Origin of the sequence: Mycolicibacterium austroafricanum, from assembly GCF_000612725.1 — a bacterium.
GTDB lineage: Bacteria > Actinomycetota > Actinomycetes > Mycobacteriales > Mycobacteriaceae > Mycobacterium > Mycobacterium austroafricanum.
The window spans coordinates 1-57,671 of sequence record NZ_HG964456.1 but is presented as its reverse complement, the minus strand read 5'-3'; the positions used below and the strand labels follow the sequence as shown (position 1 = coordinate 57,671).

General features: G+C 65.0%; 50 protein-coding genes and 4 pseudogenes (1 of these 54 running past the window's edge). 24 read left to right on the top strand and 30 right to left on the bottom strand.

Translation table 11 applies throughout. The annotated features are described in order from the left end of the window. From BN976_RS22840 to BN976_RS22830, 3 genes are all read left to right on the top strand, one after another. Window positions 1–38 carry the 3' portion of a metal-sensitive transcriptional regulator gene (locus tag BN976_RS22840; protein WP_011780852.1) on the top strand. The gene continues 256 nt to the left of window position 1, outside the view, so only the last 38 of its 294 coding nucleotides appear in the window; its start codon lies off the left edge, out of view; it ends in the stop codon at window positions 36–38. A gap of 162 nt (window positions 39–200) precedes the next feature. Further along, window positions 201–443, top strand: a complete 243-nt coding sequence (locus tag BN976_RS22835; protein ID WP_011780853.1) for a heavy-metal-associated domain-containing protein — start codon at window positions 201–203, stop codon at window positions 441–443. Between the two features lie 39 nt (window positions 444–482). Beyond that, complete coding sequence (locus BN976_RS22830; RefSeq protein WP_011780854.1) at window positions 483–2,831, top strand: heavy metal translocating P-type ATPase; 2,349 nt, start codon at window positions 483–485, stop codon at window positions 2,829–2,831. Window positions 2,832–2,912: 81 nt separating this feature from the next. Here the strand turns inward: BN976_RS22830 and BN976_RS22825 are convergent, their stop codons facing one another. The 3 genes from BN976_RS22825 to BN976_RS22815 all read right to left on the bottom strand — a co-directional run bounded on the left by BN976_RS22825 (window position 2,913) and on the right by BN976_RS22815 (window position 5,062). Further along, window positions 2,913–3,167, bottom strand: coding sequence for an SHOCT domain-containing protein (locus BN976_RS22825; protein WP_011780855.1), 255 nt, complete (start codon window positions 3,165–3,167; stop codon window positions 2,913–2,915). A 105-nt stretch (window positions 3,168–3,272) separates the two neighbouring features. Next, window positions 3,273–4,838: a multicopper oxidase family protein gene (locus BN976_RS22820; RefSeq protein WP_011780856.1), complete on the bottom strand. Its 1,566-nt coding sequence runs from the start codon at window positions 4,836–4,838 to the stop codon at window positions 3,273–3,275. Beyond that, a complete protein-coding gene (locus BN976_RS22815) occupies window positions 4,835–5,062 on the bottom strand; it encodes a hypothetical protein (protein ID WP_011780857.1) in 228 nt (75 codons plus the stop codon). The genes BN976_RS22820 and BN976_RS22815 overlap by 4 nt, the downstream gene beginning before the upstream one ends. Window positions 5,063–5,188: 126 nt before the next feature. Here BN976_RS22815 and BN976_RS22810 point away from each other — a divergent pair, with 126 nt between their 5' ends. Both BN976_RS22810 and BN976_RS22805 read left to right on the top strand, forming a co-directional pair. Then, window positions 5,189–5,929 carry a response regulator gene (locus BN976_RS22810; protein WP_011780858.1) on the top strand — a complete coding sequence of 247 codons (741 nt, stop codon included), beginning with the start codon at window positions 5,189–5,191 and terminating at the stop codon, window positions 5,927–5,929. Beyond that, a complete protein-coding gene (locus BN976_RS22805; protein ID WP_011780859.1) occupies window positions 5,926–7,065 on the top strand; it encodes a sensor histidine kinase in 1,140 nt (379 codons plus the stop codon). Before BN976_RS22810 ends, BN976_RS22805 begins: the two co-directional genes overlap by 4 nt. Before the next feature lie 68 nt (window positions 7,066–7,133). On the opposite strand, the gene BN976_RS22800 is transcribed toward BN976_RS22805, so the two are convergent. Further along, complete coding sequence (locus BN976_RS22800) at window positions 7,134–7,865, bottom strand: DUF305 domain-containing protein (protein ID WP_011780860.1); 732 nt, start codon at window positions 7,863–7,865, stop codon at window positions 7,134–7,136. 220 nt (window positions 7,866–8,085) lie between these two features. Between BN976_RS22800 and BN976_RS22795 the strand changes: the two genes are divergently transcribed. Beyond that, window positions 8,086–8,499 (top strand): DUF302 domain-containing protein, encoded by a 414-nt coding sequence (locus tag BN976_RS22795; RefSeq protein ID WP_011780861.1) that lies wholly within the window; start codon window positions 8,086–8,088, stop codon window positions 8,497–8,499. A 36-nt stretch (window positions 8,500–8,535) separates the two neighbouring features. On the opposite strand, the gene BN976_RS22790 is transcribed toward BN976_RS22795, so the two are convergent. The 9 genes from BN976_RS22790 to BN976_RS34485 all read right to left on the bottom strand — a co-directional run bounded on the left by BN976_RS22790 (window position 8,536) and on the right by BN976_RS34485 (window position 18,582). Then, complete coding sequence (locus tag BN976_RS22790) at window positions 8,536–10,926, bottom strand: heavy metal translocating P-type ATPase (protein WP_011780862.1); 2,391 nt, start codon at window positions 10,924–10,926, stop codon at window positions 8,536–8,538. Between the two features lie 784 nt (window positions 10,927–11,710). Then, a complete protein-coding gene (locus tag BN976_RS22785; protein ID WP_011780863.1) occupies window positions 11,711–12,211 on the bottom strand; it encodes a hypothetical protein in 501 nt (166 codons plus the stop codon). 77 nt (window positions 12,212–12,288) lie between these two features. Then, window positions 12,289–12,630 carry a DUF3703 domain-containing protein gene (locus tag BN976_RS22780; protein WP_011780864.1) on the bottom strand — a complete coding sequence of 114 codons (342 nt, stop codon included), beginning with the start codon at window positions 12,628–12,630 and terminating at the stop codon, window positions 12,289–12,291. Window positions 12,631–12,663: 33 nt separating this feature from the next. Next, window positions 12,664–14,796 (bottom strand): heavy metal translocating P-type ATPase, encoded by a 2,133-nt coding sequence (locus tag BN976_RS22775; RefSeq protein ID WP_011780865.1) that lies wholly within the window; start codon window positions 14,794–14,796, stop codon window positions 12,664–12,666. Further along, on the bottom strand, window positions 14,789–15,172 hold the full coding sequence (locus BN976_RS22770; RefSeq protein ID WP_011780866.1) for an ArsR/SmtB family transcription factor: 384 nt from the start codon (window positions 15,170–15,172) through the stop codon (window positions 14,789–14,791). The genes BN976_RS22775 and BN976_RS22770 overlap by 8 nt, the downstream gene beginning before the upstream one ends. 155 nt (window positions 15,173–15,327) lie before the next feature. Beyond that, the gene (locus BN976_RS22765; RefSeq protein WP_011780867.1) at window positions 15,328–16,296 is read right to left on the bottom strand and encodes a sterol desaturase family protein; all 969 of its coding nucleotides are present in this window, start codon (window positions 16,294–16,296) and stop codon (window positions 15,328–15,330) included. Between the two features lie 47 nt (window positions 16,297–16,343). Beyond that, the gene (locus tag BN976_RS22760) at window positions 16,344–17,123 is read right to left on the bottom strand and encodes an AraC family transcriptional regulator (protein ID WP_036374380.1); all 780 of its coding nucleotides are present in this window, start codon (window positions 17,121–17,123) and stop codon (window positions 16,344–16,346) included. A 163-nt stretch (window positions 17,124–17,286) separates the two neighbouring features. Next, window positions 17,287–17,910 carry a methyltransferase family protein gene (locus BN976_RS22755; protein WP_011780869.1) on the bottom strand — a complete coding sequence of 208 codons (624 nt, stop codon included), beginning with the start codon at window positions 17,908–17,910 and terminating at the stop codon, window positions 17,287–17,289. Window positions 17,911–18,177: 267 nt separating this feature from the next. Beyond that, window positions 18,178–18,582 carry a nucleotidyl cyclase domain-containing protein gene (locus BN976_RS34485; protein WP_235622115.1) on the bottom strand — a complete coding sequence of 135 codons (405 nt, stop codon included), beginning with the start codon at window positions 18,580–18,582 and terminating at the stop codon, window positions 18,178–18,180. 601 nt (window positions 18,583–19,183) lie between these two features. Here BN976_RS34485 and ripB point away from each other — a divergent pair. Beyond that, window positions 19,184–19,955, top strand: a pseudogene (gene ripB / locus BN976_RS32845) (NlpC/P60 family peptidoglycan endopeptidase RipB). Between the two features lie 407 nt (window positions 19,956–20,362). Here ripB and BN976_RS22745 read toward each other — a convergent pair. Continuing rightward, the gene (locus BN976_RS22745) at window positions 20,363–21,124 is read right to left on the bottom strand and encodes a serine hydrolase (protein WP_011780872.1); all 762 of its coding nucleotides are present in this window, start codon (window positions 21,122–21,124) and stop codon (window positions 20,363–20,365) included. A gap of 433 nt (window positions 21,125–21,557) precedes the next feature. On the opposite strand from BN976_RS22745, the gene BN976_RS22740 reads away from it, so the two are divergent. Further along, on the top strand, window positions 21,558–22,217 hold the full coding sequence (locus BN976_RS22740; protein WP_011767880.1) for a DsbA family protein: 660 nt from the start codon (window positions 21,558–21,560) through the stop codon (window positions 22,215–22,217). Window positions 22,218–22,287: 70 nt separating this feature from the next. Here the strand turns inward: BN976_RS22740 and BN976_RS22735 are convergent, their stop codons facing one another. From BN976_RS22735 to BN976_RS22725, 3 genes are all read right to left on the bottom strand, one after another. Then, window positions 22,288–22,881 carry a DUF305 domain-containing protein gene (locus tag BN976_RS22735; protein WP_011780873.1) on the bottom strand — a complete coding sequence of 198 codons (594 nt, stop codon included), beginning with the start codon at window positions 22,879–22,881 and terminating at the stop codon, window positions 22,288–22,290. Beyond that, a complete protein-coding gene (locus BN976_RS22730; RefSeq protein WP_011780874.1) occupies window positions 22,878–24,806 on the bottom strand; it encodes a bifunctional copper resistance protein CopD/cytochrome c oxidase assembly protein in 1,929 nt (642 codons plus the stop codon). The genes BN976_RS22735 and BN976_RS22730 overlap by 4 nt, the downstream gene beginning before the upstream one ends. Before the next feature lie 115 nt (window positions 24,807–24,921). Further along, window positions 24,922–25,692 carry a cytochrome c biogenesis CcdA family protein gene (locus BN976_RS22725; protein WP_011780875.1) on the bottom strand — a complete coding sequence of 257 codons (771 nt, stop codon included), beginning with the start codon at window positions 25,690–25,692 and terminating at the stop codon, window positions 24,922–24,924. A gap of 174 nt (window positions 25,693–25,866) precedes the next feature. On the opposite strand from BN976_RS22725, the gene BN976_RS22720 reads away from it, so the two are divergent. The 5 genes and pseudogenes from BN976_RS22720 (at window position 25,867) to BN976_RS22705 (ending at window position 29,821) form a co-directional block, all read left to right on the top strand. Continuing rightward, on the top strand, window positions 25,867–26,823 hold the full coding sequence (locus BN976_RS22720) for a L,D-transpeptidase (protein WP_011780876.1): 957 nt from the start codon (window positions 25,867–25,869) through the stop codon (window positions 26,821–26,823). Window positions 26,824–27,456: 633 nt separating this feature from the next. Beyond that, window positions 27,457–27,981: pseudogene (gene ligC / locus BN976_RS34480) on the top strand (ATP-dependent DNA ligase); the annotation flags it as partial. A 358-nt stretch (window positions 27,982–28,339) separates the two neighbouring features. After that, window positions 28,340–28,621: an SHOCT domain-containing protein gene (locus tag BN976_RS22710; protein WP_011780877.1), complete on the top strand. Its 282-nt coding sequence runs from the start codon at window positions 28,340–28,342 to the stop codon at window positions 28,619–28,621. A 64-nt stretch (window positions 28,622–28,685) separates the two neighbouring features. Further along, on the top strand, window positions 28,686–29,054 hold the full coding sequence (locus BN976_RS34725; RefSeq protein WP_011780878.1) for a hypothetical protein: 369 nt from the start codon (window positions 28,686–28,688) through the stop codon (window positions 29,052–29,054). A 170-nt stretch (window positions 29,055–29,224) separates the two neighbouring features. Next, window positions 29,225–29,821 carry a hypothetical protein gene (locus BN976_RS22705; RefSeq protein ID WP_011767872.1) on the top strand — a complete coding sequence of 199 codons (597 nt, stop codon included), beginning with the start codon at window positions 29,225–29,227 and terminating at the stop codon, window positions 29,819–29,821. A gap of 689 nt (window positions 29,822–30,510) precedes the next feature. Here BN976_RS22705 and BN976_RS22700 read toward each other — a convergent pair. The 6 genes from BN976_RS22700 to ctaD form a co-directional block, all read right to left on the bottom strand. Next, window positions 30,511–31,332 carry an adenylate/guanylate cyclase domain-containing protein gene (locus BN976_RS22700; protein WP_011780879.1) on the bottom strand — a complete coding sequence of 274 codons (822 nt, stop codon included), beginning with the start codon at window positions 31,330–31,332 and terminating at the stop codon, window positions 30,511–30,513. After that, on the bottom strand, window positions 31,329–33,887 hold the full coding sequence (locus BN976_RS22695; RefSeq protein WP_011780880.1) for a heavy metal translocating P-type ATPase: 2,559 nt from the start codon (window positions 33,885–33,887) through the stop codon (window positions 31,329–31,331). Before BN976_RS22695 ends, BN976_RS22700 begins: the two co-directional genes overlap by 4 nt. 985 nt (window positions 33,888–34,872) lie before the next feature. Then, entirely contained in the window at window positions 34,873–37,059 is a 2,187-nt protein-coding gene (locus BN976_RS22690; protein ID WP_036374372.1) for an acetyltransferase SucT, read from the bottom strand. A gap of 103 nt (window positions 37,060–37,162) precedes the next feature. Further along, on the bottom strand, window positions 37,163–38,143 hold the full coding sequence (gene ccsB, locus BN976_RS22685) for a c-type cytochrome biogenesis protein CcsB (protein ID WP_011767868.1): 981 nt from the start codon (window positions 38,141–38,143) through the stop codon (window positions 37,163–37,165). A gap of 169 nt (window positions 38,144–38,312) precedes the next feature. Next, complete coding sequence (locus tag BN976_RS22680) at window positions 38,313–38,807, bottom strand: hypothetical protein (protein WP_011780882.1); 495 nt, start codon at window positions 38,805–38,807, stop codon at window positions 38,313–38,315. 150 nt (window positions 38,808–38,957) lie between these two features. Continuing rightward, complete coding sequence (gene ctaD, locus BN976_RS22675; protein ID WP_011780883.1) at window positions 38,958–40,703, bottom strand: aa3-type cytochrome oxidase subunit I; 1,746 nt, start codon at window positions 40,701–40,703, stop codon at window positions 38,958–38,960. Between the two features lie 511 nt (window positions 40,704–41,214). Between ctaD and BN976_RS22670 the strand changes: the two genes are divergently transcribed. The 3 genes from BN976_RS22670 (at window position 41,215) to BN976_RS22660 (ending at window position 43,738) form a co-directional block, all read left to right on the top strand. Then, a complete protein-coding gene (locus BN976_RS22670; RefSeq protein ID WP_011780884.1) occupies window positions 41,215–42,237 on the top strand; it encodes a M23 family metallopeptidase in 1,023 nt (340 codons plus the stop codon). A 176-nt stretch (window positions 42,238–42,413) separates the two neighbouring features. After that, the gene (locus BN976_RS22665; protein ID WP_036374872.1) at window positions 42,414–42,797 is read left to right on the top strand and encodes a BlaI/MecI/CopY family transcriptional regulator; all 384 of its coding nucleotides are present in this window, start codon (window positions 42,414–42,416) and stop codon (window positions 42,795–42,797) included. Further along, window positions 42,794–43,738 carry a M56 family metallopeptidase gene (locus tag BN976_RS22660; protein ID WP_011780886.1) on the top strand — a complete coding sequence of 315 codons (945 nt, stop codon included), beginning with the start codon at window positions 42,794–42,796 and terminating at the stop codon, window positions 43,736–43,738. The genes BN976_RS22665 and BN976_RS22660 overlap by 4 nt, the downstream gene beginning before the upstream one ends. Window positions 43,739–43,856: 118 nt before the next feature. Here the strand turns inward: BN976_RS22660 and BN976_RS33640 are convergent, their stop codons facing one another. Then, window positions 43,857–44,060: a hypothetical protein gene (locus BN976_RS33640; RefSeq protein ID WP_145977981.1), complete on the bottom strand. Its 204-nt coding sequence runs from the start codon at window positions 44,058–44,060 to the stop codon at window positions 43,857–43,859. 164 nt (window positions 44,061–44,224) lie between these two features. On the opposite strand from BN976_RS33640, the gene BN976_RS22655 reads away from it, so the two are divergent. Beyond that, the gene (locus BN976_RS22655) at window positions 44,225–44,863 is read left to right on the top strand and encodes a DUF305 domain-containing protein (protein ID WP_011780887.1); all 639 of its coding nucleotides are present in this window, start codon (window positions 44,225–44,227) and stop codon (window positions 44,861–44,863) included. A 66-nt stretch (window positions 44,864–44,929) separates the two neighbouring features. On the opposite strand, the gene BN976_RS22650 is transcribed toward BN976_RS22655, so the two are convergent. The 4 genes from BN976_RS22650 to ctaE form a co-directional block, all read right to left on the bottom strand. Continuing rightward, complete coding sequence (locus tag BN976_RS22650) at window positions 44,930–45,925, bottom strand: cytochrome c oxidase assembly protein (protein WP_036374369.1); 996 nt, start codon at window positions 45,923–45,925, stop codon at window positions 44,930–44,932. Window positions 45,926–46,010: 85 nt separating this feature from the next. Further along, on the bottom strand, window positions 46,011–46,667 hold the full coding sequence (locus BN976_RS22645) for a TlpA disulfide reductase family protein (RefSeq protein WP_011780889.1): 657 nt from the start codon (window positions 46,665–46,667) through the stop codon (window positions 46,011–46,013). 325 nt (window positions 46,668–46,992) lie between these two features. After that, window positions 46,993–47,265, bottom strand: coding sequence for a hypothetical protein (locus BN976_RS22640; RefSeq protein WP_234714147.1), 273 nt, complete (start codon window positions 47,263–47,265; stop codon window positions 46,993–46,995). An 83-nt stretch (window positions 47,266–47,348) separates the two neighbouring features. Further along, window positions 47,349–47,942 (bottom strand): aa3-type cytochrome oxidase subunit III, encoded by a 594-nt coding sequence (ctaE, locus tag BN976_RS22635; RefSeq protein WP_011767858.1) that lies wholly within the window; start codon window positions 47,940–47,942, stop codon window positions 47,349–47,351. A 294-nt stretch (window positions 47,943–48,236) separates the two neighbouring features. Here ctaE and ripC point away from each other — a divergent pair, with 294 nt between their 5' ends. The 7 genes and pseudogenes from ripC to BN976_RS22605 all read left to right on the top strand — a co-directional run bounded on the left by ripC (window position 48,237) and on the right by BN976_RS22605 (window position 55,703). Further along, on the top strand, window positions 48,237–49,328 hold the full coding sequence (gene ripC / locus BN976_RS22630; RefSeq protein WP_220096305.1) for a peptidoglycan hydrolase RipC: 1,092 nt from the start codon (window positions 48,237–48,239) through the stop codon (window positions 49,326–49,328). A 143-nt stretch (window positions 49,329–49,471) separates the two neighbouring features. Beyond that, window positions 49,472–50,092, top strand: a complete 621-nt coding sequence (locus tag BN976_RS32830; protein ID WP_308212982.1) for a copper resistance CopC family protein — start codon at window positions 49,472–49,474, stop codon at window positions 50,090–50,092. 15 nt (window positions 50,093–50,107) lie between these two features. Beyond that, window positions 50,108–50,534, top strand: a pseudogene (locus BN976_RS34475) (hypothetical protein); the annotation flags it as partial. 109 nt (window positions 50,535–50,643) lie between these two features. Next, entirely contained in the window at window positions 50,644–51,417 is a 774-nt protein-coding gene (locus BN976_RS22620; protein ID WP_011780893.1) for a CPBP family intramembrane glutamic endopeptidase, read from the top strand. 567 nt (window positions 51,418–51,984) lie between these two features. Further along, entirely contained in the window at window positions 51,985–52,713 is a 729-nt protein-coding gene (locus BN976_RS22615; RefSeq protein ID WP_011780894.1) for a lytic transglycosylase domain-containing protein, read from the top strand. Between the two features lie 194 nt (window positions 52,714–52,907). Continuing rightward, window positions 52,908–53,705 (top strand): CbtA family protein, encoded by a 798-nt coding sequence (locus tag BN976_RS22610; protein WP_036374356.1) that lies wholly within the window; start codon window positions 52,908–52,910, stop codon window positions 53,703–53,705. 453 nt (window positions 53,706–54,158) lie between these two features. Next, window positions 54,159–55,703: a fused MFS/spermidine synthase gene (locus tag BN976_RS22605; RefSeq protein WP_011780895.1), complete on the top strand. Its 1,545-nt coding sequence runs from the start codon at window positions 54,159–54,161 to the stop codon at window positions 55,701–55,703. A 31-nt stretch (window positions 55,704–55,734) separates the two neighbouring features. On the opposite strand, the gene BN976_RS22600 is transcribed toward BN976_RS22605, so the two are convergent. Together BN976_RS22600 and BN976_RS32820 are read right to left on the bottom strand one after the other, a co-directional pair. Next, entirely contained in the window at window positions 55,735–57,000 is a 1,266-nt protein-coding gene (locus BN976_RS22600) for a L,D-transpeptidase (RefSeq protein WP_011780896.1), read from the bottom strand. A gap of 357 nt (window positions 57,001–57,357) precedes the next feature. After that, a pseudogene (locus BN976_RS32820) lies at window positions 57,358–57,567 on the bottom strand (integrase core domain-containing protein); the annotation flags it as partial. Window positions 57,568–57,671 lie beyond the last annotated feature (104 nt).

Genomic DNA, 57,671 nt, shown 5'->3' with positions numbered 1-57,671 from the left:
AAGCCTCGGCAGCAATCGCGCGTCTCGTCCGTTCCTGAGCACACATCCGAAACCGCCCATCCCGCAAGCGAAAGTGGCCAGAAATGACCCGACAGCTCACCGCCACCCTGCCCCTGATTCCCCCCACCTCCTCGGGCTGCAGTTGCTGCGCACCGAGGTCCTCGGACACACACCCACCAGCATCGGTCAAGGAGAACGCCATGAGCACGACCACAACCACCAAGTCCTACGCCGTGACCGGCATGACCTGCAGCCACTGCATCGCCGCGGTGAGCGCAGAACTCGGCGCACTCACCGGTGTCACCGACGTTCATGTCGATCTGGTTGCCGGAGGCATCTCCACCGTGACGGTTTCCAGCGACACACCACTGACCGTGGCGCAGGTCGCCACCGCACTCGACGAGGCCGGCGACTACCGCCTATCCACCGATCAACCTCGCTAGCACTCACCTTGCGCGAACCCCGAACCCAAAGGACAGAGCATGAGCCTGCCGAATCACATCGTCGGTGTCGATCAACCCCACAGCATCGAGTTGTCGATCGGCGGGATGACCTGTGCATCATGTGCAGCCCGGATCGAAAAGAAACTGAACAAGATCGATGGGGTCGAGGCCAGCGTCAACTACGCGACCGAAAAGGCCAAGGTGGACTACCCCAACTCCGTCGATCCGGCAGTGTTGATCGCCGCGGTGGAAGCGACCGGCTACACCGCAACCGCCCCCGCGGCGCCGAACGACGCGGCCCCGACCGATTCCGGCCCGGACGCGGGCGAAGCCGACTCCTTGCGGAGCCGATTGCTGATCTCCCTGGTGCTGACCGTGCCCGTGATCGCGATGTCGATGATCCCCGCACTGCAATTCACCAACTGGCAATGGCTCGCGCTGACCTTGGCCTCTCCCGTCGTGGTGTGGGGCGCCCTGCCGTTTCACCGCGCAGCCTGGGCCAACGCCCGCCACCGCGCCGCCACGATGGACACCCTGATCTCACTGGGCGTCAGCGCCGCGTACCTGTGGTCACTGTGGGCGCTGTTCATCGGACACGCCGGCATGCCGGGGATGAGGATGGCCTTCAGTCTGCTACCCGACGCGGGTTCCGAGACCGAGCACATCTACCTCGAAGTCGCCGCCGCGGTGACGGTGTTCATTCTGGCCGGCCGCTACTTCGAGGCGCGCGCCAAGACACGATCCGGTGCCGCGCTGCGGGCCCTGCTCGACATGGGCGCCAAAGACGTCGCCGTCGTGCGCAACGGTACCGAAATCCGCATTCCAACAGCAGAACTCAGCGTCGGAGACGTATTCGTGGTGCGACCGGGTGAGAAGATCGCCACCGACGGGGTCGTGACCGACGGCTCGTCGGCAGTCGACGCATCGATGCTCACCGGGGAATCCGTGCCCGTCGAGGTCCGTCCCGGCGACCACGTCACCGGTGCCACCGTCAACGCCGGTGGCCGACTGCTCGTCCGCGCCACCCGAATCGGCGCCGACACCCAACTCGCGCAGATGGCGCGCCTGGTCGAAGACGCCCAGAACGGCAAGGCATCGGTACAGCGCCTGGCCGACCGGGTCTCGGCGGTCTTCGTACCCATCGTCCTGGCGCTGTCGGTCGCAACGCTGGCGGCCTGGCTGCTCACCGGCCATTCAGCGACAGTCGCATTCACCGCGGCAGTCGCCGTCCTGATCATCGCCTGCCCCTGCGCGCTCGGCCTGGCCACCCCCACCGCCCTCATGGTCGGCACCGGCCGCGGCGCCCAACTGGGCATCCTGATCAAGGGACCGCAGGTGCTCGAGTCCACCCGCCGAGTCGACACCATCGTGCTCGACAAGACCGGAACCGTCACCACCGGCCGCATGAGTCTCGTGGGGGTGCATCCCGGCGCAGGCCAGAACTCCGATGAGCTCCTCGAGTTCGCGGGAGCCTTGGAGAGCGCGTCTCAACACCCCATCGCGGAAGCGATCGCCGCCTCAGCAGCCGCCGGCGGCACGCTGCCAGCGGTCGAAGACTTCTCCAACCACAACGGCTACGGCGTCACCGGCGTCGTCGCCGGCCATGCGGTCCTGGTTGGACGGCTCAGCTGGCTTACCGACGACTGGTCGCTGACAGCCCCCGACGACCTCACCTCCGCCGCCGAACACGCTCAGTCCCAGGGCCACACCCCGGTATGGGTGGCCTGGGACGGGGCGGTGCGCGGCGTCATCGTCGTCGCCGACACGGTGAAGGGCACCTCCGCGGACGCCATCGGCCAGTTCCGCAAGCTCGGCCTGCGTCCGTTTCTGCTGACCGGCGACAATCGGCGCGCCGCCCTCGCCGTCGCCGCAGAGGTCGGCATCGACCCCGACGACGTGATCGCCGAAGTCCTCCCTGCCGACAAAGTCGACACCATCAAATGCCTGCAAGCGCAGGGGCGAACCGTCGCCATGGTCGGCGACGGCGTCAACGATGCCGCCGCACTGGTACAGGCCGATCTGGGCCTGGCGATGGGCACCGGATCCGACGTCGCCATCGAGGCATCCGACCTGACACTGGTGCGCGGGGATTTGCGCGCAGCCGCCGACGCCATTCGATTGGCCCGGTCAACCCTGAGGACCATCAAGGGAAACCTGTTCTGGGCCTTCGCCTATAACGTCGCCGCACTTCCCTTAGCGGCACTGGGCCTACTCAATCCGCTGATCGCCGGCGCCGCAATGGCCTTCAGCTCGGTCTTCGTGGTCAGCAACAGCCTGCGGCTTCGCCGGTTCACCAGCAGCGCATCCCCTGGGCAGACGGAAGACGTCCACGTTGCGACAGTGCCGCCAGGGGGCGACGAGTACCGCAGGGCCCACACCGCACCATAACCCCAGGCTGGGCACCTCACGCTTTAGCGAATACGCCCGCGGCGCGGGACTCCCCCGCCGCGGGCTTGGCGCTGGCGTCAGTTATCGGCGCACAGCCTCGCGCAGTATCGCCAATCGTTCGCGGTACTGCGTTTCGTCGATCTCGCCACTGGCGAATCGCGCCGCTAGCAGTTGTTCGGCTGTGGGCGCGTCACCGCGTGGCGCTTGCGGGCTGCCCGTGGTGTATCTGATCAGAGCGACGATACCGACGATGATCAAGCCCCAGAACAGCACCATCCCGACGCCCATCCCCGCGTATCCCCACCAACCCATGTCGTGGTCGTACCAAAACATCATGACCGTTCCTCCTCTTGATGTATCCGTGGCCGATAGGCCACAGTCTTACGGTTTGCGTCTCGTCCCGACAGGGCCAAGAGCACTGCGCTTCAAGGTCTTTGGGCCTCATTGCCGCTGACCGTGCGAAGGCGCGGCACCGGGTTGGGGCGAGTAGTTCAGGCTCGTCATCATGCCGGCTTCCTGGTGATAGGTGTTGTGGCAGTGCATCATCCAGACGCCCGGGTTGTCGGCGGCGAGCGCCACCGTCAGCTCTTGCATCGGCAGAACGATGACAGTGTCCTTGCGTGGGCCCGGAGTCCCGTCCGGCTTGATCACTTGAAAGGTGTGGCCGTGCAGGTGCATGGGATGCCACATCATGGTGGTATTGGTGAAGGTCAACGTCGCCTTCTGGCCTTGCATCACAGTCAGTGGGACGGTGTCTTCGAACGGTCTGCCGTTGATCGTCCAGTCGTAGGACGCCATGGAACCGGAAAGCCGGGCCGACAGAGCGACATCGGCCCTGCTGACATCCAAGACCGCCTCGGGCGCGGCGGTGAACACGCCGACGGTGCCGACCCGGCGCTGCAGTTCGGGTGGCATGAACGTCGGATCGGGTGCGGCACCGGCGCCGGTCGACAGTAGGGCTCGCGCGAGCGCGTTCTTCCCTTCGGCCGAAGCGACAAAGGGGAACACGCCGTCACCGGTGGTGATGAGCGCGTCATAGCGCTCACCCATGCCGATCAGCAGCGCGTCCACCTCGGTCGGCACCACAGGGAAGCCGTCGGTGTGGGTGACGGTCATCCGGTGCCCGGCCAACGCGACCCGAAATGCGGTATCGGAGGCGGCGTTGATGATCCGCATCCTTATCCGCTGCCCAGGGCGAGCGGTGAGAGTGGTCGGTGCCGCCGGAATGCGACCGTTCGCCAGGTAGAAGGGGTAGCTGACGTCACCCGCGTCGCCCCCGAGAAGCTGGCTCGCGCCCACGCCGCCGACACCGGGAACCCCTGGCATTCCAGGTGTTCCGCTCATGCCGGGCATGCCACCCGAGTGGCCGCCGGCCCCCGTTACGGGACGCAGCCCGTCGTAGAGCTGCTGCGGGCTGGAGCCAATGCCGTCGGTCCAGTCATCGAGCACCACGATCCACTCGGCGTCGTAGCGTCCCGGCTCGGCGGCATCGTCGATGATGACCGGCGCGTAGAGCCCGTAGTCGGCGTCGAGGCCGGTGTGCGGGTGTGCCCAGTAGGTACCGGGATGAGGCGCGGAGAACCGGTAGGTAAAAGTCGATGACGGGTCGATGTTCGGGGTCGCCGGCGTTGCGCCATCCATGTCGTTGCGCAGCGCGATGCCATGCCAGTGCAGCGAAGACGGGTGGTCCAGACCGTTGGTGACGCTGATCGCCAGTTCGTCGCCGACGTTGGCGCGGATCAACGGTCCGGGAACGCTGTTGTTGTACGCCAGTGTGCGGGCGACGGGTCCGCCTAGGTCGATGTCCGCCGGCCCAGGTGTCAACGCCGCGGTGACGGTGCGCCCGGTGTGGGGCCGCGCGGCTTCGGCGACCGCGATCGGATCCGTAGCCGGGTTGACACTTGTGGGCTTTCCGCACGCGGCCATGGCCGCGGTACTGGCGGCGAGGGTGGCCGCGAGAAACGTGCGTCGTGTCAATATCTTCGTGCCGACGCTTTGACGGTTCACGGGCGTTGCGGGGGTTTCGTCGTTGCGACGCAATCGGCGGCGGTGAGGCCGGGCAACGGAGCGTCGCGCTGGATTTCAATGTCCTGGCGGCGCTGCGGTCTGTTCGCCCCGAGCAGAGCCGCCAGCGCAGCGATCACGGCTCCCCAGAACGCGAGCAGCATCACGATGGCCAGCAGGCAGCCACCCCATCCCCACAGGGCGCCGGCTTCGTTCCACCACGTCATCGGGGTCACCTCCTTCGCGTTCCACACTCGTGCGGTCGAGTAGCGAATCGACGATGGTTTTATGAAGATTTGCTCAAGACCTGGGTCGCGGGTTCCTGAATCCCTTCGGGGCGGCACGATGAGGACATGGAAAAGCCTGCGGCCACCCCTTCTGCGGGTTATCGAGCGTTGGTGGTCGACGACGAGGTACCGCTGGCCGAAGTCGTGGCGAGCTACCTCAGACGCGAGCAGTTTGACGTCAGCCTCGCCCACAGCGGAGCGGACGCCTTGGCGCAGGCCCGTGAGATCGACCCGGACGTGGTCATCTTGGACCTCGCGTTGCCGGGCATCGACGGCGTGGAGGTATGCCGCCAACTTCGCACGTTCTCCGATGCCTACGTGGTGATGCTGACCGCACGCGATACCGAAATGGACACCATCGTGGGCCTGTCGGTCGGTGCCGACGACTATGTCACCAAACCTTTCAGTCCCCGCGAATTGGTCGCGCGGATCCGCGCCATGTTGCGCCGGCCTCGCACCGTCGCAACGCCGATCAGTGCTGCGACCGCGGCCGACGAACCCCCGCCGCGGGCCTTCGGGCCGTTGGCCATCGACGTTGCGGGCCGACAGGTATTTATCGACGACGAACCAGTTCTGCTCACCCGCACCGAGTTCGACATCTTGGCCGCGTTATCGTCGCGGCCGGCCGTGGTCTTCAGCCGCCGCCAACTCCTCGAGGCCGTGTGGGGCGACTCCTGGGGTGGCAATGAACATCTCGTCGACGTGCACATCGGACATCTGCGCCGCAAATTGGCGGATGACCCCGCCGATCCCCGCTACGTGATCACCGTCCGCGGAGTCGGATACCGAATGGGAAGCGGCCAGTGAGAACGGACACGAGCATTCAACCCAGGTCGCGGCGCAGTCCTGGAGTCGGGGCGCGACTCCTGCTGGCGCAAGCCTTGGTGCTCCTCGCCGGCGGCGCAACCACCGGGGTCGTCGCCGTCATCGTCGGTCCACCGCTGTTCCGAGAACACCTGAACCGCGCCGGACTTCCTCACTCATCCAATGAACAGTTCCACGCCGAGGAGGCCTACCGGTACGCCACCGCGATCTCCATCGCGGTGGCGATCGGCGTAGCCGCATTGACCGCCCTGGTTGTGACCTGGTACTTCAGCCGTCGCCTGCAGCACTCCATCGCCGAGGTCGCATCGGCCGCCACTGCGGTCGCCGACGGCCGCTATGACATCCGTGTGTCGCCGCTGCGCTTGGGGGAGGATTTCGCGAACCTGTCCCGCGCGTTCAATCGGATGTCCGAACGGCTCGAATCGGTCGAGACCACCCGGCGCCAACTCTTCGGTGACCTCGCCCACGAGATTAGGACACCCGTCTCGGTACTCAAGGCCTACATCGAGGCCGTCGAGGACGGAGTGAAAACCCTTGACCCCGAGACGGTTGCCGTGCTCAACGATCAAGCCAGCCGGCTGGTGCGCTTCTCCGATGACTTCGCCGCGCTCGCTCAAGCCGAGGAAGGTCCCGGCGCGGTCACACCGCAGTGGATCGACCCCCGGGCCGCGATCGTCACCACCGTGTCTGCCGCAGCCGACCGATACGCCCAGAAGGATGTCGCGCTGATCTTCGATGCCGCGAACCCGCTGCCCGAGGTGTGGGTCGACCCTCTGCGCCTCGCGCAGGTGATCGGGAACCTTCTCGACAACGCTCTGCGCCACACCCCCGCGCGAGGCCGCGTCGAGGTCGACGCGGCGGCGAAGCCCGGCGAAGTGATCATCACGGTAGGCGACAATGGTGATGGCATCGCTGCCGAGCACCTCCCGCACGTGTTCGAACGTTTCTACCGCGCCGATGTGGCCCGCGATCGAAGCCACGGCGGCGCGGGGATCGGGTTGGCCATCGCCAAAGCACTCACCGAAGCCCACGGCGGCCGCATCACTGCGGCCAGCCGCGGACCAGGAATGGGCAGCACCTTCACCATCGAGCTACCCGCACGCACGGACCGCCCATGACCACTAATCGAACTCGACAACGCTGTCATGAAACATGACTCGCGCGACACGCAGCCATGCCCTGACTTCTACAACGAGGCCAGGATCTTGTTCATGGTGTCGATCTCCTGCTGCTGGCTGGTGACGATCGAGCGTGCCAACGCGACCGTATCGGGGAACTGGCCGTCCTTGATCTCATTCTGCGCCATAGTAATTGCACCCTCATGATGCTTGACCATCTGCGTCAGGTACAACTTGGAGGCTTCCACTCCCTGGGCGTTTTGCAAGGCGGCCATGTCCTCCTCGGACATCATGCCCTCCATCCCCGGCATATCACCCATACCGGGCATGCCCGGCATATCGCTCATGCCCGGCATCCCAGGCATCATCGATTGAGTCGGCGCACCAGATTCGCTGGGCGCGGCACTGGCACTGGGCATCCCACCGTGACCGGGCATGTCGTCCATTCCGGGCATCATCGGCATCGTGGACATGCCCCACTGCGTGAGCCAACCCTGCATCTGTTCGATCTCGGGACCCTGAGCAGCCTTGATCTGCTTGGCCAAGTCCAACACTCGCGGGTCGATTCCCTGCTTACCCAACAGCATGTCGCTCATCTCGATCGCCTGTTGGTGATGCGGGATCATGTGCTGGGCGAACATGGCATCAGCCTGATTGTGGGCTTCGGTGGCCGATGTCGACGAAGGCGCCGACACCGACGACGACGAAGCTCCCTGCGTAGTGCTGGTATTACTACACGCACCAACGGTGACCAGCGCCGCCAAGGTGGCCGCACCGACGGCCAGCGTCTTCCTCTTCATCACAACAAGTCCCTTCCCGGGTTTCACGGTCGATGCGGCTGCAGCGCGCCCAGTTGACGCGCGGGTATCCCGACCTGTCTTCGAGCATTCGCGCCGCCGGTATGGCCCGACTAGTCGTTCTATGAAGATTCGATAAAGAACGGCAACCGCCCTTGGCGTCGGGAGGTCCGCGGCGCAGCCTTGGCTGTGTTCGCCCCACAGGACCATCGAGAGGACCGGCATGACCATCGCACTGTCGACAGCGCTGCAGACGTCGTTCGCCGACGCTGTCGCTCGCACCCGAGCCGCCCTGACAGAGCAGGGTTTTGGCGTCCTGACCGAGATCGATATGAAGGCGACGCTCAAGGCGAAGCTGGGCGAGGACATGGAGGAGTACCTCATTCTGGGCGCCTGCAACCCACCATTGGCTCACCGGGCAGTGAATGTGGACCGTCAAATCGGCCTGCTGCTGCCCTGCAACGTCGTTGTCCGAGCCGACCGTGCAGACGACACCTCCGTCATCGTCGAGGCGATGAACCCGCAGATACTGGTCGAGGTGACCGGAGAGCCGGCTTTGCGTGACGTCGCCGACGAAGTGACGCGAAAGATGCAGGCCGCCATCGACTCACTTCAGACTGCGGCCGCACCCGCCTAGTCCCTCAAACACAGAACAGCGACGGCACGCGGAGCGTTACGACTTGGCGCCCGCCTCCGCTGACGCCGGTACGGGAAGCTTCAATCTCTTCAGCATCAATGCATTGACGGCCACGATGAAGCTGGAACCTGACATCGAGAGGGCAGCGATCTCGGGCCGCAGCACCAAGCCGAGCGAAGGTACGAAAACCCCAGCCGCGATGGGCAATGCGATCACGTTGTAGCCGACCGCCCATCCAAGGTTCTGCCGCATCTTTCGTAGCGTGCCCCGTCCAATCTGCAGCGCGATCGCGACGTCGAGCGGGTCTGATCGCATTAACACCAGATCTGCGGTTTCGATGGCGACGTCGGTGCCTGCACCGATCGCCACGCCGAGATCAGCTTGGGCGAGCGCCGGTGCGTCGTTGACGCCGTCGCCGACCATGGCGACCTTCTTGCCCTGTCGTTGCAATTCAGCGATCTTGGCTGCCTTATCACCTGGCAGCACCTCGGCGATGACCGTGTCGATTCCCAGTTGCGCGGCGATGCGATCGGCAGTGGCCTGATTGTCGCCACTGAGCATGACCACCTCGACACCGAGGTCGTGCAGCGCGGACACCGCTTCGGCAGACGTCTCGCGCACAGCGTCCGCCAAGGCGATGACACCGACTCCCCGGCCGTCGACGCCCACCAAGACCGCCGTGCGTCCGCTGGCGGCGAGTTCGTCGCGGCGTTGCATCAACACGCCGAACTCGACGTCCTCCTCGACCATCAGCTTGCGATTGCCGACGGCAACGCGGCGCCCATCTACCGTCGCGACAGCTCCGTGACCGGGCACGTTACGGAAACCAGTCAGTGACGCCGAAGCGATCCCGTGCGCGGCCGCGTAACGCACGATCGCCCCCGCCAGCGGATGCTCGGACTCAGTTTCGACCGCAGCCACCATGGCGAGTACTTGATCCTCTGGAATGCCGTCGACGACGACGTCGGTCACTTCAGGCTCGCCCTTGGTCAACGTGCCGGTCTTGTCCATGACGACGGTATCGATGCGCGCCGACGTCTCCAGCGCGGTCGCATTCTTGAACAACACTCCCCGCTTGGCGCCCAACCCGGTGCCGACCATGATCGCGGTCGGAGTCGCGAGTCCCAGCGCATCGGGGCAGGTGATGACCACGACGGTGATGGCGAACAGCAACGCGGTCTGGACACCGGCGCCGACCGCCCACCACACTAGGAAGGTGGCAGTGCCGCCGATCAGCGCCACCAGAACCAGCCAGAACGCTGCCCGGTCGGCGAACCGCTGCCCGGGGGCTTTGGAGTTCTGCGCTTCCTGAACCATCGCGACGATCTGAGCCAAGACCGTGTCGGAGCCGACCTTCGTAGCCAGGACCCGCAACGTGCCGGTGGTGTTGATCGAGGCGCCAATCACCTTCGAGTCCGGCGCCTTTGACACCGGCAGGCTTTCCCCGGTGACCATCGACTCGTCGACGTCTGACGTTCCTTCGGCCACCGTGCCGTCGACGGGAATCTTGGCACCTGGGCGGATGAGCAGGAGGTCACCCACTGCCACCTCGGCGGTGGGAGTTTCCACCGGCTCACCGTCGCGCAGCACAACTGCCACCGGGGGCGCCAGCTCGAGCAGGGTGCGAATTGCATCGTTCGCGCCACCGCGAGCTCGCATCTCGAACCAGTGGCCCAACAGGACGAACGCCGTCAGCACCGAGGCGGCCTCATAGAACACCTCACCGCCGCCGGTCAGCGTCACCCCGAGGCTGTAGAGCCAGCCTGCGCCGACCGCCACGGCAACGAGCACCATCATGTCCAAGGTGCGGGCCCGTAGCGCTCGCCAGGCACCGTCGAAGAAGATCCACGCCGAGTAGAAGACGACCGGCAGGCTCAGCAACAGGGTGAACACGTCATCGCGGAGCCCGAACGGCGCAGGCACGGTGAACCCGAACATGTCGCGGCCCATCGGCGACCACAGCATGATCGGGATCGACAACGCGAGCGCTACTAGGAATCGGTTGCGCATATCGCGGACCATGTGATCCATCGACATGCCGGCGTGTCCGCCGCCGTGACCCATCGCTTCTTGCGGAGTTCGTGCCGGCGCGGCCTCATGCGCATGCACCTCCCCGGCTGTCGGCGACGGAGCCGACGTTGGCTGCTCGTCCAGGGTGGCCGATGGGTGGTGATGGGGCTCGGACATCGGATCGCAGACGTGGTCTGGCACCGACCGCCCCGCGCAGTGGAAGCCGCAGTCACGTATCCACCCGGCCAGGTCAGCGACCGAGGTCGTCGTCGGGTCGTAAACAACTGTCGCCGTTTGATTTACCGCATTGGCTTCGACCGACGTCACGCCCGGACGTCTAAGCAGAGTGGCCTCCACCACCGCCGTCGAACTTGCCCAGTTCAATCCGTGTACGTCGAGAATCGTCGACTTCGTCATAGCGTCTCTCGTTCAGTGTTACCGGAGCGGCTCCGATGTCCTGCGACCTGCGCTGTCCTCGCCATCCCCATCCCGCATCCGTCAGGCTAGTCATCTCAATCACTCACCCTTCCGGTGATCGATAAGCCTGCAGTGCTGGTTCGACAAAGATTCGATGAAGATTGCGCGCAACACGCAACGAAAATTTCCTGTGGCCGAGACGAAAGCAAGCATGACGGCCCACATGGCCGCGCGGGCTAGGAGACTCAGGTGCGCTCGGCGACGTTCAGATGTGCTGCCCGCCGTGCTTCACCACTACAGCGAAAACTCGCCCCCAGCCGGAGGATGTCCCAAAGTAGCCAGCATCGCCGCCGGTGCCTGCGGTGTCGCCTCTCTCTGTCATGAGCCCCACGGCATCGAGACTACGCACCCTGCCAGCCGCCGCAGCGTCGGGAAGTTCGTAAACAACGTGTTGCGACACCGCCCGTTACGGCCACGTACCGCCGCCCAGCCTGCCCCCAGCCGACACACCAGCTACGCCCCTCCAGGTGAGGGTCAGACTCACCACGGCGTGGGCTGGTCGCCAAGTAGCGCTGCCTGCACCGCGGCGGCGTCCCAGCCGTGCCGCACCGCGTCGCGTTATGGCACCGATCGTTCGCGCCGCACGCCGCGACTGTCGAAGCGCCGCAACGCATAGCGGCCACCGGGGCGCATCCGCTCCATGTTGTCGCTCTGGCGGCCGACCTTATCTGGGATGACGCCAGCCTCGGCATGTCGTTTTCGGGGTTGTCAAGACGCCCGTCCCTCAGCCGCGAACAAGTCGCCACATGCCCCACCATGCGACGGGAGCAAGAGCGAAGACGGTCCACATTCCAGGGACGTAGGCAGTGATTCCGCTGGGGTTCAGCCAGGGAAAGACGGCGAAGTGAGCGAGTTCAGTCAGACCCATGGAGGCGAAGAATGTCCAGGCCAGGTAACGACCTAGGGGGTGGTTGCGGCGCATCAGGATGGGTGTCAGCAGCCAAGCGCCAACCGACACCGCGACGAGCAGCAGGACTGGCAGGGATGTCGGGGAGGGTTTGGAGGTTCCGGTAACCGTCGCCAGAAAGGCGAAGAACTCCATCTGCTTTTCTTCGACGCGGTGAAGTAGGAACAGGCTCAACGCAATCCAGAATGGCATTCGGACATCTGCCCAGAGCCCGCCGGCGGGGAAGAACAGCCACAGCAGGAGGCCGCCGGCAAATCCGGCGGTGAAGATCGTCATTGTCAGTAGGTCGAAGGCCCACCATCCCAGGCCCAGCGTCACAGCGGTGATCCCCGTTGCGGCCGCGACAGCGCAGCGGGGTCGTTTCGGCAGGCGTTTGGTAAGCGGCGCCGTCGGTTTCATCTGTTGGTGAGGGCGGCGAGGTCGTCGGGAATGGGCATGGGTGTCATGAGGCCGGCCGTGACGCGGCCGGTGTTGCCGACGGGATAGCGGCCGGTCAGTGAGCCAGGGGCGGCGACCATCAGGCGTAGGACCTGGCCGATGGCTTCGCGGCGGTCGTGCTGGCGTAGCGCCAACCTCAGCATCGCGGCGTGGCTGCAGGTGTGTAGCCACGGATCCGGTTGCGAGACAATGTGTGCGCGCTCCAGATGTCGCCACCTGGCCGCGGGGCTGGTCGCATATTTCGCAGCGGTCATCTCACCTCGATAGACCCGCCGGGCACGCTCGCCAATTCGTGGCATCGAGTCGACTCCTGTCGTGCGGAAAGTGTTGGGCTATCGGTGGTTGTCCCTTATGGATGCGGTCGGGTCGTCGGCCAGTGGAGGTCCGGCGGGAGCGCAGCAGTCACATCCGTGGTCGTTTGGTGCAACATCTGCCGCGACCAATGGGGAGTTGAGTTTGGTGGCTGAGGGCGGCGTCGACCGTTGGGGACCACAGCAGGGGTCGTCGAGGGTGGGTGCCGGGCCGATGTCGATGGCATGAGTCGTTGATCGTGGCGACGACGTTGTCACGCCGGGGAGGGCGGCGATGCGCGCGGCGCGGATGGCGTTGAGGATGACCAGTACTTCGGCGGTTTCGTGGATCAGGACCACGGTGGCTAAGCCCAGGACACCGAATGCGGCTAGCGGTATCAGGACGGCGATGATGGCCAGCGAGAATGCGATGTTCTGCACCATGATTCGCCGGGCACGCCGCGAGTGGGCCAGTACCTGGGGTAGGTGGCGAAGGTCTTCACCCATCAGGGCGACGTCCGCGGTTTCGATGGCGACGTCGGTACCCATGGCGCCCATGGCGATGCCGATGTCAGCGGTGGCCAGCGCGGGGGCGTCGTTGATGCCGTCGCCGACCATGGCGATCGGGCGGCCTTGTGCAATGGTTTGCAGTAGAGCTGCTTTGCCCTCGGGAAGCAGCTCGGAGTGCACGTTCGTGATGCCGGCCTCGGCGGCCACTGCTTCGGCGGTGCGGGCATTGTCGCCGGTGAGCATCGCCACCGTGAGGCCCAGGCGTGTAAGCAGCCGCACGGTGTCGGCTGCTTCGGGGCGAAGTTCATCGCGCACCGCGATGGCGGCGACCGGCTGTTCGTCTCGGGCCAGCACCACCACGGTCGCGCCGGCGGCCTGCAACCGCTCGATGTCGCCGGCGAGTGGTCCAGGCGTAACCCAGGAGGGCTTACCGAGGCGCAGCCGGTAGCCGTCGAGGTCACCATGCAGACCATGGCCGGGCACTGCGGTCACGTCACTGGCGGTCGGCGGATCACCGGCCGCGGTCAGGATCGCTTGCGCGAGTGGGTGTTCACTGCGTGTCTCCAACGCAGCTGCCCACCTCAAGGCATCATCGTCGCTGAAGTCGTCGGTGGTGATGACGTCGATGACGCGGGGCTGGTTGCGCGTGAGGGTGCCGGTCTTGTCCAGGGCGACGACCTTGATGCGGCCGAGTTCTTCGACTGCGGCGCCACCCTTGATCAGGGCGCCATGGCGGCTGGCGGCCCCGATGGCCGCGACCACGGTCAGCGGGACGGCGATCGCGAGCGCGCACGGTGAGGCAGCCACCAGCACCACCAGCGCCCGCTCCAGCCACAGCATCGGGTCACCGAACACCGCGCCAACCGCGGCGATGGCCGCGGCCAACGCCATGATCGCCGGCACCAGCGGACGGGCGATCCTGTCGGCCAGTCGTTGACCGGCGCCTTTACGTTCTTGGGCTTCTTCGACGATGTGCACGATGCGCGCTAGTGAGCTGTCGGCGGCCAGGGCGGTGACTTCCACCTCGATCGCTCCACCGCCGTTGATGGCACCGGCGAACACGTCGCTGCCGGGGCCGGCTTCGACGGGCAGCGATTCGCCGGTGATCGCCGACAGATCCAGGCTCGTCTGACCCGACCGAATGGTGCCATCAGTGGCGGCCCGTTCACCAGGCCGGATCACCATGACGTCACCGACGACGAGTTCGCCGGGGGCCACGGTTGTTTCGGTGCCGTGCCGTAAAACCGAGGCTTTCGGCGGCACAAGAGACAACAGGGAGCGAAGCCCGCGGCGGGTGCGGCTGACGGCGTAGTGCTCCAGCCCTTCGGCGATTGAGAACAGGATGCCGAGCAGTGCTGCCTCGGCGAATTGGCCCAGAGCGACTGCGCCGATCGCGGCGATCGTCATCAACGTGCCAACCCCGATGCGACCGTGTCGCAGGTTGCGGACCGCATCCGGCACGAACGTGATGGCGCCGGCGGCTACAGCCGCCAGCTCGACGGCTTCTACGACATCCTCATAGCCGCCGAACCGCCCCACGATCCAGCCCACGCTCAACAGGACCGCAGCGAGCACCGCGAACTGCAACTCTCTTACTTGCCAAAGCTTCTCGGGACCTGCGTCGAGTTCGGCGTCGTCGCGCGGCCCGCAGCATGCATCAGACACGATCGGTCTCCTTCTCCGTAAGCGCGACCGCACTGGCGAGCACCGAGTCGGTCAGCTGGCGGCCACGCTCGGTCAGCTGGTACATCACCAACTTGCCCTGACGCCGCGAGGACACCAGCGACGCGTTCTTGAGTTGGCGCAGATGGTGTGAGACCAAGCCCTGCGGCAGTCCGACCACCCAGGCCATGTCGCAAACGCACAGCTCGTCACCGGCGGCGAGTGCGGCCGCAATGGACAACCGGGTCGCATCGCTCAGGCCGCGCGCCGCCGCGGCGGCGGATTGAATGGTGGAGCTGTCTGGAACCGTGGCCCGGATGGACTCCGCGTGCGGCAGGTCCAAACAGAGGAGATCGCAAGTGTCCACCGGCTCCGTCATATCCACATACTAAAGTACGTTGATATGTCCGTGGAAGGGCTTGCGCAATCCTGATCAACACGGGGCCGAGTCGGAGAATCTGCAGTGCCACCGCACGTCGCCGGGGCGCTGCCAGCGAGGCAGCCTTCTTCTTATCGCCGCACGCGATGAGCCGGTCAGCAGCGATTCTTCGAGACCGGGTCGGGGGTCGACGTCTGAGTGGCGCCGTTCGGCGTCGTGGTGGCCTCCGACGCACACCCTCCGCGTCGAGTGAATGGGTAGATCATTTGACGCAGATAGCCGTTGGGGTAATCAGGCTTGGCGGCCATACCCAGCTGGGTGGAATCGAATCGTCTTGCGGGGTCATAGGAGAAGGTCCGCATCAGGTGATCCCACACCAGGGTGAACAGCCCGAAGTTGACGTCGCCGATGCCGGCCCACTTGAGGTGGTGGAATCGGTGGCCTTCGTTGAGGGCCAGGACGTACTTGGCGGGGCCGATGCGGTACTCGGCGTTGGAGTGTTGCAGCAGCAGTTGAATCGCGACGGCCAGGGCCAGGGCTGATGCGACGTCGACGGGCAGCCCGACCAGGATCAGGGGTGCGACGCCGGCGGTCATCTCCACGGTTTGGTGCAGCGGGTGTTTCATCAGGCCGTTGAGGCCGTAGAAGCGGGTGACACTGTGGTGCACCGCGTGGAAGCGCCACAGCACGCCGACCTTGTGGCTGGCCAGATGTACCACGGTAATGCCAAAGTCGGCGACCAGGATCGCGGTAAGAACCTGCGCGACGAATGGCCAACTGTGTGGCCACAACTGGTGCGCGGGGACGATGGCGGCCAGCAGCGGGATGGCGGCCACGCTTGCCAGGATGAGGGTTTCGTTGACCGCCACGTGGATGCGGTCCCGGGTGCCATCGGCTCGATCGTGGTTCCACTCCGGGTCATACGGAATGATCCGCTCCACCAGGAACCCCGTGGCGATCGCAACCGCCAGAATCGCGACCAGCCAATATTTTGGGGCGCCCGCGGCGGCCACGGCGATGCCCGCGCCGTTGAGGCCGATCAGCATGGACGGCACGTAGCCGTAGCGGGCCACTGCCTGGAGCGCGGTGGTGGACGGCGAAGCCGCAGGGGAAGTTGTACGCATGCCTTGATCGTCGCGGTAGCCGCCGGGCCAGGGCTTGAATGATTCGGCTAGCTGCTGGGGTCGAGGTCCCAGGACACGTGCCGACTCAGCACCGAGGGCGGCAGGCCGAACATCTCGCGGGTGGTGCGAGTGAGGTGGGCACTGTCGGCGAAGCCTGCACCGTGCGCGGCGCCAGTCAGGTCGTCCCCGCCTTGGACCAGGGTGATCGCAATCCTCAGCCGTGACCACAACACGTAGCGCCGCAGCGGGATTCCGACCTGCGCGGTGAACAGGTGAGTGAAGCGGCTCGCCGAGAGGCCCACCCGTGCCGCGAGTTCGGTACCCCTCACGGGGCCGGCTGCTAAAAGAGCTGGCAGCAACCGCAGTGCATGATCGACCGAGGAGTGTCGCGCCGGCACATCGTGTTCGAACGTGGCGGGTGATAGGTGTGCGACCAGTTCGGCGACCACGGTGGCAAGCGGTCGGTGCGCAGTGAAGGCGAGCGCCGAGCTGATGGCCCATCCGGAGTCGATCGCACGTAGGTGCGCAGCTCGTCCCGGCGCTGATTCGGGCTCCAGGAACACCACTGTGCCGTCCTGGGCGCCGGCCCGGATTCGATGGGCCGCGTCGGTAGGCACTACCACTTTCGTGCCCGTGTGTGACGCCCCCTGCTCATCGGTGACCGTCAATGGCGTTGCCGCCGTGATGATTTGCACGGCGTGGTGGGCGTGGGCATCGGTGGCGCCGATGGATCCGGCGAACGCCAGCACTCCGGGCCGGAGGAGCGCCGCACCGCCCCATCGCGGTTGGGCGTCGTCTGCGGACCTATCCGGGTGCGGGTGGCTCATCGTTCGAGGTGTTCTTGCGTCGGTGTCGTCGTGATCGCCGGACGCGACTCCTGACGAACGGGCTTCGAGGGCGTGTCGCTCCACATGGAGCGGGTCACCGTTGTGTGCGGTCGCTCACGTCGACAACTGCGCAGCGATGTGGCTTTCACGGGCATGGGCGCCATCAAGCCGACGGTCCCCCGGCCGGTGATCGTCCGATGCGCGGAACGAAGCGTCCTACGCGGCTGGCGTAATTGCGGTAGCGCTCGCTGTGCGTGCGATGCAGATACGGTTCCTCCACGAAGCGGACCTGCAGCTCGATCGACGTCAGCAACAGGACGAAGCCAATGAGCGCCAATGGATTTGGTGCCATCAGCGCTACGCCGGCGCCGAATACCAGCATGGCGGTGAAGATGGGGTTGCGCACCCACCCAAACATCCCACCCTCGACGAGTCGGGTGGTTTCGCCGGCGTCGACGCCGATGCGCCACGAGTCACCCATCGACTCTTGCGCCCACAATGTCGCTGCGATACCCACCACCGCTGCCACCGTCCCGAGCGCCGCAAATAAGGGGGCGTCGAGCGTGACGACAGGCGACAGCAGACCGGCTACCTGGAGGATCGGCGCGAGCGCACCCGCCACAATCGCCACCACGAAGCCGGCACCGGCAAGCCACTCTAACGACCCCGGCCGTCCATGGAAGCCACGCATACCCGTGGACCCGGTGCGGCGCCACTGCCGATAGCTACGCCACCCGAACCCCAAGACGATAAATATTCCGTAAAACACCAGTGCTGCCGTTGCCATCGTGGACCCTCCATTCGTTTCGTAACCGTTGTGTGACAAAGAGTGACTACTGCGCGACCGAAGACTCGCTTGCAGATCCGGCCCGTGTGTCGAATCGGTCGGCGCAATCCGTCGAGCAGCGACGGTAGGCTCGGCCGTTACGGCTTCGGGTGACAGTGGCGGACGCGGCGGTGACATGTAGCTGGCACACCGGGTTGACGTGCTGCTGGTGTTCCCCGCCGATGTCCACTGCGAACAGTTCCATCGGGTTGGTCATGTTTCTGATGCTCACCAGCCCGAGTGCTGCGAGGGGAAGGCCGAGATCGGGGCGGCGGCCGCGGCGACGTCGCGACCGATGACGATCAGCCCAGGTGCGGCGAGTGCGGCCAACCTCGCCGCGGCGTTCACAGTCGTCCCGTAGACGTCGCCGCGCCGTCTCACCACCGTTCCGGCGCTGACCCCCGCACAAAGCATCGGAAAGCCCATGGCAAGCCCCGCTGCAACGCCCAATCGGCGCAGGAAGGCCAGCGCCGCAGGCGCGTCCGCACTGGCGACCATGACGGCATCACCCATCGTCTTGGTCAGCTCGTCGCCGGGCCCCAGCGCTACATTGGCCATGACTGCGAAGTCCTCGGCGAACTGGGCGGCGACGTGATCGCCGTGGATCTCGGTGAGTGCCGTGTCGCCAGACATGTCGACGAAAAAGATGGCCCCACTGGTGTCGGCATGCTCGAAAGTCGTTTCAGCACTTGCATTGGCCATCATCATCCTGAGCTGTGTCACCGTCCGCGAACCCGGTAGGCCGGGCCGTGCGGTTCGGCGCAGTGACCGTCGTCAGTGTCGCCGCTTTCGCCATAAGTTCACAATACATAGTTATATGCGCATGTGTCTATGCGTAGGAATGCGGCGCGGTGGAGGCGAACCATGAAGGCCGGGGACGCCAACCGCTAAGCAACCGCAGTTCTCGACACCGAGCCGACAACGCTCCCGGCCCAACGCCGCTGACACCTGTTGCTGCGCAGTCCATTCGGCGCTCTTCTCTTCGACGCCGGCAACCTTCCCGCACGCATTCTTCCCCGGCCGTAGAACGGTCTTCGTCCAGCGGTCGCGCCGAAGCGAACCGCGCGGCAAATTCCACCTCTGTAATTATGTGACTGCTGTTACTGACGGGGCTAATGTGAGTTGTCTTTCCTACGTAGTAGGTACGTATTTGTGTGGCCGCGCTCACGTTCGCGATCCAGCCCGCTATTGGCGCGTGGGAGTAGCTCGCCGCGCGGCGCACCGAGGAGAAGACATGGAATCACCCGCCCGGGGCAAGGGTGAAGCACCTGCCGGCGCTGACCGTTCCGACCCGGCCATCCGCATTGCGAGACTCGCTCGACGGCTCCCCGCAGATATCGCGACCGTTATCTTGCTTTTGCTCGCATGTGCCACCGGTCGCGTCGGCCCAACCTGCTGCCGGTCCCTGGGACCCCCTCCTTCCAAAGCTGCCGAGCGCAGGCGCTCCCGGTGATCCGGTCGCCATCGCGAACGCATCGCTTCAGGCCACGACTTTGGCGACGCAGACGGCGATGAATATGGGTCGCAACTTCCTCAGCAGCCTGGGAATCGTCAGTCCTGCCGCAGATCCGTCGACGAGCGTGCGCGGAAATCGCGTTAATGGTCCCCAAGCGATCGAGTACGTCATCCGCCGAGTGGGAACACAAATCGGTGTCCCCTACTCCTGGGGTGGCGGAAGCCTCACAGGCCCAACCCGCGGCGTCGACCAGGGAGCGGACACCGTCGGCTTTGACTGTTCAGGCCTTACGCGGTTCGCCTTCGCCGGCGTCGGAATGCTGCTGCCGCGATGGTCCGGCGACCAGTACGACGCCGGCCGAAAGGTTCCTCCCTCTCAGGCTAAACGCGGCGACCTGTTGTTCTGGGGGCCCGGCGGAAGTCAACACGAAGCGATCTACTTGGGCGGAGGACAGATGATCGAGGCGCAACGAACTGGCGTTCCCATCAAAGTCTCACCAGTGCGCCACGCTGGGATGACACCGTACGTCGTACGGATTATCGAGAGCTGACCGAGATCGCCCAATCAGCAAGCGCGCCAAGCCGTCACCTTCGCGCGTGACCGCATCAGCCGACGAGACGGCAGCCAACGCGGACGGTGCGGAGGTAGCGCAGACGGGTCGAGTCACCATCGAGCTCGCGACGAAGATTGCGACATGCACGCCGAATGCAGGCCGAGGTCCGGAATGCCAAGTCCCCCATGACGCTTCTGATGTCGCCGGCATGTCGCTGGTTCGCCCAGACTGTCGGGTAGTGCCCGCTCAATTGCGAACTCCGTCCGCGTGAGCTGTACGAATTTCCTCGCTGGTACACCTGTCGGGCCGCAGCGTCGACCACTAGGTCGCCGATTTGCCGCCGCCGCGTACCGTCGGCCGGACCGTCCCTCGTCTCGGACATCACCTAGGTCCGCTGGTGGTGACTAAGCTGGGGCAAGCAGGATTCGCGCCAGGCGGGTGGTCGTTTCCACGCCATCGTCGTAGCCGCCTTCCCCGTTGAGCGAGTTCATGATCGCCAACGTGTAGCGCTGTCGAGGGCCGGCGAAACCGACGCTATTGACGACCCAGCCGCCCTGCTCTTGAGACCACCCGTTCTTGTTGCCGGGAGTCATGGCCGCGCCCGCTCCCCAGACTCCCCATTGTTGGTTGGCATCGAGGTGTTGCATCTCCGACACGATGGCCGCGGTTTCGGCCGCAGGCAAGCTCGTGAGGGTGTAGTTCATCAGCCGGTCGAGGTCCTCGCTCGTGGCCTTCTGAAAGCCCCAGTACGGGTGCGTGCTGCTGAACCCAGGCTGCGGTTGCAGGCTAGTGAGTCCGTACGTGGCGAAATTGCGGTTGAACGCCATGTTGTCCGGTCCGCTATAGCGTTCCCAAAGCGTATCCGCAGCGCCGCTGTCCGATGAGTGCATCATGTCGGCCATGAGTTGGCGGTCGGCCGGGGTCAAGGTGATCTGGCCGGCGCGTGCCCTAGTCAACAGATCGACCACCATCGCCAGCTTGATGGTGGATGCGGTCCACATCATCGTGTTGGCCACCTCGTTGCGGTGAGTCTCTCCGGTTGTCCGGTCGCGAAGCACATAGCCCACTACGCCGGGACGGGTGGCGAGATAGGCGTCTGCCTGCGCGACGCGCTGTCCGATCTCAGCGGCGGCCATGGGCGTCGGCGCGAATAGCAAGACGGTCATAGCGACAAGTCCGGAGACGACGGCTTTCACGTGCGTAGCTTGTCAGCCCCACGGACATCAGGGCCGACGGCACGCCGGGTAAGCACCGGCTCCTACTATCCGCCTACGTACATGCCCGCGGATGGCAAGTGTGCCGTCACGGGCTGGGTGTCGTGACCTGACAGGTTGTTGACGGCGTGCCTGCTTGAAACAGGGAGGGTGGGGACATCATCAGAAGAGAACTAGAACCGAGTAATGAGACCGGCAGGCCAGAGCCTCGCCGCCCACAGAGCCTCGCACCGCCAACCGAGGGCATAACAGATCTACGGTCTTCCTCCGTATATAGTCGGACACGCGATGCTCAACCGCGGGCACGGTCCGAGTCGGAGCTGCGGTAGACGGCTGCTCCGGCGCATCATAGACGTTCGGTGAAACTCAAGAAGGACGCATTCGAATGGCACCTCTCACACGCATTCTGCTGACCGTCTTCGCGGTCATCACCATGATCATCGGGGTTGGCGTCTATCTCTCGGCACAGGACAAGGACACACCCGGCTCCGCGCAAGCCCAGGGTGGAGACGTCGGTCAGCTGGTCCGGGAAAACAGTCGCCGCCTCACCAACGTGCCAAATAGCGATGTCACCTTCGTCGAGTTCCTCGACTTCGAATGCGAAGCGTGCCGCGCGGCCTTCCCGATGGTCGAACAGCTGCGCGCCGAGTACGGGGACCGCGTCAACTTCGTCATCCGCTACTTCCCCATTCAGTCGCACTTCAATGCAGAGCGGGCGGCGCGTGCGGTCGAGGCGGCCGCTCAGCAGGACAAGTTCGAGCCCATGTACAAGAAGATGTATGAGACGCAAAGTGAGTGGGGCGAACAGCAAACTCCGGCGGACTCCCGATTCCGCGGGTTCGCCGCCGAACTTGGGCTGGACATGGCGGCGTTCGACGCTGCCTACAACGACCCCGCCACACTCGATCGTGTCAATGTCGATGTGGCTGACGGTAAGGCCCTCGGTGTCCAGGGCACACCGACCTTCTTCCTCGACGGAACCGAAGTGGAGTTCAGGAGCTACGACGACTTGAAGACCGCAGTCGAACAGGCCTTGAACGGATAGCCGCGGTGATTGATGGCGGCCCCAGGGCGCAGCGGTTCGACACCTCGGCACGTGGATGGCGCCATCGGCGCTAACATGCCGGCGCCGCCTCGTCGACGGCGATGCCGGGGGTCGACATCGACCGCATCACGTCGATCTCGCGTTGCTGCGAGGAAATGATTCCCTGTGCGAAGTCGGTTGCGTAGCGGCTATGTCCCGCATCGACCTCGGTACGCGCCATCTTGATCGCCCCTGCGTGGTGCGCGATCATCAGTTCCAGATACAGGCGGTTGGCTGCGGCATCACCGGCGTTCTGCAACGCCGTGAGATCCGCGGACGAGACCATGCCGCACTGGTTCGGATGATGCTGCTGCGCGGCGGCCGGGCCCACACCCCACAGCGCCAGCCAGCCCCGCATCATCTCGATCTCGGATGCCTGCCGGCTGCTGATGGACACGGCTTGAGCGGCGACCTGTGGGGCGGCGTCTGACTTCGTCACCAGGAGATCGGACATCCCGATGGCCTGGGCATGGTGAGGAATCATCTGCTGGAGAAAGGCGACATCGGCGTCGTTGTGAGTGACGGCGATGTCACGCCGCGATACGGGGGCGGTGTCACTGCACGCGCTCAGCCCCAGGACCAGGGCGATGCAGGCCGTTATGCCGACGGTGCGGTACCTCGTCATGAGCCGAGGCTAGCCGTGGTCGTCATCTGCTCGATCGCAGTCGAGCGGCGGCGCTGCACGATCTGCACCGCGATCACCGCCAGCACCGCCACAAGCCCGCCGGCAGCGATGACTTGGCCTCCCAACCGCTGGTCGCTCAGCAAGTCTGCATGCCAGCTCAGTTTCAAGGAGCGGTAGAAGGCGCCACCGAGAACCTCACGCATGTTCATCACCACGACCCCAGCAATGACGAACTGCGACAGCGCGAACAACAGCATCGCGATCCGGCCCCGCCTGGGCATCGGCCGTGGCACCACCGGCTCGACGCCGCCAACAGCGGTGAAGAACAGTGCACCACTGAGCAGGAAGTACCCGATCATCAGCATGTGTGGGGCGTGTTCGCTCACGGCGGCATCGAAGACGACCTCGAAGCAAAGCCCATAGACGCCCACCACCAGAAGCGTGAGCGCCGTCCACGGATGAGCGATGAAACGCAACAATGATGAATTCAGCGCGCTGACAAGCCATTCGCGTGGCCCAGGCACCCCGTGAGGATCGGCCGCCCGCAATGCCTTCAGCGCGAGGGTCACCGGTGCGCCCTGCACGAGCAACACCGGCACCACTATCGTGAGCATCAATTGAGCAACGGCGTGCATGCTGAACATCGCCGCCATGTACATGCCGAGTCCTGACGAAGTGGCGAACAGCAAAGCGAGGCAACCGATCACCCACGACACAGTGCGCCGCGTCGACCACGGGGAACCGCGGCGAGACAGCCGATACACCGCAGCAAGGTAGATGCCGGCCATGACGACCGCCGCCGTGCCGAAGATCAGGTCGAACCGCCATTCGAAGAACACCCGGGCGATCGTCGGCGGCTCGGCGAGATCGAAGCCAAGCGCAACCTCGGCCGGAAGGGGTTCGCGCGTCGCGGGCGGCGGTGGCGTGCGACCCAACCCGACCGCCACTCCAATTGCGACGCCAAACAGGGCGGCTTCTGTGAGTGCGAGCCGCAGCAGCGGTCGGCGCGCCGTCGGATCACGCTGCAGCGCAACGATCGACGACCGTCGCTGTCGCCAGCCGATCACACCGAGCCCGGCCAGCGCCGTCACCTTCCCCACGACGAGGAGCCCGTAGCTGCTATCCAGCATGTTCGACACGTCGATCCGGACCGCCGCGTTGACGAATCCGCTCACGGCCATCGCCGCGAAGCACCACAGCGCCAGACCCGAGAACCGCCGGGCGGCTACGTCGGTGTGGCCGCCGCGGCGCAGTGCGTGCCCGAGCAGCGCGAACAGTCCGCCGGCCCACAATGCCCCGGCAAACACGTGAATGAGCAGGCTGTTGGTCGCGATATCGTGTGAGCCGCCCGATGAGGAGTGCCCCGTCACGGCCAGCGGCATCAACGTCACCAGGCCGCCCGCCAACAGGGCGGGAGTCCACGACCACCGCAACACCGTCAGGCTCGCCACGGCGACGAACGCCGCCAGAAGCGAGGTGGTGCGCCACGCCGCGCTGGTTTCAACGAGGTCGGCCGCCGACCATATGTCCAGCGGTGTCAGCTCGGTCAAAGGCACCCCCGACACGTCGGAGACCGTCAGCGCCACCAACAGCGCAGCGCACACAGCCCATACCGCACAAGCGGCACCGCCCACCCTAAGCGCCCGGTAACCATCGACGTCGAGCACTCCACTGGCCTGCGGCGGCACGAGGAACGCCGCGAACAAGAAGTGTCCGATCGCCACCACCGCAGCGATCTCTCCGGCGGCGCGCACGAACGACAGCCCGTAGGTAGTGAAGGGCCCCGGATCGCTCAGCCCGGTCACCGCAAGCACCTCAGGCAACGCTAAAGCGCCGATCGCCGCGGCGGTAACGCCCGAAATCGTTGCAACACCGAGCAACACAGCCCGCACCACCCAGCGTCGCGGAGCGGCAGACGTCGCCATCACCGCCCCCACTCCGATCTCGCGATGTTTTCACCGTCACGGCTCCGGCGGTTCACGATCAACACCCTGTGTCCCCGGAATGCGCGACGGCGCGGTGCACTCGAAAGCGACTGCGTCATATCGGAAGTGTGGTGTTGCTGACGAACGCATCGCGCACCCACGACACCACCTCGTTCCACAGCCCAGTCACCAGGGCGATGCCGACCGCGACGAGGAGCACACCGCCGAAGACCTGAATTCTCCGGGCGTTTCGTCGCAGCCAGCCCAGTGCCCGCATTGCCCGGCCGGATGCCAGCGCGAACAGCACGAACGGAGCGCCCAGACCCACACAGTAGGCGACGACGAGCACGATGCCGCGCACGACGTTGGGCCCCTCGCTGGCAGATGCCACAGCGATCACACCCGTCAGCGTCGGGCCCAAACACGGGGTCCAGCCCAGCCCGAACACCGCCCCAAGTAGCGGCGCACCCCACAGCGTGGACAACGACGTGGGCGTAAACCGCGCGTCGCGTTGCAACGCGGGGAAGAAACCCATGAACACCAGACCCATCACGATCGTGACGACTCCGCCGATGCGCTGCAATAACACCCCATTGGTGATAAGCGTCGTCGTCAGACCCAGAATCGCGACGGTTCCCATGAGGAACACCGCCGTGAACCCGGCAACGAACAACCCTGCGGCCCCTGCCAACCGCAGACGTGCCCTGCCCAGCGGCTGGGCACGCGCCTGGTCATCCACGCCGACCACCGCTGCAAGGTAGGACAGATACCCGGGTACGAGAGGTACGACGCAGGGCGATGCGAACGACACCAACCCAGCCAACGCCGACACGAACACCGCGAGGAGCACGTGACCAGACGTAGCGATAGCGGTGACACCATCCACGACGTCCGACACCCTCCGCATCCACCGTGTCCGAACCTACTCATCTACCACGCAGGTCCGCACCCATGCTGCCGCACCCGACGCCACATCATCTACTATGAAACTACGTAGCAACAAATCGTCGCCGGCCGCGCGAGTGCCGCACGGTGACCACATCGAAGGGAGAAGGCCCGCATGCGGTGCCCGCCACCCAGGCCATTCATGGCCATGATGACGGCCGCACTAGCAGCTGTTACCGTGCTGACCGCGCCGTCGGCCTCCGCCGAGCCACAAATACCCGTGCCCACGCCCGGCAACCCCCTCACAGTCCCCGACTCGACAGCGCCGAACCCCTTCCTCCCTCCGCTATCCGGCCCATTTCCCGGCCCGTCGTCAACGGCTGCCGAGCAGACACCCGCCGGCCAGAACCCGGCGCCGTACCTCGGCCCACCGGTCTTCGCTCCCCCCACGTTCAACCCGACGAACGGCTCGACGGTCGGCGTCGCCAAACCCATCATTATCAACTTCCAACGGCCCATTGCCGACCGCGCGCTAGCCGAGCAAGCCGTCCACATCTCCTCCACCCCCGCGGTCCCCGGGAAGTTCTACTGGATGAGCGCGACCCAACTCAGATGGCGGCCCATCGACTTCTGGCCCGCCAACACCACGGTCACCATCGATGCCAGCGGCACAAAATCGAGCTTCCGCACCGGCGACTCGTTGGTGGCGACCATCGACAACGCCACCCTCCAAATGGAGGTCATGCGCAACGGCACACTCGAGAAGACCATGCCGGTGTCTTTGGGAAAGCCGGGATACGACACACCCAACGGCACCTACTACGTGCTCGAGAAGTTCGCCGACATGGTGATGGACTCCTCCACCTATGGTGTGCCGGTCGACGCAGCCGAAGGTTACAAGCTCAAGGTCCAAGACGCGGTGCGCATCAACAACGCCGGCATCTTCGTTCACGGCGCGCCCTGGTCAGTCGCTGATCAAGGCAAGCGCAATGTCAGCCACGGATGCCCCAATTTGAGTCCAGCCAACGCGCAGTGGTTCTACGACAACTTCGGCAGCGGGGACCCGGTCGTCGTCAAGAACTCCATCGGCATCTACGACGAAAACGACGGAGCCCAGGACTGGCAGATCTGACGTGTAGGCGAATGCAACCAGAACTCGTTTAAGGGGTGTTCCGCGGGGAATCGCGGCTAGACCATCGAGCCGGTCGTCGCACAGAGAATTCGGTGTTTCGGCGAACGTCGGCAGCACCAACACGACGCGCGCGAATCGCCACGACATACGGTCCCGCAGCGTTGAGCGCTGCATCCAGTTGCCCAAGCGTGGTGACATCCGAGGACCAACCACACCGTCGAGACCCTCACAACGGACAAAGAACACCACCATCAGCACGAAAACAGTGTGCACTGCTGAGGGTCCCCTCCTACCATACCGCTGGCGGTTCTTCGGGAAGTTCAACGCCTCTACCAGGAGGTACAGCGACAGGAACATCCCGGCAGTCAGGCAAACGGCCGGCCAAGGGCGCCGACAGTCAGTTGCCCGAACTTCGTCGAGCCTCTCAAATGGGAGCAGGTCCGTGGACGGAGATCGTGCTGTGGTGGTGTTGGGCGAGCGGAGTCGGCGCCGATTCGGGTTGCCATTGGCGGGCGATCGTCCCAGACGCCGAGCATCTTGGGGCGACGTCCATCGTCGCGTCGCACTTGTCAAGGCCTTGACCGACTCCGGCCGCCTGGGTTCACGTCACTCTTGCGAGGAAATCACTCGACGGTCACCCATCAATCCGACAAGCTGGTCGAGTTCAAGATCAAGTATCAGCGGACCGCCGACTGTGTCGTCGCCGGTCGCTGTATGCACAGTTCCAGTAAGGACGCGATCCGCGCCATGCTGCTCCGGCTCTACGGCCATGACTGCACCCTCCCCCTCGGTCGGCGTGATCGGGGCGTTCCCGATGGCCAAGAGGCGTCAGTTGTCTGCCGAAATGTAGCCGCTGGTAGATCGTTCGATGACCACTCGTGGGACTGGGCCGCCCACGAAGCCGGTGAACGCACCCCACGCAAGAACGAGACCTCCCACTGGAACGCCGCAACGATCTGTCGTTCGTGTCGCTGCGACCCGACCGGGTGGTCGAGGTCCGACGACGATATGGAAGGGCAACGCTTCCGCCCCACCACCCAATCCAACCGCTGGTAGCTCATCCGCGACCCACGCTCGTGCAAATATGCTCCATTCGAACAGCCAATTGCCTTCAGGCTCGGCGACATCGTCCGCGGCCTGGACTCTAGGGAGGCCTGAGACACCTCCGCGTCGGCGCCCGCGACACCTCCAGCCGTCCGAATGGCGAGTCGATCTGCCTCGTCGATCCCGAGCGCCGGGGAATGCATGGCGCCGGCGGCAGCGCTGTTTCGCGGCCTGTCCGAACGCCCAGTTGGCGATCCTGCAGCGCCTCACCGAAGGGGAGGGCCCGAGACACGACCTGCAGGGAAAATGATCGTCGGGCGATGCCGTTCCACGGAGACAGGCAATTCACGGTTTCCGCACTTTTTGCGGGGTTGTTGAGGCACATCGGCCCTACCGTCGGGGCACCCTGCCAGTACATCGTGGTGCCAGGTAAGACATTTCCCGGCCAGTCAAGTGAAAGGGCTTTGCAACCATGATGTACGGCACAGACGGCTGCATGTGGGGCGGTTGGGGGTGGAGCGGCTGGATCCTCATGGGCGCGGTGATGGTGCTGTCGTCGGCCGCCCTGATCACCGCGGTCGTGCTAGCCGTCCGGTATCTCACCGATAGCAATGCACAGCGCAACCGCGCTGATTCAGCGTCCTCATCCAAGTCCGAAGATGCTCTGGCACAACGGTTTGCGCGCGGCGACATCGACGAGGATGAGTTTCGGCGGCGATTGACGCTGCTGCGCGAACACCAGGAATCACGATGACTCAAGTGGCGCGGGCTCACCGCCGGCTGATCGTGCGGTATCGGTCGACCGAGCACCCCAAGAATTGGATACAGCGAAGGAGATTGGAAGCATGACTGATACACCTGAATCCACAAGCGAACGAATGGCCGTGGCCGGAGAGCGCAGAGGGGTGAACCACGCCTTGGCGTGGAGTGGCATCGCCGCCGCCGCAGTGTTCATCGTTGCAGTGGTGTTCTTTTCCGGGTTCTTCATCGGCAGGGCCACCGACGGTTTCGGCGGTAATCGGGGGCAATGTCAAGGAACGCCCGGCATGATGGGGCCCGGCATGATGGGCCCGGGCATGATGGGACCGCAAGGCTCGTGGTCACCGGGGAACATGGGGCCTTCAGGCCCTTGGGGTCCAGGCCAGTGGCAGCCGCCGACAACCACGCCGACTACACCCCGTCCGTAGCGCACAAGAGCCGATTCACGCTGCGGTAGGCGCAATCTCAGACTGTCTCGTTGAGTCGGCGATCGTCGGGCACGAAGCCGCCAATGCCTTAAGACGGAAGCAACCTGCACCAAGCGTTCGCCGACAACGCGAATTCCCACGACATGTAGAGCACGAGGAGATCATCGGATATGACCGGAATGAGCAGGCGAGCGGCGCTGAGAATGCTGGCCACCGGTGGGGCCCTCTTCGGCCTGGGGTATGTCTTGCGCAACATTATCGACATACCTGTCAGCCGTGCCCAACCCGGGATGGGTGGCGCGACCGGTATGGATATGCGCGCTTACATGAACATGTTCATGCGGCATCAGGAGCTTCGACGCACCGTCGAAGAGATTCCCGGCGGGGTGCGCACCACCACCGAATCCGACGCCGCCGACCTCGTCGCCGAACTGCAGGCCCACGTCTCGTCGATGTATACCCACCTCGATCAGGGCAGTGAAGTCACCTGCATGAGTTCAAGCCTGCCCACCCTGTTCCGCCGTGCTGCCGATTATCAACGTCAGATCACGCTCACAGCCAGCGGCGTGGTGGTGGTCGAAACCTCCAGCGACCCCGAGCTGACCAGCGCCATTCGCGAACATGCCCGCGAAGTCACCGGATTCGTCGTCGAAGGGATGCCGGCGATGATGAGCGGAATGATGGACGGCGGGATGATGGGACCTGGCATGGGTCACGGAATGATGGGTCCCGGCATGGGTCACGGCATGATGGGACCGGGCCGCTGAACCGAAGCACGCACACCCATCAGAGACGGATCCGCCACAGGCACTGGTAGTCGCCGCAGCACGGCACAGCGTGGTTACCGACGGCAAGACAGGCATGTCCACGCCGGCCTGGGTAGCAACCTGACTGCGGCTCCCCCCAAACAAACCTTGACATTCCAGTGAAGCGTCACAAAGCGCCCGCAAGACGCAGGAGTCCATCGCGATCAGCGCCCATGGCGGCACTGAACGGGAGCAAGCCAAGGCTCGTACACGCTATTGGCCTCCCCCCGCGGGTGAACACTTACACACCGTGTCCGGGCTCCTCCGCCGCCTCGTTGCGGCCCTCCTCCTAGGCCAGCGCAGCCGATTCCCGGCGTCAAGAACAGCCAGGCGTACGCGGGGGACGCCGGGCCCGCCAGCGCGCCCCCGACCAGTCAGCGCGCGATGTGGACACTTCCCCGTACTCAGTCCCTCCACTAGTTAGTTAGTCAGTTAGTGGTACAGAACGTCGAGAAGCTGGCGGTCGTCGTGCAGAAGCTCGTGAAGGTGCTCGTCGGTCATGTCCGCTCCTAACCGGGACTTTACGTTTCTGCGTCGATAGATGTTGATAGGTAAGGCATCCGGTACTTGCGACGGCCCGACCGGTCTCGTCTCGCGCGAATAGTATTGATCGTGAACACCATTCGGGAGCATGTGGTGAACTTCGGCCCTTAGCAGGAGGTTGAACGAGTCGACATCGGTGCAGCCCCCCGCCCGCTCGTCGGGGACCTCAGCGTGCCCAAAGGGGCCGCGACCTCACCCAAGAACGACTGAATGGACTGCGAATCCCCGTCACCAGACGATGTGCTCATATCGCCAACGCGGTCTGCGAATTGGCGTAGACAGGCCGTCGAACAGAAGTAGAACCGGTAAGTGTCCTCCTCATGCGTGATCGTCAGCGATTGTGCATCTGTCGAGACGTGCATCCGACATATCGGATCGACGTGCTCCTGGTGGCGGGTTCCGACGTCGAGGGCGAACGCTTCCACCAGCGCACCGACATTCCGCAACCGAAGCGAGCCCAACGACGTCGTCGCGAGAAGATCCGTTCCCCGAAGCGCGGAAGCGGCGTCGGCGTTGCCGACGATTTGGCCTGGCCGGGCGACGGCGGCCAGTCTGGCTGCGGTGTTGACCGTCGAGCCGAAGACGTCTCCGCGCCGCTTCACCACCGCCCCAGCACAGATGCCTGCGCGCAACAACGGAAAGCCGTCGATGCGACGGGTCTGTTCGTGGAGTCGCCGGAGGAAGGCTAGCGCCGCCGTGGGGTCGGAGCTGGTGATCATCACGGCGTCGCCGAGGGTCTTGATCATCTCGTCGCCGGGCCCGAGAACCCTCGCGGCTATGGTGGCGAACCGGTCCGCCAGTTCGGCAGCACGATGATCACCGTGGGCCTCGGTGAACGCCGTGAACCCAGCGATGTCCACGAAGACGACCACACTGTCCACGTCGGCATGCTCGAATTCATCTGCAGCGCTGAACGGGTCGATCGTCATGGCGTCTCTTCTGCACGCTCAACGCGCGGCGCTGCGGGGTTAATCGACTGCATCGGCATCCCGAGGAGTCGCAACGCATTGGCAACGACGATGAGAGTCGAGCCTTCGTGGATGAGCACGGCGGGACCGATGCCCAGACCGAAGACCGTCGCCGGGATGAGGACCGCGACGATTCCGAGACTGGCCCACAGATTCTGCTTGATGACGCGCGAGCAGCGGCGGCTCAGGCTCACTGCAAACGGCAACGCGCGCAGGTCGTCGGCCATCAGCGCAACGTCAGCGGTCTCCAACGCCACGTCGGAGCCCGCCGCCCCCATCGCAATACCCACACTCGCGCCGGCCATGGCGGGCGCATCGTTGACACCGTCACCGACCATCCCGACGCGGCCGTGGCGTTCCCGGAGGGCGGCGATCTGGGCCACCTTGTCCTCGGGCATCAGATCGCCACGGGCGTAGGCGACACCGACTTCGGCGGCGACGGCGTCGGCCACCCGCTGGTTGTCCCCCGACAGCATCACGGTGTTCTTCACACCGAGCTCGGCAAGACGTGCGATGACCGCCGACGCCTCCGGCCGAGGAAGGTCCATCAATCCGATCGCACCCAACCAGCGTTCGCCTGCGCGGACGAGCATCGTCGTGCGGCCCGCCTGTTCGAGACGCTCCACCTCGGCCGCCAGCTCGGCCGGTGGGGGCTGGGCGGCGTCGGTGAACAGTTCGGTCTTGCCGATGCAGACCTCGACCCCATCGACGGACGCGACGATGCCGCGGCCGATCACGGCACGAACATCGGTCGCGCGGGGTATCGCCGCTCCGGCCAGGCGCTGGCGGCCGTCGCGGACGATGGCGCGGGCCAGCGGATGGTCGCTTTGCTCCTCAACCGCCACGGCGATCCTCAGCAGTTCGGCGTCGTCGCTGTCTGCGGTGGCGCAGACATCGGCAATCCTGGGCCGCCCCTCGGTGAGGGTGCCGGTCTTATCAAAGGCCAGCACATCGACCCGGCCAAGTTCCTCCAGCGCGGCACCGCCCTTCATCAGGATGCCGGCCCGCGCCGCCCGCGCCACCGCCGACAACACCGCGCTGGGCGTGGCGATCGCCAGCGCACACGGACTGGCCGCCACCAGAACGGCAAGCGCCCGGTACACCGTGTCAGTGAACGGCTCGTCGACCACGAACCCGGCGAAGAGCAGCAGGACCACACCGACCAGGATCACGGGCACGAAAACGCGCTGGAACCGGTCGGTGAAGCGCTGCGTGGAGGTGGTCTTGGTTTGCGCCTCGGCCACCAGACGCACCACGCGGGCCAGGGTGGAGTCACCCGCGAGCCGGGTCACCTGAACCTCGATGGCGCCGGCGCCGTTGATGGTGCCGGCGAACACCCGCGATGCCGCGTCGATGAGCTCGGGTGAGGCGGCGGCTGCCGCCACGTCCGGGACCGGATTCTTGTCGACGGGGACGCTCTCCCCGGTCACCGGGGCTTGATCGATGCTGCTGCTGCCTGCCACGACGAAGCCGTCTGCGGCCAGACGCATGTTGGGGCGCACGACGACGATGTCCCCAACGCGCAGGTCCGCAACGGACACTTCGACGGTGTCGCCCGTGCCGCCGCGCCGCACCAGCGCCGTCTTCGGGGCGAGTTCGGCGAGCGCTTCGATCGCCCGGCGAGCCCGGCCCATCGCATAGCCCTCGAGTGCGTGTCCGACGCTGAAGAGGAACAGCAGGAGCGCGCCTTCGGCGATTTCGCCGAGCGCGGCCGCACCCGCAGCGGAGACGAGCATGAGGAAGTCGATCTCAAACCGGCCCTGCCGCACACTGGCGAAGGCTTCCTGCACGGTGAAGAACGCGCCGAAGAAGAACGCCAGGCCGTAGACCACCACCTCGGCCGAGCGCGGCGTATCGGCGAAGGCGGCCAGTAACCAGCCCGTGAGTAGTAGCGCGCCCGCCAGTCCCGCGAAGACCAGTTCGGTGCGCTCGCCGAAGATCCCGCCGTGACCATGTTGATGGTCGGCGCCGTCTCTCTCGTGCGCGACGGCGGCTTCAACCGGGGTGGCACTCCTCGACGGCGCCACCTGCGCAGCGATGACGTCTACGAGCTCTTGGGCGGTCACCGTCGCCCGCTCGAACTCCAGCTCGATCGAATCGGGTGTCGCTACTGCGGCGATGACGCCAGGCATCGTCGAGAGCGTGTCGGCGAGCGCAGTTCGTATCGCCTCGTCGTCATGAGTGCCTGTAGTCAACCAGCGAAGGTGCCCGTACGTCGACGTGATCGTGTCGGCCGCCTGCAGAGCCCGCCGCTGCACTTCTGTTGCGGACGCAGCCTCGGCGTCGTAGTGCACACACAGGCGGGGTTTGGTCGTGTCGCCATCGATGACGTGGGCCTGTTCGATGATCCCGTCATCCACCAGGCCGCGCGTCAGGCGGTCAGCGCAGCGCTCGTCGCTACCGGGAAGCAGGTCTGTCAGGTCGAGTGCCAAGGTCCTATTCGTGGGCGTTCCGTCGGCGCCGGGGCGGCTCACCGTCTCGCCGTTGCGATCTGCCATACATGCAATAATACGCATGTATGCACATGACCCGTCAACCCTAGTTTGCGAACCCGCGCGTCGGCGGGATGCGTCACCACGCCGACGTCGACGACACGGATTCGAGCCGACAGATTCAATGGTGAGCGCGGCGCCGCCGAGAGACCCTCGCCGACGGCCCACCAAGGGAACCGCCGTGTGGCAGAACACCTGCGCGCCGCCAACGGCTCCGCGAGAACCCCGTGTAGACGGAGTGACCTACCCGAGAGTTGTTGCTCCGCAACCAATGTGTTGCGAAGACTCCCGCGCCTCACTCAAATCGCCGCGTTGGATATCGACGGCGCCATTGGGCTGCAACGCTGCCAGCGCACCCCGACTCATCGACTACACGAATATTGCTGCCGGCGTTGCAAGGCGCTGCCGGGACATCGACGAACGGACGGAGCTGTCTGCTTACCAACGGTGACCAGGGCCTGAGGACATATTCGACGGCCAGTACGCGACGTACTCACCCTGGGGGTCGTAGAAGTGACAGCACCCATCGGGACTGGTCCGCGCGGTCCACCCTCGACACACAGCCCACTGCACGAGAGCAGCGACGACCTCGCCGTTACCGGTGGCGCGTCGGGTTGATTTCACCCTGCCCCGCGGCTCGGTTCTGTATGCCATGCTCAGCCCTTGGGCCTGCCCAACGGCGAGGCCGCTTCCTCTCGTCTTGCGTGGCGGCAACGGAACCCTGAGGGGCTCCCCTCGCCGTCGGACTACCTACGTACCTCCATAGTAGATGCTGGCGGCTTCGTAATGGCTGAAATGCCTTGGAGTACGTGAACCCGCTCTGGAGAAACGACGGCAACCGAGACAGCCCCAACCGCCCCACGTCAGAGCGCCCCATGGTGCGCTCGTCTTGATGGTTATCGCGGGCCGTCGGGCTCGGAGGTCAGCCGTTCAGTTTTTTGAATCATCGGCCTGCACGACGATGCAGTGCTGAGGCTGCCGGCCCCGAGTGCGCGCATCACGACACGAGCTAGGGCCACCATCCCGTCAAAGCGCCAATCCTGCGCCCGAGTTCTGGCGCCATGGACCGCACGTACGTCGCCGACAAGTGATGAGAATCTCGGTAGATCAGGATGTTCCCTTCGGCGGCTCGGCAATAATCGTCTCGACACAGCGCATTACTCATGTCGATCATCCCCATCATCGGGAAACGTTTCGTGAGATCTGCAGCGGGATTGACGTCGTCGAGGACGAGTGCTCGTGGCATGCCACACGTCGTTGCGTCGCCACCGTCGGCCAGACAGTCGCTAGGGAAGAAAGGTTCGCCGTTGCGGACCAGCCACGGTGTATCGCGCATGCCAAGCACCTTCACCCCGCTTTCTGCGAACGCCTGCCAGATCGGCAGGTACACGTCTGGCATGACGTCACCGGGTTGCGCATCCCGTGGTCGTGTCACGGTGGTGAACACGAAATCTGGTCGGTCGGAGACGATCTCGCGCATGGCCGCTTGAACCCAATCGAAGCACTGCGGGTACAGCTCTCCCGACCCCGGAATACGGGGCGCTCGCTCTGCCGATAAGGGGCAGCCCATCTTGAGATAGGTCACGGCCTTGAAGCCGTACAGCCGGCCGAGCAGGTCCAGCGCGGTGATCCAGTGCTCGGCGTGCGAGCCGCCCGCCACCGCGATGGTGCGGGTCGCGGTTTTGGAACCAAAAGCGCACTCGCGCAGACTCGGGTCCGCGAAGTCGCTGATGCAGTTGTCGGTAGTGCTCTGCGGCAGGTCGTCCTTGGCCTCCAGTACCGTCGGCCGCATCGGCAGCTTCGGGACCTTGGCGTGGTCGATCAGCGCTCGTGCACCGGGGTAGTCGCGGGGCGACAGCCCGGCCAGCTCCTCGCCGTTGGCGCGCTGTACCGCGATGTGCTCGCGCCAGGTGACCGACGCCGCCGTCAGCGCCCCGCCCAACAGCGTCACCACCAAGCCCAGCACGATGGTGGGCCTGCGCAGGCGCGTGCCCAGCGGTACGGTGGCCTTCGCCTTTTTCGCCGAGCTGGTCGCACGCAGCCGCAGCGGGTCCTCAATGTAGCGGGTGGTCAGCCAGGCCAGCACCCCGGACACCAGCAGGACGCCCGCCCCCTCGGCCAGGTTGGCCTGTGTATGTCCGCTGTAGGCGAGCCAGAAGATCAGCAGCGGCCAGTGCCACAGGTACAGCGAGTAGGCCATCGCGCCGAGGGAGACGAACGGCTTGGTGGCCAGGAGGCGGTTCGGTAGGGGCATCCGGCCGTTGGTGCGGGCGAGGTGCGGGTCGGCGGCACGGTTGGCGGCGCTCAGAATGAGCAGGATGGTCGCCCCGACCGGGACCAGCGCCCACGGTCCGGGGAACTCCGCGACGCCGTCGATGAACGCGCCACAGGACAGGATCGCGGCCAGTGCGACCACCGAGACGACGGTCCGCAGCCACATCGGCCACCGAACGTGGTGCACCAGCGCGCCCGCCAGCGCCCCGAGCAGTAACTCCCAGGCCCGGGCGAAGCTGTTGTAGTAGGCGGTGGTCTGATCGGCCTGGTGCGCGACGATCGCGTACACGAATGAGGCGGTGGTGAGCGCCGACAGCAGGACGATCAGGAGGACCCGCAGGTGCCTGCCCAAGAGGAGGCCGCGCAGCAGGAAGGCCATGCCGAACACCAGCAGCAGGAACGCGATGTAGAACTGCCCCTGCACCGACATCGACCAAATGTGCTGCAGCGGGCTGACCGCCTCGCCCGCGCGCAGGTAGTTCGATGCCGTGCTCGACAGTTCCCAGTTCTGGTAGTAGCCGAGGCTCGCGAGGCTCTGATCGGCGAACGTCTCCCACCGGGTCTCGGGCTGGACGAGGATCGTCAACCCCGCGCAGGCCGTGAGGACCACCACCAGTGCGGGGAACAGGCGCCGGATCAGACGCCTGACCTCGGGCACGGGTGCCAGGGAGGCAGTCGACGTGAGGGCGGCGCGCAGCAGCCGGCCGCCGAAGAAGAAGCCGGACAGCGCGAGGAACACGTCGACGCCACCGCTGACCCGGCCGAACCACACGTGGAACACCGCGACCAGCGCGATCGCGATGCCGCGCAGGCCGTCGAGGTCGTTGCGGTAGAACCCGGACGTCCCGGTGCCCGTCGAGGCAGGGGCGGGGCACCCGGAATCGGTACGCGGCGCCGTCCGGGGCGGGGCGGAGGTCAGCATGGTCGTCGAGACGACACCGCGGGAGTCTTGAGTTCAGCCGCGGTCATGACGTAGCGAGACGAAACTGGTACGTCGGGTACGTGCGCACGCTTCGGCCTCGACGTCAGCCCACCCCGGCGTAGGAGTGCAACCCAGCAATCACCAGATTGATGAAAAATAGGTTGAAGACCATCGCCACGAAGCCGGCCACGTTGATCCATGCAGCCTTCCTGTCACGCCACCCCGCAGTGGACCGGGCATGCAAGTAGGCCGCGTAGGCAACCCACGCGATGAACGACACCGTCTCCTTGGGGTCCCAACCCCAAAAGCGTCCCCACGTTTCCTCAGCCCAGATCGCGCCGAAGATGACGCCGAATCCGAAGGTCGGGAACGCAAAGATCGTGGTGCGGTAGGCGATCCTGTCCAGAACCTGCGCATCGGGCAACCTGGACATGATGCCCGCGACGTACCCGTTCCTCCCGTCGGCCCGCTGCTCACCATGGATCGACGTCTTGACCAGGAACAGAATGCTCGCCACTCCGGCGACGAGGAACACACCGGAGCCGAGGCTCACCACCGACACATGAATAGGCAACCAATACGACTGCAACGCAGGCATCACGGGCGCGGCGTCGGCATACAGCCACTTGCCCGACACCGCGAGCAGAATCAGCACAGGGATCAGGACGAACACCCACAGCGCGCGAAACTGCGGGCGGCGCAACACGACTGCCGCGGCGACGAGACCGCACAAGCAGGTCAAGTTGATGAACTCGTACATGTTGCCCCAGGGGGCACGCGAGGTGGCCAGGCCGCGCAGCACGATGCACATCAGCAGTAAGACCGCACCCACGAAGACGACGGCTATTCCAGCACGCTCCATACGTTCTGCCCGCGATCGCCGTGACATCACGGCGACGACACCCGGGCTCGCGCTGTCGGGCGCAACCCCCACACGCGCCGCAGACGTCTCGCGTGTCCGACTCCAACCGATCGCGAAAGTCGCCGAAAGAAGCACCAATGCAAGCGTCAGCACGCCCACCGCTGATGCGTAGGCCCAGTCCGAATAGAGCGCCAGAGACTCCCTTGTGCCAACGACGTTCACGTCTGAGTTCTCACGCTGCCATTGAGGACTATCGGCGTAGCGTAGCTAGACCATAACCTCGCTCGTCTGCCTCCGCTCGCCTCGCCTCCCTGCGATCGTCTCGGCGAGTGCGATGTCAATTTACGCCATTCGATCCGGTGTGCGGTCGGCTGTCGCCACCCGTAAACGTTCACTTTGTGCCTAACCCGTCGCATGACGGAGGTTCGGGAGTGTCAAGGAGATATCCGAATCCATTGAGCCGCATATCCTTTCGCAGCGATGGGCTCGGTCGACTAGCTGATAGCCATCTCCTCAACGCGTCGGCTTGTTGCTCCGGGGCGGCATCCGCCACGCCCGCGTCGTCGAGAACGAAGTAACAGAGCGTTGCGTCGCCGTAACGCCCGTCGATCCTGCCCACGTTGACAGTTGCCTTCACGTCGGCCGCCATCACGCGAAGTTCGAGCAGCGACCACTCGGCGTGCGACCCTACATCTGGACGCTGCCGCAACCACTCATGGAACGCCATGTGCAGCTCGGACGGCAGTGGATAACCGCTGCGGGACAAGGCTGTGACCACCACCAGTATGACCGGGCTTGGCTCACCAACGTGTAGCGCCGTGAGCGCCGCCAAACGCTGCGCTTCCGAAAGGCAGGGTTCGGCGGCCTCCCACATCACCTCGGCCATCTCGAAATCTCCCGAATCATGTCGACCGCTTAGGCGATTCACCGACCCGCCGAGGCCTCAACAGCAGCCGCGTCTGCGTCGGGATGCTGGTGCCTCGACAGTGACCGCGCATCAGGCGCTTTCGCATTTCGGCATCATTGCGGAGCCGGTTTAGGTGCGCACTTGAGCGTCGTCGAGGCGCGTGACGTCGCCGTCTTCGGGGCCGCGGGCGCGCCCCACGTGGGCTTCGCGGCGCATCCGTTCCACCATGTGCGGGTAGTGCAGCTCGAACGCCGGACGCTCCGAACGGATCCGGGGCAGCTCGGTGAAGTTGTGCCGTGGCGGCGGGCAACTGGTCGCCCACTCCAGCGAGTTGCCGTACCCCCACGGATCGTCGACGGTGACGACCTCGCCGTAACGCCAGCTCTTGAAGATGTTCCACAGGAACGGCAGCGTCGAGGCACCGAGAATGAATGCACCGATGGTGGACACGATGTTGAGCGTGGTGAAGCCGTCGCTGGGCAGGTAGTCGGCGTAGCGGCGCGGCATGCCCTCGTTGCCCAGCCAGTGCTGCACCAGGAACGTCGTGTGGAAGCCGATGAACGTCAGCCAGAAGTGCAGCTTGCCCAGCCGCTCGTCGAGCAGTCGGCCCGTCATCTTCGGGAACCAGAAATAGATGCCCGCGTAGGTGGCGAACACGATGGTGCCGAACAGCACGTAGTGGAAGTGCGCGATGACGAAGTAGCTGTCGGTGACCTGGAAGTCGATCGGCGGGCTGGCCAGCAGCACACCTGAGAGCCCACCGAGCAGGAACGTGACGATGAACCCGACGGAGAACAGCATCGGTGTCTCGAACGTCAACTGGCCCTTCCACATCGTGCCGATCCAGTTGAAGAACTTGATGCCCGTCGGGACCGCGATCAGGAACGTCATGAACGAGAAGAACGGCAGCAGGACCGCACCGGTGGCGTACATGTGGTGGGCCCAGACCGCCACCGACAGCGCCGCGATGCCCAGCGTCGCGTAGATCAGCGTGGTGTAGCCGAAGATCGGCTTGCGGCTGAACACCGGGAAGATCTCGCTGACGATGCCGAAGAACGGCAACGCGATGATGTACACCTCGGGGTGGCCGAAGAACCAGAACAGGTGCTGCCACAGCAACACACCGCCGTTCGCCGGGTCGTACACGTGTGCGCCGAGGTGGCGGTCGGCGGCCAACGCGAACAGCGCCGCGGTCAGCAGCGGAAACGCCAGCAGCACCAGGATCGACGTCACCAGGATGTTCCAGGTGAAGATCGGCATCCGGAACATCGTCATGCCCGGCGCACGCATACACACCACGGTGGTGATCATGTTGACCGCGCCTAGAATCGTGCCCAGCCCGCCGACGATCAGGCCGAGAATCCAGAGGTCGGCGCCGGCGCCTGGTGAATTGATCGCACTAGACAAGGGTGTGTAGGCGGTCCAGCCGAAATCCGCGGCACCGCCCGGGGTGATGAAACCGGCGGTGGCGATCAGTGCACCGAACAGGAACAGCCAGAACGAGAATGCGTTCAGTCGCGGGAACGCGACATCGGGCGCGCCGATCTGCAGCGGCAGCACCAGGTTCGCGAAGCCGAACACGATCGGCGTCGCGTAGAACAGCAGCATCACCGTGCCGTGCATGGTGAACAGCTGGTTGTACTGCTCATTGGACAGGAACTGCAGCCCCGGCACCGCCAATTCGGTGCGGATGAACAGCGCCATCAACCCACCGATGAGGAAGAACGCGAAACACGCAACGCAATACATCATCCCGATCAACTTGTGATCGGTGGTCGTGATCAACCGGTAGATCAGGTTGCCTTTGGGGCCCATCCGGGCCGGAAAAGGACGGCGTGCCTCAAGTTCCCCGACCGATGGCGCATCGGCGACCATTAAAACCCTTCCGCCACGGGCTCGGACCGCGTTCCCACTATCTACTGACTAGATACGTAGGTTATCCTACTGCGTAGCTTAGTACTAACTTGCGTAGTTGAAAAATTCTGGATCCGTCAGTGAGCCACATCGCCCGGTGACGGGTGTCCTGCCGGGGCGGGTGCCGAGCACTCGCACCCGCTCCGGCTCAGCACTCTTGGGGCCACCCCCGGTGCGTCAGGCGTTGCCGGGTCTCGCGGCGGCGTGGTAGCTGTTTCGAGGTGGTCACCGAACGACGCCCGGCCCAGACGGTGGCCCTCACATTACGTTCTACTACGTACGTACCGAGTCGAAAGACCGTTCACGTTGTTGCGGGTTCGGTGATCAAACCGATTGTTTACCAAACTAATCCGCGAAACGCGATGTTGGGCTGGGCGTTCATCGACGGTCGACGGCTTGCCCAATCGCGGGCGTTCGGTTAGCGTCTCGCCAACCAGATAACGAATCGGTAACGGCAAAGGATCGTCTCGAATTGGTGCATCACCGGATCGCGCGACCAGATGCGGCGGCCGATCGTGGGGCCACCGACGTCACCGAGATCATCGCCTTCGGCGAGTTCGGCGCGTTGATGGATATGGCCAGTTGTCGCAGCGATCCGTTCGCCATCGACTTCGAGGTGTTGAGCGCACCTGAACTCGACGATCTCAACGATTTGGCTGATGAGTCGCCCCGGCTGCTGCTCGCACCGACAGGTTCGACGAACACAGCGCCGCCGACCGTGCCGATTCACGTCGGCGGGGCACATCTTCGGGAATGCCCACGGCCGTCTCGCCGGGCGCTTTCGGGTAGTAACGTCCGCGCCTCTGGCGGGGCGCATCGAAAGACCCCTGAGGCCGCCGGCGCGGCGCACAGCAGGCTGGTCATCACGGCCATCGCCGTCGGCGCGATCGCCGCCGCAGCGAACGCAGCCGACGACGCCACCGAGGCGCAGCAGCCGGTTTTGGTCGCCGACACTGCGGCGTCCCCGGCCGCCCTCCCCGGCCCCTCGGGGATGCAGATCGTCCCAGTGGCGAACAGCTTTGATGCCGGGATCCATCGACAGGAATTGGCCAACGGCACGGCCTACGCGCAGGAGCGGGCACAGCGCGAGGCGCGGCTTCGGCGCCCACAGTTCGCTTTTCCTTCCCGAGGCATCTTGACTTCGGGCTTTGGAGCCCGGTGGGGCACCCTGCACGCCGGACTCGACATCGCCAACGCCGTCGGCACTCCGATCTACGCCGCATCCGACGGCGAGGTCATAGCCTCCGGTCCGACACCGGGTTTCGGCATGTGGGTCAAGATTCGTGCCGCGGACGGCACGGTGACGCTCTACGGGCACATCGACACCACCAATGTGCAAACCGGCCAGCGGGTGATGGCCGGCGACCAGATCGCCACCATGGGCAACCGAGGCAACTCGACAGGACCGCATCTGCACTTCGAGGTGCATCTCAATGGAACTGACAAGATCGACCCGATGGCGTGGTTGGGGGAACGGGGCATCCCCAACGACTAGGGCCGCTGCCCGACCGGCGCCACAATGCGAGCACAGTCAGCTACTGACGTCCTCAGTACATGGCCGAGGCCGGCTGGCCGCTACGCGATCGCAGTCGGCGCAGTGCGTCCGACTCCAGCACCGGCACGCCGGTCGACACCGTAAGCTACCTACTGACCAATTCAGGAGGTTCGATCATGGCGCGGGTGCGTGGCTTCGGAGAACTCGAGGCGTCGATCATGGATCGCCTCTGGAATCGTGACCCCGACGCCGACACCACGGTCAGGGACATCTTCGACGAGTTGAACACCGAACGGCACATCGCGTACACCACAGTGATGTCGACGATGGACAACTTGCACGGCAAGGGTTGGCTGTCGCGTGAACGCGACGGCAAGGCGTATCGCTACCGGCCGACCCTGACTCGCGAGGAGCACAGTGCACGACTCATGCTGGAGGCACTGAGCGGCGGCGGTCGATCGGAGGCGGTTCTGAGTCATTTCGTGGCGCAAATAGACGCGGAGGAATCCGCTGACTTGCGTGCTGCGCTGCGGCGCCTGGCCCGCAAGTCGCGCCGATGACCGTCGCGGCGGCGTTGCTGCTCTACGTCGCGGCGGTCCTGGCGATCGGACCGAAGCTGCTGGTTCATATCACCGCCGACGGCGGGGCTCCGCGCCTGGCGATAGCCGCGTGGATCACCGCTGTCGTGACGGTGCTCGGCTGCTCGGTTGCCGCCGTCGCGCTGCTGCTCGTCGAGGCCGCTGGGCATTGGGACAGCCCCGACGCGCTGCTCGTCACGTGCCTGGAACGTCTCGGCGCGATTCTCGTGGGCCACGCCGGGTGGCCGGCCCGAATCGTCGCGACCGTCGCAGTGGCCATTGCAGTCGGCAGTCTGATCGCCGTCGTCTGTCGAATCGGCCGCGCTCTGGGCCGCATGCGCACCCACACCTTCGCGCACGCCGACGCCGTGCGCCTGGTGGGCAGGTCGTACGGCAGCGACGTTGTGGTCATCGAGGCATCCGAGCCTGCGGCGTATTGCGTGGCGGGGCGCCCACCGGCGATCGTGGTGACGACCGCGGCTATGGCCGCGCTCGATGAAAACCAATTGGCGGCCGTCGTCGCCCACGAGCGTGCTCACCTCGACGGGCGGCACGCCTACATCGTCGCCGCGGCGCGCGGCCTGACCACCGCGCTGCCCACATGCGGGCTCTTCGCGAGCGCTGCCAGCCACATCAGTTCTCTGTTGGAGATGTGCGCCGACGATGCGGCCGCTCGTCACCACGGCCGTCAGCCGCTGCTCGCGGGCTTGTTAACCCTCTCGGGCGCCACCACCCCGGCTCACGGTCTGGCCGCCGCCGGTATCGCGGTGCTCGCCCGTGCAGAGCGGTTATCGAAGCCACCACGACGCTTCGCCCGCATCCAGACCCAAGTCACGCTCAGCGGCGCAGTAGCGGCGATGGCCGCCACACCCTTGGCGATCGTCACTCTGTCGCTATCGGGCGTACTGATCTGCTTCGCGTGAGCGGCTCACCGAGCTCAACGACTTCCCGACATTCTTGGCCCATCCCAAATACAGTGCTGCACGGCACCATTGCGCCGGAAATGCGGCTACGGCAGGGTCGTGGTGCTTCCGCGGCTGGCTAGAAATGCGGGAGGCCGGCCAGGCCCGCGAGGTGAGCGGCCGCCGGGTCGGCCACCAGCAAGGCCAACACCGCCAACCCCAGGGCCAGCAGTAGCGCCGTCACGATACATCGGCGAGCCAGTCGACCCCTCAGCGGCTCGCGGCGCTCCTGGTTCCAACTCGCCCGCGGTCCGTGGCAGGACACGGCCAGTGCGCTCTTCACGCCACCAATCTACTATGTCAATACGTATGTGACCATCCGTTCACGGTCACCCGATACGAGGTGCGGCGATGGTTCACGAACACGGTGCAGGCGGGCCTCCCAGCCCGCGCCTACGGGAACGATCGTCGCCTTCCCGGAGATGCGGCGACGCTGAGATAGGCTGCGTGCGCGCCGATCTCACTACCGCCACCGGCCGCCGGGTTCGCGGAGTATGTGCGGTACTCGGAGTTGTAATCACGATTCCCCTCGCGGGATGCGGCGATGCCGAAGGTGGTTCGTCGCCGGGTCTATCCAGCGGCGCGGTTGCCATCACCGAACAGGCGCACACTCGGTTCGACGTGTTGTTCGCCCGCGACATCATCGATCACAGCGCTCAAGCTGTTGCACTGAGCAACCAGACCATCGGCAAACAGGGTGTCCCAACCGAAATCAGCGACATCGCCAGACGAATCAGCGCGAACAGCACCACCCATGTCAATGAGCTGCAGGCGCTTCTGCTGGATTGGGGATTCGCCCCCATGACCGTCGGGTCCCGTCCTCCGGCAGCCGCACCCAGCGTCGCCGTTGGGCCGGGTGAACATCCCCTCGCGGTCGATGCCGACGTCGGTCGCTTGACCAACGCGACCGGGGTGGGTGCGGCGGGCGTGTATCTCGAACTGATGATCAGGCAGCACCGTTTCACCATCTCGGTCGCGCGTGATGAACTTCAGTCAGGGTCGAATCCTGGGGCGATCGCGATCGCCCGGTCGCTCATCGAAAGCCAGCAATTCGAGATTTCCGTCATGGAGACCCTGCAGCGCTGACGAGTGTCGCTGCGACAACCTCGGTCATGGCGCCGGGATGATGGCTGGCGCGTTGTCACCACGGCGTCAGTCGTGCTCGTTGGCGGTGCTCGGCAAGTCAGTAGGTGGTCGCCGCTGTTGGTGCAGTCCGCGCAGAAACGCGTTGTAGGCAGCCAGTTCCGCGTCGTCGCGTTCGACGTCGGCCTCCCTTTTCTTCGACTCCGACTCCTCGTCACGGCGCCACCGGATGGCGAAGATCACTGTAGTCAGCAGCGCGACGGGCTCGCCGTAGGACCACGCCAAGGCGCCGGCGACCCCCTGGTCGGCGACGGGGTCGACGTTCCAGTCCGGCGGAGGTTGGGAGAAGGTCTCGGTGAGCGTCCGCGGTGCCATCATCAAGATGACGCCGATGAAGACGTGCAACGGCATTTCGACGAAGATGTCGAAGAAGCGGCCCAGGTTGCTCTGCCGGACCGGCAAGGGACCGGTCGACAGGATCGGCAGGATGAACAATAGGCCGCTGGCGAGGAAGAACACCTGCAGTGTGACGTGTCCGGCCACGCTGGCCGCCGCCGCGTCGAAGAGATCGGAAAGGTACAGGCCGTAGTAGCTCAACAGGAACACCGGAATGGTGAAGCCGGGGTGCAGCACGATCCTGCTCGCCCGGCAGCGCAGTCCGCCCAGCGCGGAGATCATGACGTAGCGTCCGAGTCCACGATGGGGCGTGGACCTGAGTAGCAGCCGGCCGGGCGCACCCAGCACGAGCAGCGGCGGAACAAGAATCGACAGCGTGAGATGCTGGAACATGAAGGCACTGAACAGTCGGTAGCCGTAGCCGTCGATGGCCAGGCCCGTCACCGCCGCCAAGGCGATACAGCCGGCCAGGAAGCTCGCCGTGCGCGTCCAGGCCCACTGGCGGCCACGGGATCTGACGACTCGAACGGCGAGCAGGTACCACACCGCCAAAACAATTGCCAATACCGGCAGTATCGGAACCGGTGGCGGTAACCAACCGAGCATCGCCCATAGCGACGGCGGTGAGGTGGGGAGCACCACCTGACCGATCACGGGGCAGCCCACCATCGCGTCGCAGCGTTGCGCCCGAGTGTCGGCCGCGCCCCGCGGCGACGTGCAGCCGGGGCGGGGTCGCCATTCATCGCGGGGGGCCTCAGCCGGTTGCGGTCTCGGCGGCAAGGCGACGGACCACCGGTTCGAGATCCTCGGCGAGCAGCGCCCGCAGGAACACCGCGGCGACGCGATGCGACCGGTCCAAGACGATGGTGGACGGGATAACGGTGGTGGGATACCTCGCGCCCAAGGCGATCATCGTGCGCATCGGTGGGTCGTAGATCGACGGGAAGGTGACGTTGCGATCGACGATGAAGTCAACCGCAGCTTGGCGATTGTTATCGCGAACGTCGATGCCCAGGAAGGCGACTCCCTCATTCCGGGTCGCGTCGTACACCCTTTGCAATTCCGGCATCTCGGTGCGACAGGGGCCGCACCACTGACCCCACACGTTGATCACCACCACCTGCTCGGCGAAGTCATCAAGTGACAACGTGCGGTTGGGGTCCATCAGGTCGGGTCCGCGTATCGGCCCCGGGCGACCACGACTCTGCGGCGGATCGTAGAAGATGTCGACCTGCCCGCCCGGCGATATGAACTCGAACGTGCCACCCTGCGCGACGGCGTCATCTCCGCTGGAGCACCCAGACACCGCGGCGCCGAACAGTACCGCGCTCAGACCCGCGGCGATGCCACGCCGTATCACCAGTAACCAACGTGTCGGGGGTCGCCGCCGTCGCCAACGCTCAATGCCCATGTCCAGCCTCGCCGGCGACGTTCGGGGCGCATCGGTGAGTCGAAGAGTCATTTCAAGTGCCACTTACCCGGAGCTTTCTGCGGTACGGAACGCCGGCTTGAAGACGCGCGACGTATTGCGTGACCTGTGGCATCGACCCGACGACCTCCTTGACTGGACGTTCGGCGCCGGCGCCGCGGCTGCTCGGGCGAGCAACGGCGGCGGCCCTGCAGCCAGAGAGCCGGGTCCGCACGGCACGTTCTACGTAGATACTACGTAGAATGTAGCGCAACGACGTAACCGCGGAAACGGGACGACATCGATGAGGCGCCACTCGCCGTGCAGTTCACGGGCCCCGGCTGAGGTGATGGCGTACGGGTTTGCCCGCTCTCAACATGGCGGCGGCGATCGCGATCAATCCCGCGACGGCGCCCGCCAGGATCCACAGCGCCGGGTTCGCGACTTCGGGTTGTTGGCCGGTGTGCGTGTCGTCGTAGGAGTGTTTGGTGGGCGTCGGGCCGGCGGGGCGTGGTGGGGCTGTCGAGGTGGCCTGCGCAGACGTCGGCCCGGCGGCGACAGTCGAGGCGACGGTCGAGGCGAGTCCCACGACGGTAGCCACGACTGCGACGACAATGGCCGCCTGCGCGAGCCACCTTCCGGCCTGCGGGGGTCGTCGACACCACCTGCGCGGCGTGCCCCCGTTCATCTCACGAAGTAGATAGTGGCAAAGAGCGCGATCCACACGATATCGACGAAGTGCCAGTAATAGGACACCACGATGGCGGCCGTCGCTTGGGCAGGGGTGAACTTACTCATGCGCGTGCGGATGAGCAGCAGGATGAAGGCGACGAGACCGCCGATCACGTGCAACCCGTGGAAACCCGTGGTGAGGTAGAAGACCGACCCGTACGCGCTGCCGGCGATCGTGGTTCCCTCACGCACCAGGCTGAGGTACTCGTATCCCTGGCCGAGCACGAAGAACAATCCCATGACGAAGGTGACGACGTACCACCGGCGCAGGCCGAACACGTCGCCGCGTTCGGCGGCGAAGACACCCATCTGGCAAGTGAACGACGACGCGATGAGGACCAAGGTCACCGGCACCGCGAGCGCGAGGTTCAGCTCGGTGGGCGGCGGCGGCCACTCGTCGGCCTGGGCACGAGCGGTGAAGTACATCGCGAACAGACCGGCGAAGAACATCAACTCACTGGACAACCACACGATTGTCCCCACGGCGACCATGTTGGGCCGATTCAGGGAATGAACCCGTGCCGTGATGGCGGTGCCACTTGTCATGTCGTCCCTCGTCAAGCCAAGTCCGCAGACGGTCTACTGAGTCGCTACCTACTATCTCACATAGTAGTTGCACGATAGTTTCGGCGTTGGGTGCCGTGGTGCGATTCGACCGGAACATTCAGCGGGAGTGCGTTTTTGAGCCGCGCCTGGTGCGACGGAGCACGCGCGAGGGGCGCGTAAGGCCGATGAGCATCGCCGTGGGCGTGGACATTGACCGCGGTTACTCGTAATCTTTCCGTGACCTACGTAGCTAGACCATAGATGTCCCTGCGGTGTAAGGACTGTGTTTTGAGGATGAACCGCCCTGCCGCGGTATGCCGATCTGCGGGTGCTCTCGTCGTGGCGATCGTGCTGGCACTGACTCTCGGCAACTCGGCGGGCATTGGGTGGGCCGACCCGGCTGCCGACGCCTTGGCTCGATTGACGGAGCTCTCTCGAGAGGCCGAGCAGACCACGGAAGCGGTGTATTCAGCCGAGCTGGACCTCGAGGCGAAACTCGCGGCGCAGCGCAGGGCCGAGGATCGTCAACGCGCCGAACTCGAGGCGATGACCGCGGCGCGAGCCGACCTCGGCGAGTATCAGGCAGCTGTGAACCAGGTGGCGGCCGCGTCGTACATGGGTGGTTCGACCAGCACGATCAGCGCGGCGCTGACCGCGGAGTCTCCGCAACGCCTGCTCGACGAACTCTCGTCGAGCAGGGTGATGGCCACTCAGATGTCGGACCGCATCAAGGCCTTTCGCGCCGCGTCGACCCGTGCCGACGACGCAGCGCGCGCCGCGCAGTCGTCGGCGCTGGCAGCTCGTACTGCCGCGGAGCAGGCGTCAGCGGTCCGCGCAAGCCTGCAATCGAAGCAGAGTCGGCTGCGAACACAGATCGCCGAAGTAGAGGCGCTATATCGCGCACTGACTCCCGATCAACGCGCAGCGCTTGCCGATCCTGGGCCGGTGCCGCCCGCGCCGCCGGTCCCGCCAGCGGCCAACCCGGCCATCATGGCGATGCCCGAGGCGATACCGCCGGTGGGGCCCGGTCCGTCCAGCTCACCCGAGGGGGCCGCGGTCGTGCAGGCGGCGTTGACCCGTGTGGGTGCGCCCTATTCGTGGGGTGCGACAGGACCAGACGCCTTCGACTGCTCGGGGCTCATCAAGTGGGCCTTTCTGCAGAACGGCAAATCGCTCCCGCGGTCGAGTCAGGCGCTCGCGGCGGGCGGACAACCCGTGGCGACGACCGAGGTACAGCCCGGCGACATAGTGACCTTCTACTCGGACGCCTCACACGCGGGTATCTACATCGGCGATGGGAACATGGTGCACGCCTCGACGTACGGCACTCCGGTGAAGGTGGCGCCGATCTCGTCGGCGCCGATCTACAACGTGCGCCGCTACTAGCCAGCTACCGTAGCGTTGCCCGCTTTCCACGGTTTGCAGGGAATGTTCCAGTCGCCGAGTCCGTCGGTACCGGACAGGGTGGCGTGTTGGCGCGGCGGACGCGAAGCTCAAGGAGGACTGTGAGACTGGCCACGCGCGCCGTCATGACCACACTCATGGCGCTGGCCTTCTGGCTGTCCGGAGTCGGGGTTGCTGCCGCGCACACCTCACTCGTTGGTTCTGACCCGGCCAAGGACGCGAGCGTAGCGTCCCCATTGACCGCCGTCGTGCTGAACTTCTCCGAGGAGATCAATCCAGCGTTCGCTGACGTCGCCGTCACCAGCGCCGATGGTCGTAACTGGGTGTCGGGCTCGGCAAGCGTCGAAGGGCCGCGCCTCACGCTCGCCGTCGGGCCCGAACGACTCACAAACGGCCTATACACCGTCAGCTACCGCGTGGTCTCAGCAGATGGCCACCCCGTCTCCGGGTCATACACCTTCACCATCGCCGGCGTCCCCGAACAGCCTTCACCCACAACCGCGCCAGCCCGTGCAGCACCCAGCACCGCTGAGCCCTCTCCCCCGGCGCCCGCGGCGAAAGCAGGTTCAGACACCAAGGCGTCTGTACTCACAGCAGCCGGCGCCGGTCTGGCGCTCGGAGGTCTGATCGCGTTCTGGCAAAGTAGGCGACACCGCCGGAAGAACGCAGCAGAACACCCCGGATCTGAACCTGGGTCCTCACTTAGAGGGCAAGACACATCGCCTCCGTCCGATCGGAGAGACTGACCTCGTAAAGTCGAGCTGGACAACGACCGCGGGCAGATCGTCGACAATCTCGACAAAAGAGGCGCCGGCCACTACGTGTCCCACCAAGCCGATCCCCGTGGCCGGCGACTGGAATAGCCGGCTGCGTGTGCACGACGGTGAAACCTCACCGCCGTACTCATCTATCTGGCGGGCGACCCCGGAATCGGCGCCCAGGAAATCCTCGCCGAGGCGGAGTTCACTCGCCCAATCCTCGCTGAGATCACCATCCTCCAACGCGAGCGCAGCCCCGACATCCCGCAGTCGCTCTGGCTTATCGGTTGCCTGATCGTCCTGGCCTGCACGGTAGCGTGATCTCGCCGGAATCACCTGGGGCGGTGGCCGCATAAACACCCGCCCAGGAGAAGCCAACAGACCCGTGAACCGTCGGCACGAACCTGACACCGCGCCAGTGATGTCCTGATACGGGTACGCGCAATCAAGAAACGAGGCGCCCCAGACGATCCGGGCGCTGACCGCTGCCCTTGCTCGACAGGTTATGCGACAAGCAGGTCTGGACCCGGCAGGCTACCGTGGCTTCAGTGAATGCCCCCGACGCCCTAACGGACGACCAGCGGCGGCCGCTGCAGATCGAGATCGTCGTTGTGTTGATGGTGACGTTCGCTCTGAGCGCCTATACCGCGATCCTGGATCTGATCGACGCGGTGTTGCTTGGCCTGGCGGGGCAGACCGTAGCGCTCAACCCGCGCCGCTCCTCGTTCGACCTCATCGATCTCGGCCTTAATCTTGCGACCGTGTTCCAATTGGTCGCTTGGGGCTTTCTCGCGGTATACCTATTGTGGCGCAGTGGATTTGGCCCGGGAGCAATCGGGTTGGGCCGACCACGGTACCGGCTCGACCTGCTCGGTGGCATCGGGCTCGCGGCCCTCATCGGGCTGCCCGGCCTGGCGCTGTACGTCACCGCCCGCGCATTGGGTCTGAGCGCATCGGTAGTGCCCTCGGAACTGAACGACACGTGGTGGCGCATCCCCATCCTCATTTTGGTGTCGTTCGCCAACGCCTGGGCCGAAGAGATCATCGTGGTGGGTTTTCTGCTCACCCGGCTGCACCAACTGCGGGTCCGCCCGGTCACCGCGCTGGTGCTGTCAAGCCTTTTACGCGGCACCTACCACCTGTATCAAGGCTTCAGCGCCGGGCTGGGCAACGTCGTGATGGGTCTTGTATTCGGCTACACGTGGCAGCGCACCGGTCGGCTGTGGCCACTGATCATCGCCCACGGGGTCATCAACACGGTGGCCTACGTCGGCTATGCCCTGGTCGCGGATCGACTGAACTGGCTGTACTAAGTTCACCTGCAACACCCTCCTGGGACCCCAGCCCAGACCGACCACCGGCAGCGCGGGCCTCGGGCCCCGGCCCAGGGCTGGCAATCACCAAACGCCATGGTGAAACCCCACGGCAGATCCTTCACCGCCGGCAGTGATGAAGGGCACCGGCGAGGCCTCCACCGTCACGCTGCCGCGGTCTAGACGGGCCGAGGTCGCCATTAATACCGATCCGAGCCGACGGGCTCATTGCCTACGTAGCCGTTGCCGCTCAATAACATTGGCGTCCTGATGCGGACACGAGCTCGAAGGACCGCGTCGGCTCAGAGGACTGCAGGAAGGCCTTGCATGGTCGTGATCTCCCGCTGCGTAGCCCCGATCGATCGCGCCAGCGCGATCGCGCGGGACTAGACATCACACCGTCGAGCTGCGGGCTCTAGTACTCAAGAATCGTGGGTTACCCGCTTGAGGTCGAGCGGTCGATGGGCTCTGCCACCGCTCTGACGTCTGCGCCAACGTCGCGCAAGGTGAACCCAAGGCTCAAACCCCGTGGCACAATGGCGTCGACAAGTAGCTTGAGGGAGTCCAGTGTCGCTGGTGCGTGTCCGGACTGTCGCTGTTGTGGGCGCGACCGCGGTGCTGATGACGTCCAGCTGTTCGTGCCAGATCGGCACTTCGATGCCCGAAGGCATTCCACCGCCCGCGGGCGCGCCGGTGCCCTACATTGACTATCCTGCCCGCGGCAGACCCGCCGACCAGTTGCGTATCTGGGCTGCACAACGGGCTCCGGCGCTCAATATGCCAACCACCGCGTTGGAGGCATATGCCTATGCGGCCAGGGTCGCGCACGTCGAGAACCCCGACTGCCAGCTGGCCTGGACGACGCTGGCGGGGATCGGCATGGTCGAGAGCCGCAACGGCACCTTTCGCGGCGCCACCATCGCCCCGAACGGGGATGTCACTCCTCCGATTCGTGGTGTGCGCCTTGATGGCTCGAACGGCAATATGCGCATCATCGACAGCGGCGGCGGTACGCCCCCCGGTGAGCCCGGATTCGCTCAGGCAATGGGGCCTATGCAGTTCATCCCGGAGACCTGGCGGCTGTATGGGGTCGACGCCAACAACGACGGCATCGTCAGTCCCGACAATGTCGACGATGCTGCGCTGTCGGCCGCCGGCTATCTGTGCAATCGCGGTGGCGACCTGGCGACGCCAAAGGGGTGGATGAAAGCGCTGTGGGCTTACAACCAGTCCGATCCGTACTCCCGCAGCGTGCGAGACTGGGCTACAGCCTATGCCGCCGGCCACTCTCTGTAGCAGCCCGAGGGCGCCGAATCGATGCGCTCGCGCGCATTCTCGACGCATAGATGTATGGCGGCGACGGGTCGCGCATAGGATCGGAGTGCCATCTGATGAGGCATTCGTACGATCCAGTCGGTGGACTGAACCGCTAGTTTGACCCACTCTGCCGACGTTTCCTTGTTATGCCGAAACCGAAAGGGACTAACGAGATGGAGAAGCAGATCATCTGGCGCGGCCTGTTGGCTGGCGCCGCCGCAGGGGTACTGGCATTCGGGTTCGCGCGGATATTCGCTGCGCCCCAGACCGCACGCGCAATCGAGTACGAAGATGGCGTGCGAGCCGCCCGGGAGGCAATGGATTCGCCGGGGGGACACGCCGGCCACGGCGAGAATGTCGACCTGTTTACCCGCACAGTGCAGATGAACATCGGCATGGGACTCGGCCTACTCGCGTTCAGCGTCGCCATTGGCGCCTTGTTCGCGGTGGTGTTCGCCGTAGCCTATGGTCGTGTCGGCGATGTGTCGGCACGACTGCTGTCGCTCTACATCGCGGGCGGCATGCTGTTGAGCTTGTACGTCGTACCCAACCTAAAATATCCCGCCAACCCGCCAGCGTTGAGTCTCGACCAGACCGTCCGTGAGCGCACGCTGCTGTATGTGTTGATGGTGGTGCTGTCGGGGGCGCTCCTGATCGGCGCGGTGGTACTGGCTCGCCGATGGGTGGCCAAGTTGGGTGCCTTTAATGGGGCGTTGGCCGCCGCCGGCGCCTATGCAACGACGATGGCAATCGTCATGTTCGCGCTGCCAACCATCAACGAAACACCGGCACCGCTGCGCGACGCTACAGGCGCGATCGTCTATGAGGGCTTTCCCGCCGATGTCCTCTACTATTTCCGGCTTTACGCGCTCGGCACCCAGGTTGTCATTTATACGACGATCGGCCTCGTGCTCGGCGCGATGATGTCGCGGCTAGTCGCGGAGCGCCAAAAAACGAGCAGCGAACTGTGACGCCCGATACCCCGCCTCGGTGGGCATCCAGCCCTATCCCCTGAGCCAGTTTCGTCAGGTATACAGGTATCTTCTGGTGACCGCGTGTAACGAGCCGGGTCATATGGGTTATGCAAGCGTCCGTCGCTGCCGCGCGGGTTTTGCCGCCGGGAGGCCAGGTCGGCGTAGATCATTCCACGGCCACGGTTCGCTACGCCAAACCGGATTGCGCCGACTCTTGTTACTTCTCAACATGATTCGAAGCCCGCTGACTCGGTTGCTGCCCGGCTTGACGTCGGCAGCAAAAGATCCTCTGCGTGGCATCGCGTCGACATCAGTGCTCCGCCTTCGCCCGTCGATGTCTGCTGCACTCCTTCCCTCTCGCCGCGGCTCGCCGCTACCGCTGGCACTGGTACACCCCCCTTCTCAGTTGTTGTCCGCAGACACTGGCGACGTGCTGCCAGGATTGAGACTGTGACCGGCACCCCTCCTGTACCCGAAGATCATCCGTCATCTCAACCGCTGCCCGGAGTTGGAGCCGGCACCGCCGCGATCCTTGTGTTCACCTCTTCGGCGGCGGTGCTGGTGGTGGAAATCACCGCGCTGCGGTTGCTTGCGCCGTACCTCGGGCTGACCCTGGAGACCAGCACCCTGGTCATCGGAATCGCCTTGGCCGCAATTGCCCTTGGGTCCTGGGCGGGCGGCCGGCTTGCCGACCGCGATGATCCGCGCCGCTGGCTGGGAACATCGCTGGGGGTATCAGGTGTAGTCGTGGCGTTCACGCCTTCCGCCGTCCGCGCGGCGGCCGAATGGGCACCTGCGACGCTGTTGATAGTCGCGACGCTCACGATTCTGGCACCCGGAGCGCTGCTATCGGCGGTGACACCGATGGTGACCAAGCTGCGCCTGATCAAGCTCGCCCAGACCGGCACCATTGTCGGTCAGCTGTCTGGCGTAGGCACCATGGGTGCCATCGCCGGCACCGTGCTTACCGGATTTGTCTTCGTATCGCGGATGCCAGTCAGCGTGATACTCATCGGCCTCGGATCGATACTGGTACTCGGCGGCATCGTTGTGGAGTCGCGCATGCGCCGACGGAACACCTTAAGCGCCATCGTAATAACGCTTGCAACCGTCGGCGCGGGCCTCGCTGGCTATGTCGCACCCGGCGGCTGCGACGTGGAAACCAAATACCATTGCGCCCGCGTCATCGCCGACCCGGAGCGAGACAGCGGCCGAACCCTCATGCTCGATGGCGCGCGCCACTCGTACATAGACCTCCAAGATCCGGCTCTCCTGCAATTCATCTACGTGCGCGCCTTTGCTTCCGTCGTCGACGCATCCTTCCCCTCCAAGAAGGCTTTGGAGGCGTACCACCTTGGTGGGGGCGGCCTCACCTTCCCGCGGTACCTTGCTGCGACGCGGCCAGGAAGCCACAACGTGGTGTCCGAAATCGACGGTGGCGTGGTGCGCATAGACCGAGACGAACTCGGATCGGCTTCCGAGGCTGGCATTGAGGTACGCGTCGAGGACGGTAGACTGGGCCTTGCGCGGCTCGATGACGACAGCCGTGATCTGATCGTCGGCGACGCCTTTGGCGGCGTGAGCGTGCCGTGGCATCTGACGACTGTGGAGTCGCTGACAGACATACGTCGAGTCCTCAAAAAGGACGGTGTGTACGTTGCTAATCTCATCGATTACGGCGAGCTGGCGTTCGCGCGTGCCGAAGTCTCAACACTCACAAAGGTTTTCGACTACGTCATAGTCGCCGGCGAGGCCGGCGACGTCGGCGTCGATACCGCGGCGACACCCGATGGTGGCAACCTGGTCGTGCTCGCTTCCGATCGACCAGTTGACCCGGGCGCGCTTCAGCGCGTTCTGAACACCCGCAAGACCGGGTGGACGATCACTGCCGGCGAAGATCTCCGCAAGTGGATCGGCGACGCGCGAGTTCTGACAGACGACTACGCTCCCGTCGATCAGCTTCTCGATCCCTACCGTCGACAGAGCGGCGAGTGACTTGTCATGCTCGGCCTCGATCGAACACTGATCAGGGACGCAAAGCGCTGCCATTTACCCATTCGTCCCAGGGCACAGACCAATCTCCGTTCTGCCACTGTTCCAGCGGTGCGCCGCCGGTATTGCGGACCTCGACAACATCGCCCGGATTTGCGAACTCGTAATACCACTCGGCGTTTTCCGCGCTCAGATTTAAACAGCCCGCCGACACGTTGGTGTTTCCCTGCGCCGACACCGTCGCTTCGCGCTCATGGAGGTAGATGCCGTCGGGACTGATCCGCACCGCGTGCGGGACGCTGATCTTGTACCCCGACGCCGAATCGACGGGCAATCCGTAGGTCGAGGAGTCCATCAAGACGGGATTCTGTTTCTCCATCACCGTATAAACGCCAGGCTGGGTCCAAAAGGCGATTGTCTTGCCTCCGACAGTCTGCGTCCCGCCCCGGCCCATCGATGTCGGCATCGTGCGGACCAAACGGCCGTTTTCGTACACACTGACCTGTTTGGTCGTGTCATCGGCGACGGCGACACGAGACGGTCCGATCCGGAAACTGACCTGCTTGTCCTGTTCTCCGAATAATCCACCACCCAGATCAGTGCCGTAGAGATCGGCTTTGACCGTTACCTCAGTACCGGAACGAAAATATTCACGGGGCCGCCAGTGCGCCTTGCGATCGTTGACCCACATCCAGGAACCGGCTACGTGGGGCGACGTTTTGACCTGGAGGCGCGATTCGGCCGCAGCTCGGTCCGGGATGTCGGCCTCGAAGGTTGCCACGATCACGGTTCCGACACCGTAGACGGCGCCCTCCGACAGCGACGCTCCGTTAGTCATGCCCAGCCTGACCCCGACCTGGGATTGCGGCGCGACGGTAGAAAACTCCGAAACGGACGTGACGGTGCGGGCGTCAGCGCCCCGGCCCGTGGCGCTGAGCTTGTAGGACCGTCCGTATCCGAGTGGCTCGGCGGGCTCCCAGGCGCGTCCGCCCCCTACCATTCGACCGGCAACGACCCTGCCCTGTTCGTTCTGCATACGCACATCGGTCAGGGTCCCGACAGTCGCGGTCACCTTCACTGCTCCGACAGGGACCACATCGCTTGCGCCTGTGCGGGGGAGGATTTCGATTACGGGAGGCTTGGGTGCGGCCTGCGGCGTCTGCTCAACCTCTACAGCACCGGGCGCAGTCACGGTATTCGACAGCCGAGATTTGAGCGCACTCGTCTGCGATGCCGTCACGAGTACCGCGACAGCCGAGAACACGCTCAGCGCCGCTACCTGTCGGCGTCCAGTCAACACTTTCCTCACCACAATCCGTCGGGTCGCACTCCTGGGTATTACGTACCCACATAGTAGTTGGTGGGCCGACCAGCTGCCGATCCGGCGGGGCGACATAGCAGAAGGGCGGGCGCCCAGATTCAAAGCGACTGACTACCGGTGTTGGTGACATGCGGATTACGTACGTAGGCGGCGACCTACCGCAAATTACGCTCAACCTCTGGCTTAGACGCCAGTGGGACGGCGGCTTCGGCAGCTCGCTCGAAGCAACATTGTGGCGGAATCCCCCGACAAGATTCCGCCACGGTGCTTCGTCGGGATCGGTCCCACCTCACCTGACGAGTCCACATGAGGGGGACCCGTTTGGTGGTCCAGTCGCTATGCGACTTGGGGTTGGTGGGTCGTGGTCCACTGTAGAGCGAACTCCGCTGGGGTAAGTTCGCCGTGGGCGGAGTGGGGTCGGTTGGCGTTGTAATCGCAGCGCCAGTCCTCGATGATCACCCGGGCCTCCAGAAGCGAGTCGAAGCGCCACGAGTTGAGCAGTTCATCACGCAGGCGGCCGTTGAAGGATTCGATCCAGGCGTTCTGCCACTCTTAACCGGCTAATCCGGGTGACTCGGATGGGGGGAACTGCCCATTTCCTCCAGTTTTGCGCCCGGATCGAGCCAGATGCGATATGCACATCTCATGAC

Coding starts and splice junctions, on each gene's coding strand:
- BN976_RS22835 (WP_011780853.1), top strand. CDS start 201: ATGAGCACGACCACAACCACCAAGTCCTACGCCGTGACCGGCATGACC.
- BN976_RS22830 (WP_011780854.1), top strand. CDS start 483: ATGAGCCTGCCGAATCACATCGTCGGTGTCGATCAACCCCACAGCATC.
- BN976_RS22825 (WP_011780855.1), bottom strand. CDS start 3,167: ATGATGTTTTGGTACGACCACGACATGGGTTGGTGGGGATACGCGGGG.
- BN976_RS22815 (WP_011780857.1), bottom strand. CDS start 5,062: ATGACGTGGTGGAACGAAGCCGGCGCCCTGTGGGGATGGGGTGGCTGC.
- BN976_RS22810 (WP_011780858.1), top strand. CDS start 5,189: ATGGAAAAGCCTGCGGCCACCCCTTCTGCGGGTTATCGAGCGTTGGTG.
- BN976_RS22800 (WP_011780860.1), bottom strand. CDS start 7,865: ATGAAGAGGAAGACGCTGGCCGTCGGTGCGGCCACCTTGGCGGCGCTG.
- BN976_RS22795 (WP_011780861.1), top strand. CDS start 8,086: ATGACCATCGCACTGTCGACAGCGCTGCAGACGTCGTTCGCCGACGCT.
- BN976_RS22790 (WP_011780862.1), bottom strand. CDS start 10,926: ATGACGAAGTCGACGATTCTCGACGTACACGGATTGAACTGGGCAAGT.
- BN976_RS22780 (WP_011780864.1), bottom strand. CDS start 12,630: ATGCCACGAATTGGCGAGCGTGCCCGGCGGGTCTATCGAGGTGAGATG.
- BN976_RS22770 (WP_011780866.1), bottom strand. CDS start 15,172: ATGACGGAGCCGGTGGACACTTGCGATCTCCTCTGTTTGGACCTGCCG.
- BN976_RS22765 (WP_011780867.1), bottom strand. CDS start 16,296: ATGCGTACAACTTCCCCTGCGGCTTCGCCGTCCACCACCGCGCTCCAG.
- BN976_RS22760 (WP_036374380.1), bottom strand. CDS start 17,123: ATGAGCCACCCGCACCCGGATAGGTCCGCAGACGACGCCCAACCGCGA.
- BN976_RS22755 (WP_011780869.1), bottom strand. CDS start 17,910: ATGGCAACGGCAGCACTGGTGTTTTACGGAATATTTATCGTCTTGGGG.
- BN976_RS34485 (WP_235622115.1), bottom strand. CDS start 18,582: ATGTCTGGCGACACGGCACTCACCGAGATCCACGGCGATCACGTCGCC.
- BN976_RS22745 (WP_011780872.1), bottom strand. CDS start 21,124: ATGACCGTCTTGCTATTCGCGCCGACGCCCATGGCCGCCGCTGAGATC.
- BN976_RS22740 (WP_011767880.1), top strand. CDS start 21,558: ATGGCACCTCTCACACGCATTCTGCTGACCGTCTTCGCGGTCATCACC.
- BN976_RS22735 (WP_011780873.1), bottom strand. CDS start 22,881: ATGACGAGGTACCGCACCGTCGGCATAACGGCCTGCATCGCCCTGGTC.
- BN976_RS22730 (WP_011780874.1), bottom strand. CDS start 24,806: ATGGCGACGTCTGCCGCTCCGCGACGCTGGGTGGTGCGGGCTGTGTTG.
- BN976_RS22720 (WP_011780876.1), top strand. CDS start 25,867: ATGCGGTGCCCGCCACCCAGGCCATTCATGGCCATGATGACGGCCGCA.
- BN976_RS22710 (WP_011780877.1), top strand. CDS start 28,340: ATGATGTACGGCACAGACGGCTGCATGTGGGGCGGTTGGGGGTGGAGC.
- BN976_RS22705 (WP_011767872.1), top strand. CDS start 29,225: ATGACCGGAATGAGCAGGCGAGCGGCGCTGAGAATGCTGGCCACCGGT.
- BN976_RS22700 (WP_011780879.1), bottom strand. CDS start 31,332: ATGACGATCGACCCGTTCAGCGCTGCAGATGAATTCGAGCATGCCGAC.
- BN976_RS22695 (WP_011780880.1), bottom strand. CDS start 33,887: ATGCGTATTATTGCATGTATGGCAGATCGCAACGGCGAGACGGTGAGC.
- BN976_RS22690 (WP_036374372.1), bottom strand. CDS start 37,059: ATGCTGACCTCCGCCCCGCCCCGGACGGCGCCGCGTACCGATTCCGGG.
- BN976_RS22680 (WP_011780882.1), bottom strand. CDS start 38,807: ATGGCCGAGGTGATGTGGGAGGCCGCCGAACCCTGCCTTTCGGAAGCG.
- ctaD (WP_011780883.1), bottom strand. CDS start 40,703: ATGGTCGCCGATGCGCCATCGGTCGGGGAACTTGAGGCACGCCGTCCT.
- BN976_RS22665 (WP_036374872.1), top strand. CDS start 42,414: ATGGCGCGGGTGCGTGGCTTCGGAGAACTCGAGGCGTCGATCATGGAT.
- BN976_RS22660 (WP_011780886.1), top strand. CDS start 42,794: ATGACCGTCGCGGCGGCGTTGCTGCTCTACGTCGCGGCGGTCCTGGCG.
- BN976_RS22650 (WP_036374369.1), bottom strand. CDS start 45,925: ATGGTGGGCTGCCCCGTGATCGGTCAGGTGGTGCTCCCCACCTCACCG.
- BN976_RS22645 (WP_011780889.1), bottom strand. CDS start 46,667: ATGGGCATTGAGCGTTGGCGACGGCGGCGACCCCCGACACGTTGGTTA.
- ctaE (WP_011767858.1), bottom strand. CDS start 47,942: ATGACAAGTGGCACCGCCATCACGGCACGGGTTCATTCCCTGAATCGG.
- ripC (WP_220096305.1), top strand. CDS start 48,237: ATGAACCGCCCTGCCGCGGTATGCCGATCTGCGGGTGCTCTCGTCGTG.
- BN976_RS32830 (WP_308212982.1), top strand. CDS start 49,472: ATGACCACACTCATGGCGCTGGCCTTCTGGCTGTCCGGAGTCGGGGTT.
- BN976_RS22610 (WP_036374356.1), top strand. CDS start 52,908: ATGGAGAAGCAGATCATCTGGCGCGGCCTGTTGGCTGGCGCCGCCGCA.